This is a genomic window from Allosphingosinicella deserti, from assembly GCF_003012735.1.
In the GTDB taxonomy this organism is placed as follows: domain Bacteria; phylum Pseudomonadota; class Alphaproteobacteria; order Sphingomonadales; family Sphingomonadaceae; genus Allosphingosinicella; species Allosphingosinicella deserti.
This window is the reverse complement of record NZ_PXYI01000005.1, coordinates 343,811-401,481: the sequence shown is the minus strand read 5'-3', so window position 1 is coordinate 401,481 and position 57,671 is coordinate 343,811. Positions and strand designations below refer to the sequence as shown.

The following is a 57,671-nucleotide window of genomic DNA, read 5'->3' as shown; positions in this document are numbered from 1 at the left end:
TCCGGCCGGTGAGCGTCGACGAATTCCAGATCGGCAATGCCGAGACCTATGACGTCATCGTCACTCCGGAAGACCGCGCATACGCGCTGGTCGCCGAGACGATCGACCGCTCCGGCATGGCGGTCGCAACCCTTGCGCCGCGCCAGGGCTTGCGCGCCCCGCGGCCGCCGCTGCGCGCACGGCCGACGCTCGGCATGCGCGACATGGGCATGGACCATGGCGGCGGGGGCGGGATGGACCACGCTGCGATGCCCGGCATGAACCACGGCCCCACCTCCCCTGCCGCGCCGGTTACGCCCGCGATGGACCATGGCGCAATGGACATGCGCGACGAGTCCAAGGTCGGCTTCCCGGTCGGCGTCGGCGTCGACATGATCGCGCCGATGCCCGCCGACCGCACCGGCGATCCGGGGATCGGGCTCGACGATGTCGGGCACAAGGTGCTCAGCTACCGCGACCTCGTCGCGCTGGCGCCGCGCGCCGACCGGCGCGTGCCGACCCGCCGGATCGACATCCACCTCACCGGCAACATGGAGCGCTTCATGTGGTCGATGGACGGCGCGCAACTGAGCGAGAATCCGGAACCCTACAGGTTCGCCCGCAACGAGCGGGTGCGGCTGCGGCTGATCAACGACACGATGATGACCCACCCGATGCACCTGCACGGCCATTTCTTCGAGATCGTCAACGGCCATGGCGACCTCCAGCCGCTCAAGCACACGGTGCGCGTGCTGCCCGGCGGCTTCGTCGACCTCGATCTCACCGCCGATGCGCCGGGCGACTGGGCATTCCACTGCCACCTTCTCTACCACATGCATGCCGGGATGATGCGCGTGGTGAAGGTCCGGCCGCTCGACGGAGACGCGGCATGAAACAGCTGCTGCTTCTTCTCCTCGCCGGCTCCGCCGCCACGCCCGCTCTCGCGCAGCACCAGGGGCATCTGGCGGCAACGGCACAGAGCGATCCGCATGCAGGGCACGTCATGTCGGCCACGCCGCCCCAGGCGCCGCAATCCGATCCGCACGCTGGGCATGCCACGACGCAAGCGGCGGATCCGCATGCCGGGCACAGCAAGACAGCCCCGCCCGCCGCCGATCCGCACGCCGGCCACACCATGCCCGCCGCGCCGGATCCGTCCTGCCCGCCCGAGCACGCGGCGATGGGCCATTGCACACCGTCCGCCCGCCCGACACCCACGGAGATCGCGCCGGGCACGCCGCCCGCCGAGGCGCTGACCGGGCCCGAGTACGCCGCCGACCAGATCTGGGGCAAGGATGCGATGGATCCGTCGCGGGAGATCCTGCGCAGCGAGCATGGCGACATGCCGGTGGCCAAGATCCTGATCGATCGGTTCGAAGTTCGCGCGCAGGAGAGCGGCGACGGCTATGCCTGGGACGCGCAAGCCTGGCACGGCGGCGACTTCGAGAAGCTCTGGCTGAAGAGCGAGGGCGAAGGCCGGGGCCGCGGCGGCCTGGAGCGCGGCGAGGTGCAGGCCTTGTGGAGCCGCGCGATCGATCCCTGGTTCGATCTCCAGGCCGGGGTCCGCCAGGATTTCGGCTTCGGACCGGATCGTACCTATGCGGTGCTCGGCGTGCAGGGTCTCGCGCCTTATTGGTTCGAAGTCGACGTTGCAGCCTTCGTCTCGACACAGGGGGAGGTCAGCGCGCGCGCCGAAGCCGAATATGATCTGCGGCTCACCCAGCGCCTGATCCTGCAGCCGCAGGCGGAAGTGGAGGTACAGGCCCAGGACGTTCCGGAATTGCGGCTCGGCTCCGGGCTCAGCAGCGGCGAGCTCGGCCTGCGCCTGCGCTACCAGATCGTGCCCGAGTTCGCGCCCTATGTCGGTGTCGCCTATGAGCGGGCATTCGGGGATACCGCCCGCCTCCGCCGCGCGGCCGGCGAGGATCGCGGCGGCTGGAGCTTCCTCGTCGGGATCCGCGCCTGGTTCTGAGTCACTGTCACGCGAGTGTCACCAAATCCTAACGGCGCCTTTACCAGGCGAGGCTAGCTGCGGCTGCGAAGGAGCAGCCGGTGACCGCCAACGTCGTGCCGATCAATCGTCGCAACAATGAGAGCATGGAAGCGGCCGAGCCGACGATCGCCGGGCTGATCTCGCAGCGCGGATCGATTGCGGCTTCGGCGCCGCTGATCGACGCGGTCGAGCGGTTCCGGACGGCGCCCGACCTTCGCCTGGTGGCCGTGCTCGACGATGAGGGCCGTCCCGTCGGCGCGATCTTCGAGCGCGAGATGCGGACCATCTTGTTCAACCCTTACGGCTACGCCTTGCTCAAGAATCCGAGCTTCGGCGGGGCGCTCGGAGCGCATGTCCGCCCCTGCCCGACGATCGAGGCCGACGCGCCGCTCGACGCTCTCCTCCAGGTCCATGCGCGCCACGCCGCCCGGGTCGAAGGCGTGCTGGTGACGCGCGGCGGCCGGTTCCTGGGGATCGTCACCGACGAGGCCTTGCTCCGCCTCGCTGCCGCGCGCCAGGTGGAGGCGGCGCTGCAGCGGGCGCGCCGCGCCGAGCGGATCGAGCAGGCAAGCGCCGCCTTCGAAGCCGATGCGACCCGGCTCGGCACGGATCTCTCCGGTCTTTCCGGATCCCTCGGCGAGGCTGCCGAGCGAATGATCGTGCGCGCGTCGGCGAGCCGCGAGGCGTCGGCGGGTGTCGCCGGCGCCTCCACCCAGGCCGCCGCCAACATGGACGAGATTGCCCGCCGCGCCCACGCGCTGGCCGGCAGCCTGCACCGGGTCGAAGCGCGGTCCGGCGCGGCCAGCGCCGCGGCGCGGGACGCGGTCGCACTGGCAGCGCAAGGCCGCGACAGGATGCACAAACTCGCTGGCTCCGCCGAAGAGATTGTCGGCGTGACCGAGCTGATCGACGACATCGCACGGCGGACTCGGATGCTGGCGATCAATGCCAGCATCGAGGCGGCACGCGCCGGCGAGGCCGGCCGCGGCTTCACCATCGTCGCCGGCGAGGTCAAGGCGCTGGCCGCCCAGACCCGCACCGCAGCGGCGGCGATCAAGGATCGGGTGCAGCAGATCGGCACTGCGATCGGAGATGTCGCCGAAGGGCAGAGCGGGATCGAGGCGGTAATCCACGCCGCCGAAGCGGTCTCCGCATCGCTTCACGAAGCGATGCAGGAACAGCGGCTTGCTACCCAGGACATCGCCCGCAACCTCGAGGAGGCCGGCAAGGCGACCGAGGAGATCGAGCGCAATGCGGCGCGAATCAACGCCAGCGCCGGCGCGGCCGCCGACGCCGCGGGATCGATGCAGGAGATCGCCGCCGGCCTGTCCGACCAGGGTCAACGGGTCGGGCGCCGGCTCGGCGACTTTCTCGAGGTGGTTCGGACGGCGTGAGGGGCGCCGGCCTAATGCCATTAGGTAAACTCCGTTCGGCCTGATGATGGGGCTGCTTGGTCCCCCGGGACCAAGCGATGGGCGCCCCATCATTGTCGAAGTCCTCCCTTCCTTCTTCACAAACAGGATGAAGAAGGAGAGGGCTTCGACAGGCTCAGCCCGAACGGTGGTTGGAGGAGCGAGGGCGATCGTTCGGGCTGCCCCCATTACCGCCTCCTCCGTTCGGACTGAGCCCGTCGAAGTCCTCCCCTTCCTTTCTCGCAAGCGGGATAAAGAAACGAGGGCGTCGAGGGCCTCAGCGCGAACGGTAGCTCATTCTCGCGGAAGCTGGGTCAGGCCCCCTGCAGCACCCGCGCCCCGTGCTGGACCGAGAACCGCCTGGTCTCCGCCAGGGTCGTGGCCCGTTCCTTGATTCCCGAAAGGAAGTGGAAGGCGCCGGTGACCTGATCAGGGGTCAGTTCCAGCGAGACGTAGCCGCGGCGGCTGGTGTCGGTGAAGGCGAGGCCGGGATTGGCCGCGCGCAGCCCGGCGGCGATCGTCGCCGCCGGCACTTGGGGCGCATAGGCCTCGAAGCCGGGCGAGGTGACGCTGTGGCCGGCAAATTCCACGCCGACCTTGCTGGCGCCGTCGGAGAGATTGTTGGCCCAGGCGTTGTGGCTGTCGCCGGCGAGGACGACGAGATTGGCATCGCTCTCCTGCGCCTGGCGGATCAGGCGACCGCGTGCGGCGGGATAGCCGTCCCAGGCGTCGAGGTTGAACGGCAGGCCGGCGCGCGAGGCCGCGACCGCGGCCTGGGCGCGCTGGCGCGCTTTCTCCGGCGCATTCGGCGACACCCAATTGGTCGCCTCAAGCGGGAAGCGGAGGTTGCCCATGATCACCTGCTGCGCGAGGATCTGCCAGCGCGTGCCGGCACGGGTCGAGCGCGCGAGGCCGTCGCCGAGCCACTTTTCCTGCGTGGCGCCCAGCAGGGTGCGGCTCGGATCGCTCCAGGGCCCGGCGCGGAAGTCGTTGAGGGTTTTGGTGAGATCCGCCTGGCCGGCCAGCGCCGCACCCAGATCGAGCTGCTTGTCGCGCGCTTCGATCCTGGTCTCCAGGCGGAACAGGGTGGCAAGACTGCCGATCTCGAACTGGTCGTAACGTTTGTCGGCGATCGGCATCCATTCGCGATAGACTCGCTCGGCTGCGGCCTTGCGCGCCGCCCAATCGCCCTCGCTCTCCGGCTGGTGGTTCTCGGCGCCGTCCTTCCAGGCGTCGTTGGTGAACTCGTGATCGTCCCATTGGGCGATCATCGGGAAGCGCTGGTGAAGGCGCTGAAGATCGGGATCGGCGCGATAGGCGGCGTAGCGAAGGCGATAGTCGGCGAGCGCGACCATTTCGTGATCGGGCTGGATCAGCCGGCCGGGCACGAGCTCCTTGGCGGACGGATAGGTGCCGGCGCCATATTCGTAGAGATAGTCGCCGACATGAACGATCAGATCGAGATCGTCCCGCCCCGCCGCGTGCGCGTAAGCGTTGAACCAGCCATAGCCGAGGTTGGAGCAGGAGAAGAGACCGATGCCGAAGCGGGACACCTCGCCCTGCGGCAAGGTGCGGGTGCGGCCGACCGGGCTCTTCGATCCGTCCGGCGCGATGAACCGGTAATGGTACCAGCGGCCGGGTGCGAGGCCGCCGACGACGAGCTTGGCGGTATGATCGCGCTCGCCGTGGGCCTGGACCTCGCCGCCGCCGACGACCGAGGTGAACTGATCATCGGTCGCGATCTCGCAGCGGAGCTTGCTGTCGTTGGCGGCGACGAAGCGGGTCCAGAGCAGGACCGAGCTTGCGGTCGGCTCCCCGCTGGCGACGCCATGGGTGAAGCCGCGGGCAGCGAGCATCGCGGCGGCGCCCGGCAGCGGCAGCGCGCCGAGGCCGAGGACGCCCGCCTTGAGCAGCAGACGGCGATCGAGGTGGAGGGTCATGTCTCGTTCTCCGATCAGAAGCGGGCGGTGAGCTGGAGGCCGTAGAGGCGCGGCTCGGCTGGAATGAAGGTGGGGAAGCCGAAGGCCCGGCCGGTATTGCCGGCGTCGAGCAGATAATCCTCGTCGAGCAGGTTGCGCGCGAAGGCGGCGAGTTCGTAGCGATCGGCGAAGGAGATTCCTGCCCGCACGTTCACCAGAGTCACTGCCTCCTGGCTGATCTCCGGCGTGTTCGGCACTTCAAAATAGATGCGGCTGCGATAGGTGACGCTCGGCGTCGCGAAGACCCTGAGGTCACCGCCGAGCGGCGCGTCAATGGTGAAGCCGCCGGAGGCCTGCACCTTGGGCTGGAGACGGAAGCGATCGCCGGCATAGACGCCGTTCGCCGCCTTGTCGTCGATGCCGCCGTCGATCCACGCGCCGTTGGCGAACAGCCGCAGCCACGAAGTCGGCCGCAGCGACAGCTCCGCCTCGACCCCGAGATTGCTCGCGGTGCCGGCGGATTCCGTCACGGTGGTCCCGTTGTCCAGAGTGCGGTTGACCTGGAAATTATCGTACTTCTGGTAGAACACCCCGATCGATCCGGACGCGATACCGGCGCTGCCCTTGAGGCCCGCCTCGTAATTCCAGACATTCTCTTCGGGAATGTTGGTGATTGCCGGCACCGGACCGGCGGCGGTCGACCGGGCGGCGATCTGGACGGTCGGCGAGCGTCGGCCCTTGGAGATGGTGGCGTAGGCGTTCACCCGATCCGAAAGCCGGTAAAGGATGTTGAAACGCGGCAGCAACGCCGAGAAGCTGTCCTCGACCTCGTACAATTCACCGCGGGTGCTGACCTGATTGGCGATCAGCGGACGCCCGTTGAGCGCGTTCGGTACGTCCGAGACATAGCCGGATCGTCTTTTCTCGATCAGCACGCGGGCACCAGCCGTGAGTTCGAGCGCCGGCGTCGGCGTCCAGGTGCCGTCGGCGAACACCGAGTAGCTGTCGTTCTCGCCCCGGTTCGAATAGATGGAGCGATAGGGGATGGGCGCTCCGACTGCAGCGGCCGGAACACTGCCGTCGGGAGCGATACATAGAGGACCCGGCCGGGCCGCGCACGCCGCGAAGACGCGTTGGTCCGACGAGAAGGGTACCGTTTGCGAGTTCTTCTCGTGGAAGAAGTTCCAGCCGAAAGAGGTGCGGAAGCTCTCGCCATTGTCGTAGGCGAAGCGGGTCTCGTGGTTGATCTGGTGGCCCTTGGCGTCTTCGGCGAATTCCAGGAACCAGGCGCGTGTGCCGTCGGCGTCGAACACTTCGAGCGAGTCGAACTCGCGATAGCCGTTGACGGTGGTGAGCGTCCAATCGTCGGCGAAGTCCCAGGCGAGGGTGAAGTTCGCGTCGTAGACGTCGCGGTGAAGGCCGAGCTTCGACAGGCCGAGCACCTCCTTCGACAGCGGCGAACCGCCGAGCCAGGCCGGGCCGAACACGCCGGTCTGCGAGGCCGGCGGCACGCGGTTGGTGATGAAGGCGGTGCCGGGATTGCGCTGCCGATCGTAGGTGAGGATTAGATCGGCGGTGACGTCGGGCGACGGCGTGAAGCGGAGCGAGCCGCGCACTCCGAGCTGGTCCTGGCCGTTCAGATCGTCCTGCACGGGATCCAGATTCTCGACATAGCCGTCGCGCTTCTTCCAGGCGAAGGCGATGCGGCCGGCGACGACATCGTTGCCGGCATTCAAATGGCCGGACAGCAGGCGCTGGTCGAGATTGCCGAGACCGGCGGTCAGCTCGCCCGAGAATCCGGGGCGAGGCCGGGCCGAGATGATGCTGATCGCGCCGATCGTCGAGGCGGTGCCGAACAAGGTCGCCTGCGGCCCCTTCACCACCTCGATCCGCTCGATGTCGTAGACGTCCTGATAGGCGCCGCGCGAGCGCGAGATGTCGACGCCGTTATAGTAGAGCGTCACCCGCGCCGCCTGCTGCGACGAGCCGCTGTCGGAGGTGATGCCGCGGATGACGATGCCGGGATTGTTCGCGCTCTGCTCCTGGATGTTGAGGCCGGGAACGTAGTTCGACAATTCGTCGAGATCGGAGACCCCGAGCTCGCGCATCTGGGCGCCGCTGATTGCCGAGATGGTGATCGGAACGTCGACGGCGCGCTGCTCGATCTTCTGAGCGGTTACGAAGATTTCCTGGGAATCACCGGCTGGCGCTGCGTCAGCGTCGGCAATCGTGTCGGCCGCGACGACCTCTTCGGCGGCGAGCGCCGGCACGTGCGAAACGCCGGCGAGAAGAACGGAAGCACAAGCAATCGAACGGAACATCATTCCCCCTTGGTCACCCTGATCCGGGCCATGCAGGGGCTGTGGCGGGGTGCCGTGACGCGGCAATGACCCGGCGGTTACGTTTTCATTGCATACCTAATTTGCTGTGCGTCAGCGCTTCAATGGAAGCTTTCGGTGGGGCTCGAAAGCGCCCTAACGCTGCTCGGAAAGCCAGAGGCGGCTATCAGGGTAGGCGATGGTCAGCCGGGTGCCGGCGAAGAAATCCGTTCCGAGGATGCCGTCGATGCGGGTGCCGGACGCCGTGCTGATCGCCGTCAGCGCATCGGAGATTGCGATCCCGGGCAAGGTCCGGCGGGCGCCGGCGAAGGCCACCTCGCCGCTGCCGATGCCGACCTTGATGGTGCCGCCCGCGCCGTGCTGGAGGCCCTCGCCGCGGCGGACAACACGGGCCTGCTCGGCCGCGCGCGGCGAGAGCACGGTGCCGCTCGACCCGGTGTCGATCTCGAACACGAACGGCCCGGCGCCGTTCACGCGCGCCTCGACGAGCATCAGCTTTTTCGCCGGCGCGAAGCGGAACGGGATTGCGGGCTCCGCCGGCGGCACGGCGTCGAGATCGAGCCGCCGCGCGCGATAGTCGATCGACACGGTGCGGCCCTCCAGGAATTGCTGGCCGACGATGACGTCGACCCGGCGACGGAGCGCCTGGCCGAGGCGGTCGACGAGCGGCGCGATCGCGACATCGACATCGTCGAGCCGCACCGCCCCGAGCTCGAACCGGTCGAGCCGCGCAGTGCGGTAGGATTGGCGTTCCGGCCCGATCGCGGTGCTGTCGAATGGGAAGACTTCGCTGGACGGACGAAGCTTCAGCCGCGCGGCGAGATCGGCACTGAGGAAGAGCGGGAAATGGGCGGTGGCCCCGGTATCGATCACCACCGAGACGCGCCTTCGTTCAGCCCCGATCCGTCCCTCGGCGAGCAGCACCGGGGCGTTCGGCGCGAAGCGGAAGCGGATCGGCTCGGCGGGCGAGGCAGGCGCCGCTCCGGCCAGCATCAGCAGCGGGAGCAAGGTTCGCAATCGTCGCCACATCGAACGCTCTCTCCCTTTCGCATGGCCGCGCATGAGGCTGCGCGGCAGGAGAGCTATGCTTTTGCGGTGAACGCGCCTTGAACGGCGCGGCGTCGCCCCGGGCTGGTGCCCGTGATTGGACGCTGCTTCCGCTATTCCCCTCCCTGTACGGGAGGGGAGTTGCTCAGGCTCTTACCGCGCCTGGGCGAGCAGGGCGGTCATGTTCTTCTTGCCCATGCCGGGCAGCTTTGCGGCGGCGGCGGTGGCGGCGGCCTTGTTGGCGGCGTTGCCGACCTGGACTACGCCGACCATGCCCATGCCGACATGGGGCAGGCACTTATAGCCGTAGACGCCCTGCTGGGTGAAGCGGACGACGATTTCCTCGTTGATCTTGCCCTTGAAGACTGGGCCGCCGGCCGGGGTCATGCCGGCGACGGTCTCGGCATTGTGGCCCTTCTGGGTAGCGAGGAACTTCACGGTGTCGCCGGGCGCGACCTTGAGGAAGGCCGGTTCGAACACCATCAGCTTGCCGTCGCTGCCCTTGTTGAGCATCTTCACCTGCCATTCCTTGGCGGCGGCCGGCGCGGCGCAGAGAGCAAGCGCGGCGAGCAGCGCGCCGGCGGCAACTTTGAACGTCATACGCAAATAACTCCTGGCTGGGATTTGCAGGGCAGGCACGGCCGGATGGCGGCCGCGCCTGCCGCGCATCAGATCTTGCCTTCCTTGAGGAACTGGGCGGCGTGATGGGCGCCGCGCGCCGACATCGCCATGTAGGTGAGCGACGGATTCTGACAGCCGCCGGATGCCATGCAGGCACCGTCGGTAACGAACAGATTGGGCACATCGTGCGTTTGATTGTACTTGTTCAGCACCGACTTGGCCGGATCCTTGCCCATATGGGCGGTGCCCATTTCGTGGATGCCAAGGCCGGCGCCGCCATAATGTTTGCGCACGGTGATGTCGGTGCAGCCCGCCATCTCCAGCATCTCCTTGGCGTCCTTGCCGACCTGCTCGATCATCTTGCGATCATTGTCGCCGAGCGAACAATCGATGTGGACGAGCGGGATGCCCCATTTGTCCTTGCGGGTCTTGTGGAGAGTGACGCGATTGTCGGCGCGCGGCAGCATCTCGCCGAAGCCGCTGAGCCCGATCCGCCACGGGCCGGGCGCACGCAGCTTCTGCTTGAGCTCGGCGCCGACGCCGGGCTGGCCGACGCCGCGCCGCCAATTGTCGCGCAGAACGCCGCCCTGGAAGCCGTAACCGCGGGCGAATTCGGCCGGTTCCGTGACGTTGCGGTAGCGCGGGATGTAGAAACCGTTGGGCCGGCGGCCGCGGTGATAATGGGCCTCGAAGCCGCGATAGGTGCCGCCCGCGCCCATGCCGCTGAGATGGTCGATCAGATACCGCCCGACCGCATCCGAGCGATTGGCGATGCCGTTCGGGAAGGCTTCGGATTGCGAGTTGAGCATGATCTGCGCGGTGCCGATCGCCGACGCGCAGAGGAACACCACCTTGGCCTCGTAGGTGCGGCGTTCCTTGGTGTTGGCGTCGATCACCCGCACGCCGCTCGCCTTGCCGGTCTTCGGATCGTAGACGATCGAATCGACGATCGCGTCGGTGACGATGGTCAGATTGCCGGTATTCTTGGCCGCCGGAAGCGTCGCGCTGAGGCTCGAGAAATAGGAGCCGTAAGAGCAGCCGCGCTCGCACAGCGAACGATATTGGCAGGCGATGCGGCCGAGCTCTTCATGCTGCGGCTGCGCTTCGGTAAGGTGCGCGCAGCGGCCGATGATCAGCTTGCGGGTCGGATAGGCCTGCTCGAGCTTGGCCTTGAAATCCTTTTCGGCGTCGGTGAACGCCATCGGCGGCAGGAACTCGCCGTCGGGCAATTGCTCCAGCCCGTCGCGCGCGCCCGAGATGCCGGCGAACTTCTCGACGTGATCGTACCAGGGCGCCATGTCGTCATAGCGGATCGGCCAATCGGAACCGTGCCCGTCCTTGGCGTTCGATTCGAAATCGATCTGGCTCATCCGATAGGATTGGCGCGCCCACATGATCGAGCGGCCGCCGAGATGATAGCCGCGAATCCACATGAAGGGCTTGCCTTCTGCCGTGGTGTAGGGGTGATCGGTGTCCTTCACCCAGAAATGCTTGGTCGCCGTCGAGAAGGCGTAGCACTGGCTCTGGACCGCATAATGTTCGGCCGCCTCCTCCTCGGGCACCATGCCGAAATTGTCGAGCTCCCAGGGCGAGAGCGAGTCGGTGTAATCGGCGCCATGCTCGACATGACGGCCGCGCTCGAGAACGAGCGTCTTCAGGCCTCTCTCGGTCAGCTCCTTGGCTGCCCAGCCGCCGCTCATTCCCGAGCCGACGACGATCGCATCGAACATTCTACCTCTCCACGCTACCCGGTTTTCCGTTGATGTCGCCGCGCCCGCTCACACCGCCCAGGCGCGCGTGTCGGTGCCGATCGTCGTTGCCGGCTCCCACTTACCGGGCACCAGCTCGTAGCGGAGCTCCTTGGTCGCTCCGGCCTCCGACAGATAATAAAGCGTCAGCAGCAGTTCCTTGAACCGGCCGTAGACGGGATCGCCCTTCTTGAGCTTGTCGGCGTCGAAACCGCGCACGAAGGCGAGCCGCTCGGCCGCCGGCCGCGACAACAGGCCGGCACCGCCGATTTCCTCGACGAGGCCGCGGAATTCGTCGCGGCGCTGCTCGGAGGCCCAACGCCGCATCAAAGCGTCGAAATTCTCGGGCACGCCGGCATCCTTCGCGCCCGGCGTATCGGTGCGCGGAATCATGATGTCGGCATATTCGGCGAGCACCGCCGTCTGCGCCGGAGTGAAGAACGGAGGCTCCGCCGCAGCCTCGGCCGCGTCCTGCGCGAAGGCCATGGCGGGCATGCCCGCGAGGCTTCCGCCGACGAGCAATATGGCGCCCTGGAGGAGCTTGCGCCGATCGAAAGTGGAAACCGCACCAACTGAATTCATGACCCTCTCCCTGGGGCTCTTGTTAGCGTTCCCATAATAAAGCATGACAGCGTTGTCCAGTTGGGACGGCACGAGGCGCGGAATGTTTGTCCCGCGACTTCAACACTTTAGCAAGCCGCGGGAAAAGTGGCGCAAAGGGAGTGGACGAGAATGCGGACGCGGTACGGCCCGGTGATGCGCGGCTTGGGACTCATCGGAGCGGGACTGATCGGGTTGATCGCGGCGGGCGGCCCCGCCCAGGCCAAGGGGCCGGACGGAAGGCCCAAGATCCTGCTCTTCTCGCACACCACCGGCTACCGCCACGCGTCGATCGAGCCGGGTATCGCCGCGATCAAGACGCTCGGCGCACGCGAGAAGCTGACCATCGTCGCCAGCGAGGATCCAGCCGTCTTTTCCGCCGACGCCCTCAAGGACGTCGATGCGATCGTGTTCCTGAGCAGCACGACCGATCCCAAGAAGCCCGAGAGCGAATGGCTCCAGGGCAGCAAGCGGGAGGCGCTGCAGGCTTTCGTCCATCGCGGCGGCGGCATCGTCGGGATCCACGCCGCCGCAGATTCGCACTATCACTGGCCGTGGTACGGCAAGATGATCGGGGGCCATTTCGCCCGCCATCCGCAGGGCACGCCGACCGGCACCGTGACGGTCGTCGACGCCGAGGATCCGACCACCGCCGGCCTGCCCAAGACGATCAAGCGCGCCGACGAATGGTATTATTTCGACGATTACGACGTCACCTCCAAATTGCTCGTCACCCTCGATCCGGCGTCGATCGGGGAGAAGGACGTCAACCCCAACCCGGTGAGCTGGCGCAAGCAGTTCGAAGGCGCCCGCATCTTCTACACCGCGATGGGCCACACCAACGAAAGCTTCAGCGATCCGAACTTCCTGCGGCACCTGACCGCCGGGCTGCATTGGGCCCTGGGTCAGAAATAGGAACGCGCCGGCGCCCTGCGGGCGAGAGGTGCCCCGGCGACGGGCCACGCAGGGCGGAAACACGGCCCTAAGCACGCACAGACGCCGGTGATGCCCGGCGCTAAACGTCGGGCGTGACCATTCTCATCCCCGTGCTCGGCGACCAGCTGTCGTTCGGCCTTTCCTCCCTGGCCGGCGCAGACCGGGCGGACAGCGTCGTGCTGATGATGGAGGTGGCGGACGAGACGACCTACGTTCGGCACCACAAGACCAAGCTCGCCTACATCCTGTCGGCGATGCGGCACCATGCCGAAGCCCTCCGCGTGGACGGGTGGCGCGTCGACTATGTTCTGCTGGACGATCCGGAAAATGGCGGCAGCTTCACCGGCGAGGTCGCGCGCGCGATCCAGCGCCATGATCCCGAGCGGATCGTCGTCACCGAGGCCGGCGAGTGGCGGGTCGCGGCGATGCTGGACAGCTGGCAAACCTTGTTCGGGCTGCCGGTCGAAATTCGCCCGGACAGCCGATTCCTTTGCGCGCACGGAGAGTTCGAAGCCTGGGCGGAAGGGCGCGCCGAGCTGCGCATGGAATATTTCTACCGTGAAATGCGGAAGAAGACCGGGCTGCTGATGGACGGCGGCAAGCCCGCCGAAGGACGATGGAATTTCGACAAGGACAATCGCAAGCCGGCCCAGGCCGATTTGCTGATGCCGCGGCCGCTCTCCTTCGCGCCCGACGCGATCACCCAGGAGGTGATTGCCCTGGTCGAGCAGCGCTTCGGCGACCATCCCGGCGACCTTGACGGCTTCGATTACGCCGTCACGGTCGAGGACGCCGAACGCCAGGCCGCGAGCTTCATGGCCAATGCGCTGCCGAAGTTCGGCGATTACGAGGATGCCATGCTGACCGGCGAGCGCTTTTTGTGGCACTCGATCCTGTCACCCTATCTGAATTCCGGGCTGCTCGATCCGCTCGACCTCTGCCGCAAAGCGGAGGCCGAATATCGCGCGGGCCGGGCTCCGCTCAACTCGGTGGAAGGCTATGTTCGCCAGATCATCGGCTGGCGCGAATATATGCGCGGCATCTACTGGCGCGAGGGGCCGGACTATGTCGACCGCAACTTCTTCGGTCACAGCCGCGCACTGCCCGGCTGGTATTGGACCGGCGCCACCGACATGCACTGCCTGTCCCAGGCGCTCGGCCAGACGCTCGCGACCGCGCACGCCCACCACATCCAGCGGCTGATGGTGACCGGCAATTTCGCCCTGCTGATTGGGGCGGATCCGAAGCTGGTGCACCTCTGGTATCTGGAAGTCTATCTCGACGCCTATGAATGGGTGGAGCTTCCGAACACGCTCGGGATGAGCCAGTTCGGCGACGGCGGACTGCTTGGGTCCAAGCCGTACATCTCGTCGGGCGCCTACATCAATCGCATGTCGGATTATTGCGGGCATTGCCGTTACGACGTGACGAAGCGGATCGGCGAGGATGCGTGCCCGTTCAACGCGCTCTACTGGGACTTCCTCGCGCGCCACCGGGACAAGATCGGCCGCAATCCGAGGCTCGCAATGCCCTATCGGAATTGGGACCGGCAATCGGAGTCGGACCAGATCGCCACGCGCGAACAGGCGGCAGATTTCCTCGCCAAGCTCGATAGCGGCGGCACGGCTTACTAGAGCATGGCAGGCCGCGACTTTACCCCGATATAGGTGATGTGGCAGCGGGCTCGGAAATCCTTCCCCGACGATCCGCGTTGCCGTGTGATCGAGCTGCGCCGGACCGTGCCGCTTTGGTTTGAAAGCGATCGCCCCCTGCGACATTGGACATGATACGGGAACGCCACCGATCCCGTCGCACATTCCGCTGCAGGTCGGCGGCGACCAGCGCGATGCACTCCGTGGCAATGATGCGGTAGCGCGGCTTGCCCGCTATGTGCTGGCGGAGCTTCTCGATCTTGCGAAAGGCCGCATGACGATCGCCGATCGGCGCCCCCTCATTCGCAAGGATATGGTAGAGTTCCGAAACGGCTTTTGCCTCCTCGGCCGGCAAGGTCCTATCCCAGGCACGACGGCTGAGAAAGTCGACCATCCCGGCGCACCGATCGTCGATGCTGTAGCCGCCGGCCTCGCGTCGCACCGTGCAATCCTCAAACGCCTGATACACGTCATGAGCATAACGGGCGGCATAGTTGAGCAATGCATGAATGCGCTCGATCTGAGCGTCGTCGATAAGATCGTCACGGGAGCGGATCGTATCCCGGAGTTGTTCGGCTTCGATCTGCGCCGCCAACAAATCGTCCATCGCCCGCTCGAACGCCTCAGACGGAATGCTGTACGGCAATGAGCGCGTACCACCGATTTCCAACGGCGGAGGGGACATCTGCGATCGCAGGCGCCGCTTCACCATCTTGATCTTGCGGTGAACGGAATAGACCTGCTCGACAATGTCGCGGACGGCAGCGTCACGGGCGATCTCGCGCTGATCCTCGTCCCGCCGAACGTTGAGAAAGGTGAGCAAGACGCCGCCGAACAGGGCGGCAAACAGCGCCTGCAGATAGATCTTGATCAGGTCCAGCTGCGCCTGTTTCACCGGCGCAAGTTTGTCGCCGACCATGTTCGAACGCGCATTGGCAATCGATCCAGTCCATTCGTAGGCGCCCCAAGCCGCGCCGAAGCCCACGGCTACCGCCAAGCCGGTCACGAGGGTCCAGAAGCGGAGCGGCGGACGAAGGAGGCTCATCGCATTCTCCCAATTTTCGACGACGAGGAGCGGGAAGCGAACAAGCCTGCGAGAGCAAGCGCGGCGATCAAGAGATCATGGACAGGGAATTGGCGCAAGGATCTTCCTGCCGCGAGCGCCGCGATGGGCGAGCAAGCGCCGACGTTGGTGCTCGCTCCACGCTGGCCAGCTTCCCGGCGAGGGATTCGCCCGCAGATCCGTATAAATGCGACCTCCCCCGATCCGCTCGGCGGGGCGGAACGGGCCTATAACGGGAAGGTTCGCCAAGACTCTTCCAGGGACTTCATGCAGTTGCAAACACCCGCTTCGGTCGCCGGGCGTCGCGGCGGGATCGCCGCGGCGATGCGCTGGTGCGGGGAACATCGTGAGCTGGTCGCCACTCTGGCCGGCGTCGCCGTCCTGATATTCGCCTTTGCAGGGCTCAGCGCCAGCCTGCGCGAGATCAGCCTCGACGAGATTCGGAACGCCTTCGCCACCATCGCCCCGTCGCGCTGGCTGGCGGCCCTCGCCTTGACTGCCCTCAGTTTCGCCTGCCTGATCGTGTTCGACGTGGCGGCGCTGCGAACGCTCGCCATTCGGCTTCCGTTCGGCGTCGCCGCGCGGGCGGCGGTGACCAGCTACGCGATCTCCAACATGCTCGGCCTGCCGCTGCTGACCGGCGGAACGGTCCGCCTCAATTTCTATGCGCGCGAAGGGTTGCGGGAAGGCGACGTGCTGCGGGTCGTGACGCTCGCCGGCCTCAGCTTCTGGCTGGGGCTGGTCGCCGTCGTCGCCTTGTCCCTGCCGATGCAGCCGTGGCAAGCGACGCTCGCCGGGACGGGATTGCCGCCGGCGCTGCGCTGGGGCGCGCCGCTGCTGCTGATCGCCGGGCTCGCCGCCTATCTTCGCTGGACGGCGCGCGCTCCGCGCAGCCTGGTGATGGGCGCGGTTCGCCTGCCGCTGCCCGGGCCGTCGCTGACCCTTGCACAGCTCCTCGCCGCGGCGCTCGACCTGATCGCCTCCGCCGCGGTGATCTTCGTGCTCGCCCCCTCGCTCACGCTCGCCGATTTCCCGCACCTGCTTGCCGCTTATCCCCTGGCGCTGGCGATCGCGGTGATCACCCACGCTCCGGGCGGCCTCGGCGTGTTCGAGGCGATGCTCTTCCTGCTTCTGCCCGAGCAGCCAAGGACCGAACTCGCCGCGGCTCTGGTCGGCTACCGGCTCGTCTATTTCCTGCTGCCGTTCGCGCTCGCTCTGGTCTACCTCGCCGTCCGCGAAGGAAGACGGCTGCACTATCGGGCGCTGCCGGCGGTGCGTCTCGGCAGCCATTTCGCGCGTTCGCTGGCGCCGCTCACCATGTCGTCAGCGGTGTTCGGCGCCGGCGCGCTGCTGATCCTGACGGGCGCGATGCCGCAATTCCCGGAGCGGGTAGCGGCGGTGACTCGCCTGCTGCCCTCGATCCTTCTCGATCTTTCGCATTTCACCAGCAGCATCGTCGGCACCCTGCTGATGTTCATGGCCTACGGTCTGTACCGCCGCCTGGACGTGGCCTGGATCGCAAGCATGGCGCTGCTGGCGGCGGGCATGCTGCTCGCGCTGCTGCGCGCCTTCGATGTCATCGAGGCCGGGATGCTGGCCGTGGTGCTGGTCATGCTCGCCTGGACTCGGCCGGCTTTCTACCGCCGGACCGCCTTCACCGGGGAACGCTTCGGCGCCAGCTGGATGGTCGCGATCGCCGGCGTGATCTGCGCCAGCCTGTTCCTGGGCTTTTTCAGCTACAAGGACGTGGATTATCATGGGTCCCTGTGGTGGCAGGTGCAGCCTTCCGCGGATGCGCCGCGCTTCCTTCGAGCCTCGGTGGGAGTCGGGCTGGTCGCATTCTGGCTCGCGGTGCGGCGGCTGAGCCGGCCCGCCCCGCCGCGTCACGCAGAGGCTCTGCCGGATCATGTCTGGGACCGGGCGCTGGCCGGCGCCGCGTCCAGCGAGGCGCATCTGGCACGCACGGGCGACAAGTCGTTCGTGGTCAGCGACGCCGGCGACGCCTTCCTGATGTATCGCGTCCGCGGGCGCAGCTTCATTGCGATGGGCGCTCCGATCGGGCCGCAGGAGCGGTGGAAAGAGCTGGTGTGGAAATTCCGCGAGCTCGCCGACCGTCATGGCGCCCGCCCAGTCTTCTACCGCTGCGGCGCGGAGATGCTGCCCCATGCGATCGAGCTTGGGCTCGGCATCATGAAGCTGGGCGAAGCAGCGAGCGTGCCGCTCGCGGACTTCAGCCTCAACGGGAAAGCGCGCGCCAAGCTGCGCAACGCCGTGAACCGCGCCGAGCGCGAAGGACTGCGCTTCCGGGTCGTCGAAGGCGCCGCCCTGGATGCCCTTCTTCCCGAATTGAGGGCGATTTCGGACGAATGGCTGGCGGCCAAGCGGCAGCGCGAGAAGCAGTTCAGCCTCGGCCGCTTCGATCGCGACTATCTCGCCGGCGGGCCGGTCGCGCTCGTCGAGCGCGACGGTGTGGTTCTGGCCTTCGCCAATCTGTGGACCCTGCCCGCCCAGGCCGAGCTGTCGTTCGACCTGATGCGATCCCGCGGCGACATGCCCCACGGTACGATGGACTTCCTGTTCACGCGGCTGATGCAGTGGGCCCGCGAACAGGGCTATGCCACGCTCGCGCTGGGGACGGCGCCGCTTTCGGGCATCGAGAGCCGGCGGCTCGCACCGGGGTGGGCGCGCTTCGCAGCGGCCCTGTTTCGACATGGCGAGGGGCTCTACGGCTATGCGGGGCTGCGGCGCTACAAGGAGAAGTTCCTGCCCGACTGGAGCGACCGCTATTTCGTCGCCCCGCGGGGACTCGCCATGGCGCAGGCGCTGCTCGACGTGACGATGCTCGTCTCGGCACCGCCGCAGGCGCCGCGATCGGTACGGCCACGCCGCCAGGAGCCTAGGCCCGGCGCAGCGGCCGCGCGGCTCGTCGGCACCGTCGCCGGCACCTTGTCAGCGCCGAAGCGACGGCTGGTGCGCACGCACTGAGCAGGCTGCGAAGCGGACCAGAGTGCGGACTCCGGACCCGAGCGGCAAGTCACGGCCGCCGCGCAGGAGGCAATGATATCACTGCTGCAAGGATAAGCGAGTATTCACGCGCTGCGAAAGCTGCAGACCTCGCCCAAATGGGAGCGACTGTAACAAAGTGTTTCCGCCGGGCGGCGTCGGTTGCGCGCGGCACAGGCCTTCTCCATCTGCGCGGCAGACTTGGTCAATGCGGGCTACTGCGCCGCAAGGAGATGTTCATGAGCTTGTTTCTGGTGTTCGGCCTCGGCATGTCGGCCGTTGCTCTCGATCCCGCGGACCTTCAGCACCGCACCCAGCTTGAACACGCCGGGACGAGTATCGACGTCGAGTACCAAACGCAGGTTTCCCTCGTCACCCGACAGATCGGCACGCCAACCAAGGCCGGCACGCCATCGACGTTGCGCTGCCTGTGGCGCGCCGACGTGGGCGTCGAGCGCGAAGCCCGCCACGGCACCGGCGTTCGCCTGAGCCGCGGCATCGGTCGCGAGGGCGTTCTTGAAGGAAGCCGTCCCGGCTGGTGCGCGGCAAACCGGAAATCGATTGCCAGGGAAGTGGCGAGCCGCGCACCTGAAGTGCGGACCCACGTGGCCGCGATCGCGCGGGACGATGAAAGCGTGCTGAGAGCCGAGCTCGAGGGAGCAAGCATACGGCGGGAGGGATGATCCTAGACCTGGAGAGCCGTCCTCTGCCTTTTAGTCGCGGTCGCAAAGCTTCCCGGACTGGCGACAGAAAGCGGCGGCAGCGTTCTTCTTGAGGTCCAGTTCGCCGAGCGCGCCCATCGCCTGTGCGATCACAGCCGGCTCCGCAGCGCGCCAGCGCGCCGCGGCCGGGCTTTCTCCGTGGGCAACCAGTAGGCGCAGATCGGCGACGGACAAACGCTCCGCATAAGCCGAGCCGATCGCTTCGGTGAGCTTTTCGACGCTGGTCCGCCCCTCCTTGCGGCCAATCTCAAGCAATTGCGTGCGTTCGGCCCCGGTCAGCGCAGGATTTGCGCTGGCAAGCTCGGTAAGATCCTTCTCGATGAGAGCGGGTGCGATCGCCGCGAGGCCGGTGGTTCGGGCAAGTCGGACCCCGAGATCATGCGCTTCCGGGGAAGGTGTGGCTGCCGGAGCAGGCGCGGCGGCCTGCAACAATGCCCCGACCAATATCAACATAGAGCCGTGCTCCCCGACGATCGTGAGGGATGCTGCATTATCGAGCGGGGTTTGTCAGCCCGTGCTATGCATTCGAAGCGCGCAACGTCTATTCAGAGCGCGCCGCCTTCTAGCACCGCCTGGACGCGCAGCCGCGGGAAGACGTCCTCGATCGGCTTGGTATCGGGCAGGATGTAGACGATGCCGCCCTTGCGCTGGAACAGCGGCCGCACGCTCTTGCCATAGAAGGCCGCCGGCACGTTGACGCAGCCGAAGGTGATGCGGTTGTCGTCCGCGCCCGGCGACAGAATCCGCTCGCGCCTGCGTTCCTTCTTGGTCGCGCCCGGCGGGATCGGGTGGAGTGCCACGGAGGTCGCATAGTCGATCCACAGGACCTTCTGCCGTCCGGCCGCCAACCCGTATTTCGCAAGGTAGCGCCCCGCCGGCGTGGTCTTCTCGGCCGGGCCGATCTCGGCGAGGTTCTTGGTTCCGACGCCGGGCGTGGCATCGTCGCCGGGCGCGATGCCGATCAGGACCGGAGCCCTGCCGAGCGGCTTTCCATTGCCGTCGAACAGGAACAGCGCGGCGGCCTTCTTGTCGATGATTGCGTAAGGCAGCGCGCGATTGTCTCCGGATGCCGCGACCCAGTCGACGACCCGCCCGGCCTCCACGGAGGGTAGCAGGGCGGCTTCAGCCGCCAAATCCGGTGCCGGCGTCGCAGCTTTCGATGTGGCGGATTTCGACCGCGCCGATTTGGGCTTGCCCGATTTTGACGCGGAGGACGCTGGCTTGGACGGGCGGGCATTCTCTGCGGCCCATGCCGGCACCGCCGCGGAGAGTGCGAGTCCGGCAAGCGCCAGGAAAATCTTGGTCATCGTAGGGGGCGCTCGGAACGGGTCGATCGTCATCGCGTAAACCGGCTGAGGCGAGAGATCACCGATCGGGCAGCCTGTTTGTGCGCACACCCGGACGCGGTCCGTTCGAACCGGGACCGGGTGTGCGTCGTCCGTGTGCGTCGAGCCATCAAGCAAATCCATGTCGCCCGAACACACGCTGGCCGCATCAGTTGCGCGGACGCTTCTGCTGATTTTCGCGCAACCGCTGCTCGATGCCGTCGACCCGGGCATTGAGCTGCTCGAGCCGCTGCCCGTTATTCTGCGCCTGCCCAGAGGCGGCGCGGGCTTCCGCGAGAGCCGTCTTGGCGGTGCCGTCGGTCTCCTGGAGGCGGGCGTCGAGGGAATCGACGCGCTGGTTCACGGTCGCGACCTGCTCCCGCACGAAGCCCTTGGTGGCGCAGCCGCCGACGCTCAGAGCACCGGCGAGGATCATGGTGACGGAAGCAAGTTTGGTTACAGATGGCGACATCGCAGTCTTCCAATGGTTAACGAGGCTCACGGCTCAAGCCGAGCGGCGGCTTTCCGCCAAACCGATTCCGTTCGCCTGTGCAACGACCGAGGTGAGTGGATGATGCTGCACAGGCAATCCCGGCGCTTGAACATGAACATTTCTGAATGCTGAATAAGCTCGATAAGAAATGACCGGCGGCAACCGACCGCTTATTGTCGTAGGATCTTTTCCATCTTCCGGCCCTTGGCCAGCTCGTCGATCAGCTTGCCGAGATAGCGTATCTCTCGCATCGTCGACTCCTCGACATTCTCGACGCGCACCCCGCAGACGAGGCCGGTGATCAGAGTGCGCGCGGGGTTCATCCGGGGCGCCTGAACGAAGAAATCCTCGAACGTCACGCCGCTCGCCAGATGGTCCTTCAGCGTCTCCTCGCTATGGCCGGTCAGCCAGCAGAAGATTTCATCGACTTCGGCCTGGGTCCGCCCCTTGCGCTCAGCCTTGGTGACGTAGAGCGGATAGACGCTCGCGACGGTCGTCGAATAGATCCGGTGCCTGGTCATCATGCCTCCTGCCGTTCGGGGCCCTGGCCGCCGAGACCCCGAGGGAGACTATACGGCTTCCGAGGCGGTGCCGAGCTGCCTGTCACGAGGATCGGCTTAGCCGGAGCCTGGGCTCGTTCGCGAACGGGGGGAAGGCAGCTCGCCGTCGAGCACCGTCCGAACCACCGGGGGAATCATGATGTGGCGCGGCTCATCCCGCCGCGCTTCATCCTATTTCTTCTCGTCGGCCCGGTTGCGGGTCACGTCGACGTCGACGTCGATGTCGCCGACTTCGTCCTTGATCGCGGCGCCGGTGCTCTCGGCGACGTTGCCGATGCCCTTGGCGACGTCCTTGGCAGCGTCGGCGGCATCGGAGGCGGCGTCTTCGACCCGCTGCTGATTATATTGCAGCCGCACCTGATCGTTGCCCTCGTCATTCTGGACGTTGCAGGCAGCGAGGCCGAGAAGCGGAAGCGCAAAGAGAATTCGCACGATATGTCTCCATTCGTTTGCTGCGTAACGATTGGAGATCGTTCCGGGTCCAAGACAATATGCGAACCGGTTCAGCGCCCAAAAGCCCCGCCGCGCGCGAACGCGGCGGCGGGCAGGTGGGGACAACGGGATCAGGAAATTCCGCGCCGGCTACGATGCGGCGCGCGCGATATCCTGCAGCATCTTGACTGCGGTCGCGGTGACCGCATCCGAGATGCGCTTGCCCTTTTCGGGGCTGGCGAGGCTCGGGCAGCCGGAGGTTCCGGTGCCGGCGGTGAGTTGGTGCATTGTGCGGTGATGCGCGGCGCGCGCGCCCTGCAGCATGTCGGCGGCGGCCCAGTCATGTGCATGGATCGGCAGCTGGTCCACGGCAGCGGCGCCGTCGATCAGTTCGGGCGCGATCAGCTGGAGCAGCGATGTCTCGAACTCGCAAGCATGGCCGACCCCACCGAACCCGCTCTCCTGGATCGCGGCGAGCTCCTCGGCGGCGATCTTCCACCAGGTCAGCAGGAAGATCTCGATCTCGGGATGGTCGTTGCCGAAGGCCTCCAGCACGACCTGGGCGATGGCGAGGTTGCCGCCATGGCTGTTGAACAGGACGATGTTGGTGAAGCCGTGCGCGACCACAGCCTCGAGCATGTCGGTGAGGTAGGCGAGAAAGGTCTCGTGCCGAACCGTCAGCGTGCCTGGGAATTGCATGTGGTGACGCGAGCAGCAGACCGCGATCTGCGGCAGGATCAACACGCTTTCGCCCAGTTCGGCGTCGATCCGGTCGGTGAAATGCCGTCCGATCAGCGCGTCCGTAACCAGCGGCAGATGGCCGCCATGCTGCTCGATCGCGCCGATGTTGAGGACCACCGGCGTGCGGCGGTCGATCGCGCCAAGCCTCGGGCTGGTCAGCAGCTCCCACTTCATGGCCGCACCGCCGCCCACATCTCGATCTCGACGAGGAAGCCGTCGAGCAAGGCGCAGCCGATCGCGGTTCGCGCCGGGAAGGGCTGCGGCATGATCGCGCGGTAGACGATATTGAATCGCGGCCAATCCGCCAGATCGGTCATGTAGACATTGACCTTGAACACGTCGGCGAGATCGACACCGGCGGCAGCGAGCTGCTTTCGGCAATTTTCGAGCGTGACCCGGGCCTGTTCCTCGATCGTGTCGCCGATCACCGCGCCCGAAAGATCGAGCGGCGCCTGGCCGGAGATGACGACGAGATCGGAACCCTGGCGGATTCGCAGCACCGGCGAATAGGGCCCCGCTGTGACATGCTGCTCGGACGGAATGCGGACGATCGCCTGTCGATCATCGGTCATGCGAACACCTCGTGGCGGACGGAGTAACGTTCGATCGCGGCCGGATCGAGCTCGACCCCGAGCCCGGGCCCTTCCGGCACGAAGGCATAAGGCGGCTCGAAGCGAAGCGGCGTCGCCAGCAGATCGTGCTCGCGGATCATGCGGCCGAAAATGTCGCTCGGCCAGATGCAGCTCTTCGCCGCGACCGCCTGGTGCAGATACATCGCCTCGAGGATGCCGAGATCGACCTCGGACCCGTGGAAGCAATAGAGGTTTGCCGCCTCGGCGATGGCATTGAGCTGCGCGAACTTGGCGAGGCCGGCGTTGAAGTTGAAGCCGTCGGCCGCGCGCTGCTGGATGAGCGCGATGATGTCGTGCACTCGCTGCCCCTGGTAGATGTAGGGCAAGGCGACGTGCTGGACGATCGGGATCGACGAGAAGCGGCAGAGATCGGCATAATCGGGGATCATCCATTTCGGGATCGGATCCTCGAGCAGCAGCACGTTGCCGACCTTCTCCAGGCCGCGGATCAGCGGCTTGACCGAGGCCATATTCTCCCAGCGCTGATTGGGATCGAAGATCACCTTCATCCCCGGCGCATGCGCGGCGACCCGCTCGCACAGGCCGACGGCATCGTCCTCGAGATCGGCCTTGAGCTTGATGCTGGTATAGCCCTGATCCTGATAGGCGCGCACCCATGGGCCGACTTCGTCGAGGGTGCGATGGCTCGACCAGGCGTCGCAGAGCACGCGGTCGCGGACCCGGCCGCCGAGCAGAGCGTAAAGCGGCACGCCGAGGGTCTTCGCCCAGCCATCCCAAATGGCGAGCTCGAAGCCGTCGAATTCCCGCACCAGCGGCAGCGGCAGCGCCTGCAGCGACAGTGCGCCGATATCGGTGCCGAGCAGGCCGCGGCAGATGGCTTCGATCCGGGCCCAGTCGTGATCGCGATAGAATTCGCCGAGGGCGACGATGCCGTTCGACAAGGTCATCCGCATGACGAGCTTGGGCAGTTCATCGAACTGGACGCTCCATGCCGCCTGGCCCGCCACCGGCAGCATGTGGAGGGGCTTGGCGAGCCCATCGGAATTAATCATCCCGGGCTTGGCCGGAACCACCACCTCGTGAAATTCGAAGCCGGTGATCACCGGCGCGTTGCGGCTGTCGATCGCGGCGGACATCCCGGTCATTCCTGCTCCCTGCACTCGCTTTCCCTTCGCGGCCCGTCGCGCGGGCGATCCCGACGCGCGGTCCAGCGCCATGCGTCCGCGGCCCCCGCCCCTCTTCTTCCTCATGCATAACCACACCAGTACCAATTGCCAGCGCATTTTTGTTTGAAAGTAACATTTGTGCAAAAACCAGCGTTGACGGGTTCGTTTCCGCATGGAATGTAGAGTGGCGCCGATTGGTCCGCACACTGGTCTGGTCTGCTGCTGAGGGAGGCAAGAACATCCGGCGACGCAGCCGCGTCAGCCGCTGCACTCCCGCGGCCCACGGAGGGGTTATCTATGCTGGCGTTCGTGTCGAGTATCGCGTTTTCCCGGTTTCGCCGATCGGGGCCGCGGGCCCTGCTGCCGCTGCTGCTCGCCTGCGGCGCGGCGCCTGTGGGCGGTGCGGCCCAAGCCACGACGCTTCCGCTTCTCCCGCAACCGCGTGCCGTCGCCGAAAAGGGCACGGGCTTTCGGATCGGCGAGGATGTGCGGCTCGACATTCCGCGGGGAGAGGCAGACGCCGAGCACGCCGCCGCCTGGCTCCGCCAGCAATTGGGCCAGCAATCGGGCCAGCAATGGGGGCTGCCCGGCCGCGCCCAGTCCGGCGCGTCGGCAGGCGGCACCTCGGCAGGCAGCAGGGCAATCCGGTTCGTCCGCGTCACCGGCCTGCCCAAGGAAGGCTATCGGCTGAGCACCTCGCAGACCGGCGCGACGATCAGCGCCGGCGACGCGGGCGGCTTCTTCTACGGGGCGGTGACCTTGTGGCAGCTCGCCACCGGTGGCGCGAACATGGTGCCGGCGGTGGAGATCGAGGATGCCCCGCGCTTCGCGTGGCGCGGCTTCATGCTCGACAGCGCGCGCCACTTCCAATCGCCGCAGTTCATCAAGGCGCTGATCGATGGGATGGCGGCGCACAAGCTCAACATCCTCCACTGGCACCTGGTCGACGATCAGGGCTGGCGGATCGAGATCCCGAAATATCCGAAGCTGACCTCGGTCGGCGCCTGGCGCAGCCCCGCGACGGCGCCGGGCGCGCCGCCCCTGCCGAAGGTCGGCGGCTTCTACACGCAGGCGGAGATACGCGAGATCGTCGCCTATGCGGCGGCGCGCAACATCACGATCGTGCCGGAGATCGAGATGCCGGGCCATGCTCTGTCGGCGATCCGCGCCTACCCGGAGCTGGGGCCCGGCACGCCGGTGCCGCCGGGCATCACCGCCGATTGGGGCGTCTACACCTATCTCTACAATGTCGAGGATTCGACCTTCCGCTTCCTGGAAGACGTGCTCGCCGACGTCATGAAACTGTTTCCGTCGCCCTACATCCACATCGGCGGCGACGAAGCGGTGATGACCCAGTGGAAGCAATCGCCGGCGGCGCAGGCCAAGATGCGCAGCCTCGGCATCACCGACGAACGCAAGCTCCAATCCTGGTTCATCACCCGGATGGAGAAATTCCTGAACGCCAACGGCCGCAAGCTGATCGGCTGGGACGAGATCCTGGAAGGCGGCATCGCCCCCAATGCGACGGTGATGTCGTGGCGCGGCATCGACGGTGCGATCGTTGCCGCGAAGGCTGGCCACGACACCGTGCTGGCGCCGTCGCCGATGCTCTACCTCGATCACCTGCAGGGCGCGACGTCGGCGGAAGGGCCGGGGCGCAACAAGGTGATCACGCTCGAGGATTACTACCGCTTCGATCCGCTGCCCGACACCCTGACCGAGGACCAGCAACGGCACGTGCTGGGGCTGCAGGCGCCCCTGTTCACCGAGCATGTCCGCGGCGACGCCCGCGCAGCCTATATGACCTTCCCGCGGCTCTCCGCCCTGGCGGAGGTCGCCTGGCGCGGCGAAGGCGATGACTTCGAGGGCTTCGTCGACCGGCTGCTGCCGCAGATCCAGCGCCTCGAGAAGATCGGGATCAAGCCGGCCCTCAGCGCCTTCACGCCGATGGCGGCGGTGTCGGACGTCACCCTCAATGGTGCGAAGATCGCGCTGTCGACGCAGGTGGAAGCCGACATCCGCTACACGCTCGACGGCAGCGAGCCCGGCCCGAACTCCCCCGCCTACACGGCGCCGATCGGCCTCGAATTGCAGGCGCCGATCCGCCTGCGCGCCGCCGCCTATCGCGGCGCCGTGCGCCTGCCCGGCACGTTCGAACGCACCTTCGATGCCGCGGCGGTCCGACGCCGCGACGACCGCGAGCTGAAGCAATGCACGTCGACTTTGGTGCTGGCGCTGGAGGACGACGCCCCCGCAGAGGGCCCGCGTGCCAATTTCCTCAGCGACGTGCTCAACCCGTGCTGGATCTACGAGTCCGCGCCGATGGACGGCATCGCTCGGATCGACGTCGACGTCGGGCAGGTGCCGTTCAATTTCCAGCTCAACAACGGCCGGGAAATTGCCGGGCGCGGCACGCCGCGGACGCCATCTGGCGAGCTGGAGATCCGGATCGACGGCTGCGAGGGCGAACGGATCGCCAGCATAACACTCGACCAGGTAAAGAGCCCGACGATCACGCGCCTGTCGGCACCGATCGCGCCGCGCACCGGCGCCCATGATCTCTGCCTCACCTTCACCGGGCGCGGCACCAACCCGCATTGGACGATCGCGTCCGTGCAATTGACCGCCAAGTGATCGCCACGTGACCGTCTACGGGCTCGCGACCGCGGTGGCAGAGAGACGAGCGCGGGCGAGCAGCCAGTCTGCGGTGCGGGCACGGCTTTACTTTGCCCGGGCGGCATGGAAGTGCTCTCAGGATCCAACCACTCTTTCCGCAGGGACCCGGCGTGCAGCCTCTCGATATCGTCGACCGGATTGCGCGTCACCGCGACAGCTTGCGCCCCTCGGAGCGCCGGGCGGCGCAGGCGATCCTCGACGATCTCGGCGCGGGCGCCTCGGCGAGCATCGGCGAGTTGGCGAAGAAGGCCGGAGTCTCCCAGGCGACGATCACCCGTCTTGCCAAGGCGATCGGTCTCAAGGACGTGCGCGAGATGAAGGTCGCGCTCGCGCGGGCGAGCGCGGTCGGCAATCGCTTCATCGCCGCGCCGGCGGCCGAGCAGGAAAAGGATGCCGCGCCATCCGTCTCGAAGCGGGTGCTCGGCGACATCGTCCAGGCGATGCAGGTCAACGAAGCCTTGCTCGATCCGGCGGAGGTGCAGGCGGCGGCGGCGATGCTCAACGGCGCGCGGATGATCTACATCTTCGGCATGGGCGGAAGCTCGACGATGCTGTCGCTGGAGGCGGGAAACCGCATGTTCCGCCTCGGCCTCGGCGCCGCGGCCTATACGGACGGAATGACCCAGCGGATGGTTGCGGCCAGCGTGCAGCCGCAGGACGTCGTGCTCGCTTTCTCGATGACCGGGGGCCTCGGCGAGCTCAACACCAGCTGCGCGACCGCCAAGGGCTATGGCGCAAAATTGCTGGCGCTGACCGCGATCGGATCGCCGCTGGCCGGTATCGCCGATCTCAGCCTGCCGGTGCAGACGATGGAAACGGATTTCATCTTCAAGCCCTCGGCCTCGCGCTACGCGATGATGATGGTGCTCGACGTGCTGATGACCGAGCTCGCCCTGCTGCGCCGCCCGGTTTCACAGGAAACGCTGCGGCGGGTGAAGCTCGCGCTCGACGGCTTCCGCCAGAGCGGCAACGATCGGCAACCGCTCGGCGACTGACGCCGCAAATTTCCGCTGGGGGGCGGCACACGTGACCGACAATCTGACGCTCCTCCTGCTGGCGCTGGCCGCCGTCGGCGGCCTCATCCTGCTGATCGCCCGCTTCAACCTCAATCCGTTCATCGCGCTGATCCTCGTCTCGCTGCTGCTCGGCGCGGGCGCGGGCATGCCGCTCGACAAGCTGCTGGCAACCTTCGAGGCCGGCGTCGGCAACACGCTCGGCCACATCGCCCTGGTCGTCGGCATCGGCACGATGCTCGGCAAGATGATGGCCGAATCCGGCGGCGCCGAGCGGATTGCGCGGACGATGATCGGCTGGTTCGGCCCGACGCGAGTCCATTGGGCGATGATGACCGCGGCGCTGGCAATCGGCCTGCCGGTCTTCTTCGAAGTCGGCTTCGTGCTGCTGATGCCGATCGTGTTCACCGTCGCCAAGCGGACCGGCACCTCGATCCTCAAGATCGGCCTGCCGATGGTCGCCGGCCTGTCGGTGGTCCACGGCCTGGTGCCGCCGCATCCCGCCGCCCTGCTCGCGGTCACCGCCTATCAGGCGGATATCGGCCTCACGATATTGTTCGCCCTGATCGTCGGACTGCCGACGGCGGCGATCGCCGGGCCGATCTTCGCGACTTTGATCGACCGCCACGTCGTCGTGACCGGCGTCAATCCGATGGCCGAGGCACTGACCGAGGAGGTGCGCGACACGGCGCAGCTGCCCGGCTTCGGGATCACGCTTGCGACGATCCTGTCGCCGGTGGCGCTGATGCTGCTCGGCAGCGCGGCCAATGCGATCGCGCCAGCGGGCAGCCTCGCCAATCAGGCGCTGCGGCTCGCCGGCCACCCGGTGACCGCGTTGCTGATCGGCCTGCTGCTCAGCTTCGTGACCTTCGGCAGCGCGCGCGGGTTCGACCGGGCGACGATCGCGCGGTTCATGGAGGATTGCCTCGCGCCGACGGCGATGGTCACCCTGGTCGTCGGCGCCGGCGCCGGCTTCGGCCGCATCCTGATGGAGAGCGGGATTTCGGCGGCGGTGGTCGAGACCGCGCAGCATATCCAGGTTCCGTTGCTGCTGCTCGCCTGGTCGGTGGCGGCGATGATGCGGATCGCGACCGGATCGGCGACGGTGGCGATGTCGACCGCCGCCGGAATCGTCGCCCCTTACGCGGTCGGCGGCAGCGTCTCTCCGGAGCTGCTGGTGCTCGCGACGGGTGCGGGATCGCTGATCCTGTCGCACGTCAACGATGGCGGCTTCTGGCTGGTGAAGACCTATTTCGGGCTCACCGTCGCGCAGACGTTCAAGACCTGGACGGTGTGCGAGACCCTGATCTCGGTGATCGCCCTGCTGCTCACCCTGGCGCTCGCAACATTGGTGTGACGCGGCTACGGCACCGCGCTGTGACGAGAAGGAACCGGCCATGACCCGCTTCGGCCTGCCCGCCGCTATCGCCGCCGCGGCCTTGCTCTCCGGTGCGCCCGCGTCCGGCGGGGAGACGCGCGCCTTCGTCGCGCACGACCATGTCGGCGACAACGTGTTCACCAAGGGCATCGAAGGTCCGGCGGTCGGACCCGACGGCAACCTCTACGTGGTCAATTTCGGAAAGGAGGGCACGATCGGTCGCGTCCGCGCGCAGCGCGACGGATCGGGGCGCGCCGCCTTGTTCGCCACCCTCCCCGCTGGCAGCATCGGCAACGGCATTCGCTTCCTCGCCGACGGGCGGATGCTGGTCGCCGATTACAAGGGCCATCGCCTGCTCTCGGTGTCGCCGAAGGGCGTGATCGGCGCCTATGCCGATCTCCCCACGGCACATCAGCCCAACGATCTCGCCGTCGCGCCGGACGGCCTGGTCTACGCCAGCGATCCCGATTGGGCGCACGACAGCGGCCGCGTCTGGATGATCGGCAAGAACGGCAAGGCGTCGATCCTCGAAGAGGGGATGGGTACGACCAACGGCATAGAGGTCAGCCCCGACGGCCGCCGCCTCTATGTCGGCGAGAGCGTCCAGCGCCGGATCTGGGTCTACGACCGCCAGGCCGACGGCACCCTCTCCGGCAAGCGCCTGTTCGCCAGCTTCGCCGATCACGGCCTCGACGGCATGCGCTGCGATGCGGCGGGCAATCTCTACGTCACCCGCCACGGCGGCGGCAAGGTCGCGGTGTTCGCGCCGGACGGGACGCTGCGCCGCGAGATCCCGCTCAAGGGCAAACTCCCGAGCAACATCGCCTTCGGCGGCCGCGACGGCCGCACCGCCTTCGTCACCGTGCAGGACCGCGGCGCGATCGAAAGCTTCCGCACCGACGTGCCGGGCCGTGAGTTCCGGGGCGCACGCGGGCTGCGGTAAGGCATGTCCGCCCATACGGACTGACTCACCGCAGCGCTCGAGATCAGGCGATCGCGCCTCAGAAGCACTGATTTCGGGAGCGCGCATCGAACGAACTCCTTCCGTTGCAGCCGCGCTCCAGCAGCGGGCGACGAAGCGCCGGGACGCGCCCGCATTCGTCCCATCGTCACAAAATTCCTCCCACCGCACCCCTGCGATTGCCGCTCGGAAGCCGCTGCGCAAGCGCTGCCCGGCATCAGATCCAGGGAGATGCTTCGACGATGTCACCATATATTCGGGCCTGCCTCAGCGGGCTTGCGGCCACCCTATCTGCGAGTTCCGCTGCGGCACAGAGCGAGGATCCCGTCCGCGACCCGCCGCAGGGAAGTGCGACACGCGCGGCCGAGGACGCCTTCGGCGCCACGGTGGGAATCAACCAGGTCGGCCTGTACAGCCCGTACCAGACTCGCGGGTTCGACCTGATTTCCACCGGAGGCGCATTCCGCATTGACGGGTTCTACTTCCATCCGGCGGCGCTGCCGTCCGATGCCCTCGTCTCGGGCTCGTCGATCAACGTCGGGATCGCGGCGACGGCGCTGGATCTCTCCTCTCCGACGGGGGTGGTGGGCTATCGTCTCCGCGAACCGGGCGCGCGCACGTCCCTGACGCTCACCGCTGGAACGCGCGGGTTCGGATCGCCGAGTCTCGAGACAATTGCCGACGTGGTGAGCGGCGACGGCAGATGGGATCTCACCGCTTACGGCTTCGCCAGTCCGGAGGAGAAGTGGGCGACCGGCCAGGAGGGATCCCGATACGATGTCGGCGCGGTCGCGCGCTGGATGCCAGGCCCCGCGACCCGCCTGCGCCTGTTCGCCGGGATCAGCGGGGATACTCATGACGGCGATCTTGCCGTCCTTCCGCAGGATGCGGCGAACCCGCCGCCGCTCCGGGTCCGCCGCCACTATGCGCCGGACTGGGCACGAACACGCGCCACCACCACCAATCTCGGCGCCTTGTTCGAGCATCGGTGGGGCGACTGGACGATCGGCGCCTCGGCGATACGATCGACCCGAAATTCCCCGCGCACCGACACGACGGTGCTGGAGATCGACGGTGCGGGTCTGGCGACGAGCACGGTCTACCACACGGACTCCGCCGACATCCGCTCGGACTCTGCCGAGGCGAAGGCGTTCCGGTCGCTTGGGCTTCTCGGTGCGCGCCACCGGATCGGGGTTGCGGTGCGGCAGCGCAATTCGGTCAGCCGCCGCGCCGATGCCGTCGCCTTTCCGGCCGGCCGCTTCGACATAGCGGGCGTCCCGGTTGCCGTGCCCAGCCCCGATTTTCCGGACGATGTCCCGTCGACACGGGACCAGGTCAACCAGCGCATCCTGAGTGCCACCTATGAGCTTTCGGCGGGGGATGCGTTCGAGCTGCGCCTGGGCATCCACCGCAACCGCTACGAAAAAAAAGTCCGCAACGCACTCGGCGCGCAGTCGGCGCAGCTCGACAAAAGCTGGCTCTACAGCGCGTCGGCGCTCTGGAATCCGACTTCGAAATTGCATCTGTTCGCGAGCTACGTTTCAGGCCTGGAGGAATCGGGCCTCGCGCCGGACGCCGCGCTCAATCGCGGCGAGGTCCTGCCGCCGGTCGAAGCGCGGCAATATGAAGTGGGTGTCCGCTACGATCTCACGCCGCGCCTCGGCCTAATCCTCGCCGGGTTCGACATCCGCAAGCCGATCTACGGCCTGCGCGCCGATTCGATCTACGCCCCGGTCGGCACCGTCCGCCACCGCGGTGTCGAAGCCTCGCTTACCGGCCAGCTGACGCCCACGACCACCCTGGTGTTGGGTGCCAATCTCGTTCGGCCCAGAATCTCGGGCGAGCAGGTCGACGCCGGCATCGTCAACCCGGTCGCGCCGGGAGTCTCCCGCTTCAATGGGACGATTGCCGTCGAGCAGAAAATCACGGACCGCTGGAGCGTGGACGGGTATCTGCTCTACGAGGGAAAGCGCCGCCGCGACAGTCTCGGCGCCACCGAGGTGGCGGGCGTGCCGTTCGCGATCCTCGGCACCCGCTACGACTGGACGGCGGGAAAGGCGGCCCTGTCGCTGCGGGTACAGCTGGTCAACGCCCTCGACCGCAAAGGCTATTATGCGACACCTTATGGGCCGCTGGTGCCGATTTCCGGACAGCATATGCGCATTCTTCTCACCACACGGCTCTGATATGCATCACGACCTTTCGACCACGACCCGCCTGCGCTTCCACCGATTCAGAAGGGACGCCCGAACGATGATCAATCTCGCCGCCCGCTTCGCACGCGCCTGGAGCCCCGCCGAGCCGCGCCGCGCCGAGCCGCATCCGACCGAAAGGGCGTGGGCGCGGCGGCTTGCTCCCCTTGCCCTCATTCCCGCCGGTGCGGCTTACTGCCTGCTCTACGAAAGCATCTTCGAGCGCGAGCATCTCGACCTGGTCGGAAGTCTGATCTGGGCGATCGCGACGCTGAGCCCCTGGGTCGCCGGAGCGATGCTGTTCGAGCGCCGCGCCCGATCGGCGCCGACGCGGGCGCACCTGCTGATCCTGGGTGTCGGCCTCGCCTGCGCCGCTTATGCGGCGAGCAGTGTCGCGGCCTTGTGGCTGGGCTCCGGCGCCGAACGCGCCTATTTCAGCCGGCTGCCGCTGCTCGGCGTGGCGCTGCTCGCCGCGTCGCTCTATCCGATCAAGGCTCCAGCGCAGCCGGTCCACGATCTCGCCCCCACCGGCGATACTCCTCCGGTTGCGCCGGCGGACATTCTGTTCGCGTGCGCCGCCGGCAATTATGTCGAGCTTCATACCGAGACCCGCACCATCGTCTGGCGTCAGACGATGCGCAACGCGGAACGGGTATTGCGCGATGCGGGCTTCGTTCGGGTCCATCGTTCCTATCTCGTGCCGTGGCGGACGATCGACATGCTGGTGCGCGATGGCCGAAGCGTCGTCGAAGTGGCGCTGCGCAACGGCCGCCGGCTCCCGGTCTCGAGCCGCTACGCGAACAATCTCGCCAGCCAGACGCTGCAATAGCCGCGAACCGGAAGGCAGGTCGGTTCAGCCGGTCGGCGCGGCCAGGACGCTGCGGATCGCGAAGCTGGAATGGATCCGCGCGACGCCGGGCAGGCGCGAGAGGATTTCCTTGTGGATCGTCTCGTAGGCGGCCGGGCTCGTCGCGGAGGTACGCAGGATATAATCCTCGTCGCCGGTCATCAGGAAACATTCGACGATCTCGGGATGGCGGCGGACTGCTTCCTCGAAGCGGTTGAGCTGCTCCTCTGTCTGCTTCTCGAGGGTGATGCGGACGATCGCCACCACCGCCTCGCTCTCGTGCGGCCCGGCGATCAAAGCGGCATAACCGCGGATCACCCCTCCCGTTTCGAGCGCGCGGACCCGCCGCAGGCAGGCGGAGGGCGACAGGCCGACGGCCGCCGCGAGCGCATTGTTGGGCAGACGCCCGTCGCGGCGGAGAAGACCGATGATCCGGCGGTCGATCTGATCGAGCTGCATTGAAATCCTGTTTCGTGACCACGCAACATTCGCACTGTGCTTGGCGCCTATAGGGCATAACCTGCGAAAGAGCGGCAGCCAATTCGAACAAGGACCCGCTAGCCTCCGCGGCAGGGAGAAGCAGCGGATGCAGCACCAGGACGCGGGCGGTGGCGCCCGGCTGACCATCGATCTGGAGGCGATCCGCGCCAATTACCGGGCGCTTGCCGCGGTGGTCGCGCCTGCGCCTGTCGGGGCGGTGATCAAGGCGGACGCCTACGGCCTCGGCGCCGCCCGCGTTGCGCCGTCGCTCGCCGAAGCGGGCTGCCGAACGTTCTTCGTCGCGATGCTCGACGAGGCGCTCGCGCTGCAGCCGTTGCTGCCGGCGGATGCGAGGCTTTACGTCTTGAACGGACTTGCGCCGGGCACGGAAGCGGAATGCGCTGCTGCGGGGATCGCGCCGGTCTTGAACTCGCTCGCCCAGGTGCGGCGCTGGCAAGACGTGGTCGCACAGCGGCGCGAACCGGTTGCGGCGGCGCTTCAGATCGACACCGGCATGAGCCGCCTTGGCTTGTCCGCAGGGGAAGCGGACGTCGCCGCGCGGGAAATGGCAGGAGCCGCAGGCATGGGCATCGATCTGGTGATGAGCCATCTCGCCTGTGCCGACGATCCCGCCGATCCGTCCAACCAGCGCCAGCTCGAAGCCTTCCGTCGGCTGTCCGCCCTGTTTCCGAACGCCCGCCTCTCGCTCGCCAATTCGGGCGGCGCTTTGCTCGACGCCCGTTTCCACTTCGCGCTCGTCCGCGCCGGGATCGCGCTTTACGGCGCTCCGCCAATTTCGGCTGCGGGGGTGACCATCGCGCTGACCGTTCAGCTTTCGGCGCCGATCATCCAGGTTCGCACGATCGCGGCCGGCGACGGCCTCGGCTATGGGCTCACCGGCGGCGCGGATCACGAACGGCAGGTCGCGATCCTCGGGATCGGCTATGCCGATGGCTGGCCGCGGCAGCTCGGCAACACAGGTGCCGCCTATCACCGCAGGGTCCGCCTGCCGATCGTCGGCCGGGTCTCGATGGACAGCCTTGCGGTCGACGTGACGATGCTCGCCGAAGAGGTGCTATGCGAAGGCCTGCATCTGGAGCTGATCGGCCCCAATCAGTCGCTCGATCAGGTGGCGCGCGATGCCGGCACCATCCCGTACGAAATCCTCACGCGCCTCGGCCGGCGCTTTTCCAGAACATGGGTCAATTGATGATGCAGCACAGTCCATCTCCGCGAGCGACATCGTGAAGGTCGCGATCCTCGGCAGCGGGGTGATCGGCACCACCACCGCCTGGTATCTCGCCAAGGCGGGGCACGAGGTCGTCGTCGTCGATCGCCAGCCGGCGGCGGCGATGGAAACGAGCTTCGCCAATGCCGGCGAGATCTCGCCCGGCTATGCCTCGCCCTGGGCGGCGCCGGGCATCCCGGCCAAGGCGATACGCTGGCTGCTGATGAAGCACGCGCCGCTGATCCTGCGGCCGGCGATCGACCGGCACATGCTCGCCTGGCTGGTGAGCATGCTGCGCAACTGCACCGCCGAACGCTATGCGATCAACAAGGCGCGCATGGTCAGGCTGGCCGAGTTCAGCCGCGACCGGCTGATCGACCTGCGTGGCGAAACCCGAATCGACTATGATCAAAGAAGCCTCGGCACGTTGCAGCTCTTCCGGACCCAGGCGCAGCTCGACGCCGTCGGCAAGGATATCGAGGTGCTGCGCGCCTACGGCATCCCCTACGATCTGCTCGATCGCCGCGGCTGCATCGCCGCCGAACCCGGCCTCGCCGCGTCCAAGGCGCCGATCGCCGGCGGCTTGCGGCTGCCGAATGACGAAACCGGCGATTGCTTCAAATTCACCACCGCGCTCGCCGCCCTCGCCGAAGCAGCCGGCGTGCGCTTCCGCTTCGGCACGTCGATCCAGCGGATCGTTGCGTCGGGCGGGACAATTCAGTCGGTGATCACCGACGGCGGCGCGATCAAGGCCGACGCCTATGTCGTTGCGCTCGGCAGCCATTCGCCGCAGCTGCTGGCGCCGCTCGGCCTCAGGCTGCCGGTCTATCCGGTAAAGGGCTATTCGATCACCGTGCCGGTGGTGCGGCGGGACATCACGCCGGTTTCGACCCTGCTCGACGAAAGTTACAAGGTGGCGATCACCCGCCTCGGCGACCGCATCCGCGTGGGCGGCATGGCCGAGATCAGCGGCTACGATCTCGGCCTGCACGAGCGGCGCCGGCAAACGCTCGAACATTCGCTGACCTCGCTCTTCCCCGAGGCGGGCGATCTTGGCCAGGCAAGCTTCTGGGCCGGGCTGCGGCCCATGACTCCGGACAGCACGCCGGTGATCGGCGCGACCCGCTATCCCAATCTGTTCCTCAACACCGGCCACGGCACGCTCGGCTGGACGATGGCCTGCGGCTCGGGCCACGTCGTCGCCGACATGATCGGCGGCAAGACCCCCGCGATCGAGGTTCACGATCTCGGCATCGCCCGCTACGGCGCCTGAGCAACATTACGCAAGGAGAACGACATGACCATCACCCGCCTTCATTCCGGCCCGCGCATGAGCCAGGCCGTCATCCACGGCAACATCGTCTATCTCGCCGGCCAGGTCGGAGCGCCCGGCGAGAGCGTCACCGTGCAGACGCAAAGCGTGCTCGCCGCCATCGACGCGCTGCTCGCCGAAGCCGGCACCGACAAGACCCGAATCCTGACCGCGACCATCTGGCTCGCCGACATGGCCGACTTCGCCGAGATGAACGCCGTCTGGGACAGCTGGGTCGTCGCCGAGCACGCACCAGCCCGCGCCACCGGCGAGGCGAAGCTCGCAACGCCGGATTACAAGGTGGAGATCATCGTCACGGCGGCGCTGGCATAAGGCAACGGACGGGGGCCTCCGGAGACGGAGACCCCTCGTTTGCCAGCGGCCTGCTCCCGCCTGCCTCGACGGGAGGCTTGATGGAGCGAGGGACTCCCGAGGGCGCTTAGCGTTGCGCTGCGCCCGATTGCGCCCAGGCTTCCTCCAACGCGTCGCCGACCAGCGCCAGATTCTGGATCGCCGCCAGACCCCATTGGGCGGTCGCGTTGGTCGAGACTTTGGGAGCTTCGGCGACCGGTTTCAGCACTGCCGGTCCGTCCACCTTTCGCGCCGCGATGCCCATGCCGAGACCGGCCTCGCCCGGAAAGAACTCGGCCCAGGCGCGGCGGGCAAGGGCCGGATCCCCGAGGTGTCTGGCGGCGAAGGCGGTGAGGCGCGAATGGCCTTCCTTGAGGTTGCGGCCGCCGCGGTCTCGCGATCCCGTCAGCGCCGCGAATTGCGCCGGCGGTGCATTGTAGGCGACGCAATAATCGAGCCAGGCCTTCTCGTAGGCGGGCACGTCGAGCAGGTCGAACAGTTCGGAATTGATCTCCACGGCGCCGAACACGCTGTTCAGGTGACTGACGCTGACCTCCGTTCCCGGCCCGAGGAAGCGGCCGCTGGCGAGATCGTATTTCGCCCCGCCGGCGAACCATTGTTTGGGAAGGGCGGCGATCGAGGTCATGCCGGCGACGATGCGGTCGCGCCACTTCTTGTCCCCGGTTCGCTCCCATTCGGTCAGCCAGGCGCCTACGAGGGAGCACCAGCTGGTGCCGAACTGGAGGAAGATCTGGCCGTCCCGCAGCGGCGTGTCGGCGGTGACCGCGCCGGTGCCGCCGGGCGGCGCGGAGCCCGGCCGGCGGGCGCCCACCTTGCGGCCGATGTCGACGTGGACGAGGGTGCGATCACTGTCGAGCAATTCGCGCATCAGATCGCCGACCCGCTCGTCGGCGGTTAGATAATAATAGATGCGCCGGTAGGTGGCGTTGGACACGCGCGGCTGCTTGGAGCTGTCGCCCCAATGCTGGACGGCGTGACGGGTGCCGAGCCCGCGGAAGCGGCCGAGATGATAGACGTCGACCTCGCCGGTGTGCCGCGTCATTGCCTCGGCCATGCGGAAGACCTTCGGATCGCCCGAGCGCAGGAAGCTCAGCCACAGCCAGAGATCGGGCGAAAGCTCGCTGTTCGCCCAGGCAAAGCCGCCGATGTCGTAGCGCCAGACGTGGCGATCGGCATCGTAGGTGTGCATGACGTCGCCATAATTCCAGAAACCGTACCAGCGGCGCTGCTCCACCTGCTCGCGGTAGAAGCTGAGCAGAGTGTCGTTCTGCGCCTCGATCGCGGCCTTCGCCGGGGTCGATCGATCCGGCAGGCTCCAGTCGCCGAACACGCCGGCGGCATGGATCCGCGCGGGCGTCGGCACCAGCCGCGGTGGCCTCGCGACGCATTCCGCCATGGCGGCGAAGCGCTCCCGGGTCGGCGTCGCGGGCAGCGCCCAGAGGGTGAATTCGGTGGTGCGGGCGATGCCGTGCGGCGTCCCCCAGCCTTTCTCATAATCCTCGTAGGTGATGTCGAGGCCTTCATTCTCGGCGACATGTTCGTTCATGCCCATGCCGTCGTGAAAGAAGCGCAGGTCCATCACCGGCGCATCCGGCGAATGGTACCAGAGCGTGAAATCGGCGGCGTCTTCATGGGCGTTGCGGATGTCGAGCCGCACCGGGTGGCGCTGCCAGAAATCGGTCATGCCGAAGGCGACTCCCCCCGCCGGACCGCCGACGAAACCGAGCCCGTTGGCGCGCGTGCCGCCATCGGCGTCGATCCAGCCATGGCCGGGCCTGGTGCGCTTGGCGATGCTGAACCCGTCCGCATTGGGCTGGCTGAGCGTGAAGTCTCCCCACAGCGGCACGTAGGGCAAGCCCTCGCGCACCGGTGCCGCCATCTCGGCGACCGGTGGCACCTTGAGACCTGCGACCTGGGCGTCCCGGAACGGCTTGCCCGGATCGCGGCGGAGGCCGGTGAGCGGCTGCACCGCTTCGGCCCAGACCCCATCACCAGTGCCGGCGAAACGGACATGCCGGTCATAGGGCAGATCGGTCATCGGCACCTGGCCGGTGAGACCGAGGCCGCTGAGGAAATCCGTCTGCTCGTCGCCGTCGAAGATGAAGGAATGAACGATCCGCACGCTCTCGGCGCCGGCATAGAAATAGAGCCGCATCGAGAATGGGAGCCAGGCGCGCCCCGCGCCATCGGTCGCGCCACCGCGATGCCGCCCGTCGACCTTGACCACCGCGCGCACCGGCCCTTCCTGCTCGACCGTCGCCGCGGTGATTTCGCTTTCGAAGCGCTGGCGGGCGATGCTCTCCTCGGTGTCGCCGCCAGGACGATCCTGGGACGTGGCGACGAGCCCGACGGTGCGCAGTGTCTCCCGCGCGCCGTGGCGGGCGGAGAGGATGATGTGCGGGCCGCTTGTGCCGATGCGCCATGCCAGTGGGCCGCTGGTCACCTCGATCGCGTCGCCACGCCAGGCGGCGGCGACCGGCGATGCCGGTGCGCGCGCCTTGCCCGGGCCGAGAGTGAGCGCACCGCCGGTGCCGGAACCGGCCGGAAGCGCGTGGGCGGTCCATTTGATCGATCCGTCCGGCCAGGTCGCCGTCGTCCAGCTCTGCACGGGGAGCGCCTGGCCCGACGCGTCGCGCAGGCCGAAGCGGGTCTTGCGGGTGCCGCGCGGCCAGGGCACGCCCCACGTCTGCCCCTCGTCCACAGCGGGTGGTGCCCCGTCGAGCCAGACGATTTCGGCATCGACAGGCGGCGCTCCGGCGCTGCGGCGGCGGAGCTTCGGTGGGACTGCGCCGAGCACAGGTGCTGCCGCCATTGCGCTGCCCGCAAGCATCGAGTGAACCAGAAACGTGCGCCTGCTGATCGCCATTCGCCCGCACCCTCTCTTGTATCGCTTCTCCAGGGAGTAATGACATGTGAGACAGCATCCCACAATATGCGACGGCATGGAGGCTACTCCACTGGCCGCAGAACAGCTATGTCGGCGGGATGACGAAGACGCTGACCCTGCTGGCAGCACTCGGCGCTGCCTTCGCCGCACCCGCATCTGCGGCGCCTTCCAAGCAGCCGGTGATCGGCGAGGAAGCGTCGATCCCCTTTCCCGAGAGCGGGATCCGCAGCTGGCATGCCGACGACGATCGCACCCTCTGGGTGATCGACCGCCGTCGCGACTGGTACCGGGTCGAGTTGATGCGCCCCTGCGTCGGCCTGCCTTATGCTTATTCCCTGGGCTTCCTGACCCGCGGCACGGGCCGCTTCGATCGCTATTCCGCTATCGCCTATCAGGGTCAGAGATGCCCGGTGAAGAGCGTCGTCCGCAGCGAGGCGCCGCCGGCTAGAAAGGCGCTCCGCGGGTCGAGCGCGGAGAAGGCCGAGGGCTGACCAGCCTTTCTCAACGCGATCTCAGCCGAACGGCCCCACGAACATGCCCGCCCTATCTGCCGCGCGGTGCCATGCCGGTGCCGAGGAAGTAGCTGGTGTGCGGGGGCTGGTTGTAGGCGGTGTTCTGCCAAGCGACGGCCAGGCGGTAGACCGGGTCCTGCATCAGGGTCGGCAGGCCGACGTCGCTGTAATGGGGCGTCAGATAGATCCGCAATTCGCGGCTGTCCTCGCTGCGGACGACGAGTTCCTCCCGCCAATCCCCGAGAATGTCGGCGCTGAGCGCTGGATTGGCCTTGGTGCCGTTGTTGGACGCGACCCCCGCCGGCGCGAGCAGGGACATGCTCTCGCCCTTCTCGAAATCCCATTTGAAAATATTGGCGCCGTCGAGAAGCTCCCGCGACAGATCGCCGTCCCACCAAATCGCGAAATTGATCTGGCGCGGATGGCGGCCGATGACCTTGCCTTTGCTGTCGTACAGATCGGGGCTGTTGATCGCCCAGGCTTCGGCCCCGGGATGACGCGGATCGATGTCCGCAGCGAGGCCGCGGCCGGTGTCCTTCTCCGCCTTGACCGACCACAGAACCTGGCCGGTGCGGGCATCGAGCATCGCCGCGCCGATGCCGCCATTGCGCGACACCTCCTCGTGCACGCCCCATTTCTCGAGCCCAGGCCGGCCAGGATCGAGATCGGAGAGGTGCATGGCATCGCCATGGCGCAGGCCCGAGCTCCACAGACCCTTGCCATTATCGTCCACCGTCATCGATCCGTAGACGATCTCGTCGCGGCCATCGCCGTCGACGTCGGCGACACTCAGCTGGTGATTGCCTTGGCCCGCAAAGGCGTCGTTGCCCGGTGCGGCCGTGTCGAACAACCAGCGCCGGGTGAGCTTGCCGCCGCGATAATCCCAGGCGGCGATGGTCGACCGCGCATAATAGCCGCGGGCCATGACGATGCTCGGCCGCTTGCCGTCGAGATAGGCGACGCCCGCAAGATAGCGCTCCGAACGGTTGCCGTAGCTGTCGCCCCACAAGGCCTTGAGCTGGTCGCCGCTCGGGTTTGGCGTGTCGGGGTGGCGCGGCGGCGCATAAGGCGCGGTCGCGAGTGCGCGGCCGGTGCGGCCGTCGAACACGGTGAGATATTCCGGACCCTTGAGGATCCGGCCGGTGAGCTGGGCGACGCGGCGGCCGTCGGAAAGCTCGGTCGAGCCGGTGCGATCGCTGCTCGCGACATCGCCGCCGGTCTCTCGCCAATCGGCCCTGGCATCGCCGATTGCCTTGCCGGTGCCGTCGACCGTTCCGTCGGCCGTCTTGGCGACCAGCTCTGCGCGGCCGTCGCCGTCGAAGTCGAAGACCATGAACTGGGTGTAATGGGCGCCGGAGCGGATGTTTGGGCCCATGTCGATGCGCCACAGTCTTTTGCCGTCGAGCGTGTAAGCGTCGAACAGGGTCTCGCCGGTATAGCCCGCAAAGGCATTGTCCTTGGCGATCCAGGGATACCATTTGACGATGATCTCGTAGCGGCCGTCGCCGTCGAGATCGCCGACGCTGGTGTCGTTGGCATCGTAGGTGAAGGTCGTGCCGTCGGGCGCGGTGCGAGGGCCCGGCCGGTCGAGCGGAATGGTGAGATAGCCCCGGGGCTGCACCGGCGCGGCGGCGCTCGGTGCTCGCTCCCGGCCGCCGACCACTGCATGGACCGTGTACCGTGCGGACGCCGTGCCGGCCGTGTCGACGAGATCGGTGGCGCCGGTGAGCGGCGCAGACGTGATCCGGCGACCGTCGCGATAGACGGCGAAGGCGGTGCCGCGAGGATCGCTTTCGAGCAGGCGCCAGCTGACCAGATTGCCGGTTCCGCCAGCGGCCGGAACCACCACCAGCCCGCGATCGAGCGCTTCCGCCTCGCGGCCGGACGCAAGCACCGGCGCTTTCGTCGCGGCCATGCCCGCGCCGGCTGCCGCGAGCGCGACACCGCACCCGCCGACCCAGAGCACTGCCTTGCTTCCGATCTTTCCCAGCATCCTCATGCCCTTCTCTCCTCAGCCTTTCCCGCCATCCCCCGGGCCTTTTTGGGCCGTTGACTCGGTCGAGAAATGGCGTTTCTGCAAGGCGAATGGTCATACAATTGACCCGGGATTGCAATCTCTAATCCCACATGGTGGACATGTGTCCCACATTTTTCTTTGCTGCCGCTCCGAATCGCGGTAATGGTCTGACAAGTGGCACCGGCTTCACCGCCGATAAGACCCCAAAGATCCTTTGCAGGGCCGCTCGGCCGGGGACATCTAGGAGAGGCTGAAAGTGACTGAATTCCGGACCGGACGTGGACGTGCGCTTCTGACCACCAGCCGCGTCGCCATCGGCGTCGCCGCAATGACCCTTGCCGCACCCGCCTTCGCGCAGGGCGCCGGCACCGCGCAGCCCGCCCCCACTCCGCGACCCCAGCCCGGCCAGCCGGAGATCGTCCAGCAGCCCAACACCGCGCCGGTGGAGCAGGGCTCCACCACGTCGTCACAACCCCGGCCCGACGAAGCCAACGAGCAGATCGCCGATCCCGCGAACGAGGCGACGAACGTCACCGAAGCGCAGGCCGGTCCGACCGCCGGCGCCGCTGCCGACGAGAGCATCGTCGTCACCGGCACCCGCGCCAGCCTTCAGGGCGCGATCGCCCGCAAGAAGAATGCCGGCACCCAGGTCGACTCGATCGTCGCGGAGGACATCGCCTCCTTCCCCGACAAGAATATCGGCGAAGCGCTGCAGCGGGTGACTGGCGTTCAGCTCAGCCGCGTCGAAGGCGAAGGCTCGCAGGTCAGCATCCGCGGCGTGGAGCCGGATCTCAACCGCGTCGAGATCAACGGTGCCTCGGTGCTCGGCTCGGCCGGCGGCCGCGGCGGCGATTTCCGGGAGCTGGCCTCAGAGCTCGTCAAGTCGATCGACGTGTTCAAGGGTTTCACCGCCGACATGACCGAGGGCGGCGTCGGCGGCACCGTCAGCATCCAGACCCGGCGTCCGCTCGAGCTTCGCGACCCGCTGCTCGCGATCACCGCCTCGATGCAGAACCTGGAGACGCTCGACAAGTGGCGCCCGCGCGGCAACATCACGGCGGGCACGAAGCTTCTGGACGGCCGCCTCGGCTTCCTGGTCAACCTAACCTACGACAAGGTCGACACACGGTCGGACTTCCAGCGCAACACCGAATGGCGCCGCTTCTCGGCCGATGCCACGCAGACCGATCTCAACAACGACAACAAGAAGATCACCGAGAACGCCAACTTTGCCAATATCACGACGCCGCAGGGCTGCAATGCCGTCCCGGTCAGTGCCGGGGCCGGCGCGACCCGCGCCGATTGCCTCGTCCAGTTCGCGGAATTCGTTCCGGGCATCCCGCGCTACAGCAGCTGGGAGCGCAATGACGAGCGCATTTCCGGCGTCGCGACGATCCAGTACCAAGTCACCGACCGGCTCGACGTCTATGCCGAATATCAGCGCAACAGCCGCAAGGTGCGCACGATCGACAACAATTTCGCGGTCGACGTTCAGGCGTTCGGCCGAATCGATAGCGCCAACAATTGCGCCACGTGCACGATCGACGATGCCGGCAATCTGATCGGCTTCACCACCGCGCCGACCGGCAGCTTCAATGCGGCCGGCACCGGCAGCGGCGCAGGTTCGATCTTCAGCGTCCAGTTCCGCGATTTCATCCAGAAGATCACGACCGACTACAAACAAGTCGGCTTCAATTATGATGGGGAGGGCTTCCGCCTCTCCGGGTTCGGCGTGCTGTCGAAGGGCAAGACGTGGAACGACACCAATTCGATCGTGCTCAACGGCACCATCCCGAGCATCCGCGTCGAGCTCGATCCCGAGAGCGGCAATCCACGCTTCGGATTTCCGGCCAATGCCGATCCCTCGGACATCGCAACCTACCTGACCCCGACGGGGGTGACCGGCGCGGTTCGGCCGATCGTCGCGGAATATCAGTATCGGCCGGACGAGATCGATACCAAGGAGAATCAGTTCAAGATCGACGGCGACTTCGATGTCGACTCCTCGTTTCTGAAGCTGATCGAGATCGGCGCGCAATATCGTACGTCGAGCATCCTGCGCTACGGCGGCGGTATCAACTCGACGGGCAGTGAGGTCCCCAACGCCCAGGGCGTGATCGTGCCCACCCCCTACATCACCGCCCGCGCGCAGCTCGGCACCACCGACACCCGGCTGGTACCGACGGCGAACGGCAGCCAGGTCGGCACCCAGCAGATTTCCCCGGCCACCCTTGCGCGTTTCCTGCAGGGCTCGACCGACTTCCTGCCTTATACCTTCTTTCCGGCCGGCGATCGGACCGGGTTGCCCGACACCTGGCTGCGCCCGAACTTCACCGACATCGGCAGCTATTTCGATCAGACCTATGCCAACCACGATCGCCTGCGCGAAGTGAACGGCGTTCCGCAGATCCCCACCCAGGATGTCGACGAGAAGATCTACGCCGCCTACCTGAAGGGCAATTTCGACTTCGAAGTGGCCGGCATGCCGGTGAACGGCAATCTCGGAGTCCGCTATGTCCGCACCGAGGACACGTCCACCGGCTTCGTGCGCACCATCCTGCCGGGGCAGTCGACCGCCGTCAGCGCCGACTTCATCACGATCAGCAACAGCTACGAGGACTGGCTGCCGAGCGCCAATTTTTCGATCGGGCTCATTCCGAACGAGCTGATCCTGTTCGCCGGCGCGTCCAAGGTGCTGGCGCGGCCGAGGCTCGGCAATCTCGCCCCGAACATCACTTGCAACATCGGCGATGTGGTTGCCGAGACCCAGAACAATTGCACGGCGGGCAATCCGGATCTCGAGCCGTATCGCGCCAACCAGTTCGATCTCAGCCTGTCCTGGTATCCTAATCGCGACACCCTGATCAGCGCCGCGGCCTTCTACAAGAACATCCAAACCTTCGTCATCGAGAACGTCTCGACGTTCGACATCGACCTGTTCGGCACCGGCGAGCTGTTCGATCTGCGCCGCCCCGAAAATGGCCGGGGCGCGAAGATCAAGGGTCTCGAGCTCACTGCCCAGACTGCATTCACCTTTCTGCCGACGCCGTTCGATGGCTTCGGCATCCAGGCGAACTACACCTATTCGGACGCCAAGGATGTCGGGCTGCTCAACCAGCTGACCGGCGAGGAGCTGCCTTATCCATTCCTGTCCAAGCACAGCTACAATCTGGTCGCGTATTACGACAAGGACTGGCTGAACGTCCGCGTCGCTTATAACGGCCGCTCGGATTATCTGCGTGCCTCGTCCGAGCGCTCGGGCAATGCCGTGTTCAACGACGGCACCGGCTATCTCGATGCCAAGCTGACCCTGCGCTTCCCCGGCTTCTACGGCGCGTCCTTCTTCGTCGAGGGCAAGAACCTCACCAAGGAAACAGAGCGGCAGACCTCCGGCGACATCCGCATGACCAATTATGAATATTCGGGCCGCCGCTTCTACGCCGGCGCCTCGTTCAAGTTCTGACGAGCCTCCCCGGAAGGCCGGTCTCCCCGACCTCCCGCGAACCTCGGCCCGGTGTGTCATGCACCGGGCCTTTTTTTTCGCCTCGGGGGGAAGGAAAGGAGGGCTTCGATAGGCTCAGCCCGAACGGGTGGTGGGCTTCGGCTATGGTGACGAACGCACATAGGAGTCCCTCTCACTCCGTTCGGGCTGAGCCTGTCGAAGCCCTTCCCTCCTCTTTCTTGTTGCGTGCAAGTGCGGAGATGAGGGCCCAAGCCCCCCTGATCAGGGCGAGCTTCTTCGCCCGGCTCCAGCCCTTGATCTGGCGCTCGGCGGCAAGCGCTTCGTAGCGGCTCGGAAATTCGGCCGACCAGACCAAAATCACCGGCAAACGTGTCGACGTGTAGCCGCCGAGCGCGCCCGTGACATGCTGCGCGATGCGCGTGTCGAGATTGTCGGTGTGCCCGACGTAGAAGGTGCGATCGGCGCAATGGAGCATGTAGGCCCAGAACGACATCGGACGAGAGGGCCTTATCCGGTGCGATAGTTCAAGCGGTTGCGGACAAGGAGAAGGGGAGAGCTTCGACAGTCTCAGCCCGAACGGTTTTGGGGAGCGTTGTTGGAGACGGGTTACCTCGTAAGCCGCGAAACCCGAAAATCGCGCACCCGCAAATGGCTCTTGGTCGTCCTCAGCGCAAAATGCCCCCGCGTGTAGGGCTCGGGATCGTCGAGCAGGAACATGGTCCGTCCGTCGCGCTGCAGTTCGACGCGGCGGCCGTCGGCGATCAGGCGGATGCGATAGCGGCGATTGGGTTCGATGAAGTGGGCGGGGGCGGAGAGATCGTGCTGCGGCAGCAGCGGCCGCTCGTCGCGGCGGCCGATGTAGCGGCGGAAGCGCGAGGTCGTGTTGCGGTTGCCGCCGATGCCGGCATAATAAGTTCGGAGTTCGTCGTAGTCGGCAAAGGCGCCGCTGCGGCGGACGGCCAGCACATCCCCGCCGGGCGCACGTTTGTCGGTGGCCATCCAGAAGCAGTTGATGTCACTGACTTGGTCGTTCGGGCCGCCGGCTGCGACCGCCTCGACGTCATAGTCGATCGCGACCGGGCCCTCGATCGCATGGCGGAACCACAAGGTGACGCCAGCCGGACTGTCGATGTCGAGCACGCCGCCTTCGGCGCGGAACGCGCCGCCCTGCTCGGCCTCGACGACCCACTGGCCCAGGCCGTCGCGAAAGTCGTCTTCATGGAGAAGCACGCCGCCGCTGCGCGCAGTCGTCGCGCATCCCGCCGCCAGCGCGGTCGCGCCGGCAACGAAGGCCCGCCGCGTCAGTTCGACATTGCCCGTCACCTTCGCCTCCTCAGCTTGCCAAACGCTGCCACCACCGTCGCTCAAATGCAACACCCATCCCACTATATGGATCCAAGTTCCACATAGCGAAGATTCTTGTACAATCCTCCGCTTGTTTCGGTAGACTTGGCATCATTGGCACCGAGTCCCGCCTCGGAAGACCATCGAAGGGCATCCGGAGCTCCGATCCGGAAGCGGCATGGAGAGGAGACGGACAGTGAGCACTTCCTGCATGGGGAGCGGCCGCTCCCTTTTGACCACATCCTGGATCGCGATTGCGTGCGCGGCGCTGCCGTCGATGGCCCATGCGCAGCAGGGCGCCGCCCCGACGGCGCCGGAGACTGGTCCCCCGGCCGCTACGACCGCCGTCGAGGCAACGGGGCAGCCGAACGCCGCCGAGGCGCAGCCGGCCGCCACCGCCGGCGATCAGGAGATCATCGTCACCGGTCTGCGCGGCGCCTTGCAGAGCGCGCTCACCGCGAAGCGCAATTCGAACGACATCGTCGACGTCATCAATGCGCAGGACATTGCCGACTTCCCCGATGCCAATGTCGCGGAATCGCTGCAACGCGTTCCGGGGATCGCGATCGAGCGCGACGCCGGCGAGGGCCGCAACATCACAGTGCGGGGTCTTGGCGGCGATTTCTCGCGGGTGCGGCTGAACGGGTTGGAGGCGATCTCGGCCACCACCGGCTCGACCCTCGGATCGACGATCAACCGCGGCCGCGGCTTCGATTTCAGCCTGTTCGCCTCGGAGCTGTTCAACTCGATCGTCGTACGCAAGTCGCAGTCGGCCGAGGTCGACGAAGGCTCGCTCGGCGCCACCGTCGACCTGCAGACCGCGCGTCCGTTCGACAAGAAGGGGCTTCGCGCCGCCGCCTCGCTGCAGGGTGCCTATTACGAGATGGGCAAGCATCTGCAGCCGCGCATCGCCGCCTTGATCAGCGACACCTTCGCCAACGACACGATCGGCGTGCTGGTCTCCGGCGCCTATTCCGAGCGGACGGTCGAGGAGGAAGCCTATTCGAACACCGCGTTGTCCGATTTCTGGGAATCGCAGCAAGGCTTCTGTCCGGTGGTGCCGGGGGCATCGGTGACCCCGATCAACACTTTGGTCACCACCGCGCCGTTCACCCCCAATTGCACGCCAGCGCCGGGCGCGGTGCGCGGTTCGACGCCCGAGGCCTATGCCGAAGTCGCACGCGCCGGCGTGTTCGTCCCCCGCCTCCCCGGCTACGGCCGCTTCGTCAATCGCCAGAAACGGCTGGGGCTCACCGCCGCCGTTCAGTGGCAGCCGAGCGACAGCACCCTGCTCACGGTCGACGGAGCCTATTCGCGCTACGATCAGCGCAAGAACGATTACGCCACCAACCCGATCAGCTTCAACCGCGGCAACGGCGCGGCCGCGGGCAGCCTCACTGCGGCGCAGGCCACCGGACGCCCGAACATGAAGATCCGCGAGGCCGAGGTCGATGACAGCGGGCTGCTCCGTTACGGCGTGTTCGACGATACCGATTTCCGGATGACCAACGGCTACGAGCGATCGGAAACCCACTTCTATCAGGTCTCCGCCACCTTGCGGCAGGACATCGGCGACAAGGGCCAGCTCAACCTGCTGATCGGCCAGTCGCGATCGCTGTTCAAGGTGCCGGAATTCACCCTGATCTCGCTCGACCGGCTGGACAGCGACGGCTTCGTCTACGATTCCCGCGAGGACAAGAAGCGGCCGCTGCTGGACTTCGGCTTCGACGCCTCCGATCCTGCCAATTGGAATTTCATCAACGGCTATTCCGACATCCGCGTCCAGCGCCAGCGCGTCGACAACAAGTTCCGAAACGGCAAGATCGACTTCCAGTGGGAGTTCAACGATCGGCTGACCGGCAAGATCGGCTATGCCTACAAGCGCTTCACCTTCGCGACGGAAAGCGTATCGCGGCTGACCTCGACGATCATCAACGCGCCGCTGCCGGCCGGCGTCACCGTCGGCGATCTGAGCAACGCGATCGACGATTTCGGCCGCGGCCTGAACCTGCCTGCCGGTTCGACCACCAGCTTCATCGTGCCCGACATCGATGCGTTCGAGCAGGTCTACGATTACAATTGCAACTGCGTGAACGCACTGGGCGACTTCCGCATCGGCACCGCTGCCGCGCTCGGCAACAACCGCTTCGTCCGCGAGACCGACAACAGCCCCTATGCGCAGCTCGACTTCAATTTCCCGCTCGGCGGCGAGCTGATTCTGCGCGGCAATGTCGGCGCGCGCTATGCCCATACGAGGCAATATTCGACCGGCTACATTTCGGCGACGCTGCCGATCGTCGAGGCGCGGCGGACCTACGAGGACTTCCTACCGGCGGCCAATCTCGCGCTCGAGATCGGGCCCGATCTGATCCTCCGCGCCGCCGCCGCCAAGGCGCTGTCGCGGCCCGCCCTCGGCAATCTGACGCCGGGCGGCGCGGTCAGCACGACCGGAAATTTGTTCACCTCGACGGTCGGCAATCCCAATCTGACGCCGTTCCGATCGACCAATCTGGATGCCGGCATCGAATGGTACTTCCAGAAGGGCGCGGTGCTCTCCGCGGCCGTCTTCCAGAAGAAGCTCAAGAGCTTCGCGCAGCAATTGCTCACCCAGACGACGGTCCGCGAAAGTGGCATTCCGTCGTCCGCCTTCCCGGCCGGGACCGATCCCAACACGCCGATCAACATCACCAACTTCCAGTCGACCGAAGGCGGCACGATCCGCGGCATCGAGATCAACTACCAGCAGCCGTTCACCTTCCTGCCCGGCTTCCTCAAGAATTTCGGCGCGCTGATCAATTACACCCACATCGATTCGAAGATTACCTATTTCCTGACCGCCAACCGCACCGGCCCGGTGCTCCAGGACGAACTGGTCAACGTGTCGCCAAACTCGGTGAACGCCACGCTCTATTACGAAGCCGGCGGCTTCTCGGCGCGCGTGTCCGGCGCCTATCGCAGCCAGTATCTGCGCCAGGTGCCGCTCCGCGCCGGGCTGCCCGACGCGACCGGATCCTATTCCACCTTCAATCTCGATGCGTCGATCTCGTACGACATCACGCCCAATATCGGCCTCAACATCGACATGCTGAACCTCACCGACCAGCCGACCGACTTCTGGGACGGCAAGACCATCCGCGACCAGCAGGTGTTCAGCAAGACCGGTCGGCAGTTCTTCGTCGGCGTACGGGTGCGCTACTGATCATGGCTTTGGAGAGAAAGATGAAAGCAGCCTTGCTGATCGCGGCCTTGTTGTTCTCGGCGCCGGTCGCCGCCGCGCCCGCCGCGGCCACGGGACCGCGTGAATGGGTCGACGCGCTGACCGGCCACAGGATCGTCCGCATTTCGGACGTCCCCGGCACCGCAAGCCTTTATTTCCACCAGAACAGCTATACGCCGCAGGGCGACAAGATGGTCGTGTCGGTGCCGAGCGGGATCGCGACCGTCGATCTGCAAAGCTGGAGAGTGACTCCGCTGGTCAAGGGCGAGCGGCTGCAATTGCTGTTCACCGGCCGCAAGACGCGCACGGCTTATTATGCGACGCGGACCGGCGACGGCGGCGCCTCGACGATCTGGGCGGCCGACATCGATACCGGCAAGACGCGCAGAATCGCCGACCTGAAGAGCGGCACGATCGGATCGATCAATGCCGACGAGAGCCTGTTGCTCGCGCAATGGGCGGAGCGCGATCCGCCGCTCCAGCCCGCCGCCGCCCAAGTTCGCGACCGCGATCAGACACGGATGACGTTCGGCCAGGCCGAATATGCTGCGACCGGCGCCGACGGCAAGCCGCTGACCTTCGCGGAGGCCAAGGAAGTGCGGCTCAACGAGCGGCTCGAGGCGAAGATACCAATGGAGATCTTCACGATCGACGTGAAGACCGGCCAGCGCCGCGTCGTCACCGCATCGACCGACTGGCTGAATCATATCCAATTCTCGCCGACCGATCCGAACCTCATCATGTATTGCCACGAGGGGCCGTGGCACAAGGTCGACCGGATCTGGACGATCCGCACCGACGGCAGCCAGAAGACCAAGATCCACACCCGCACGATGAACATGGAGATTGCCGGGCACGAATTCTTCTCGCCCGACGGCAAGACCATCTGGTACGATCTGCAGACGCCGCGCGGCGAGAAATTCTGGCTCGCCGGTTATGAGCTCTCGAGCGGCAAGCGAAAATGGTATCATCTCGAGCGCAATGAATGGTCGGTTCACTTCAACCAGTCGCCCGATTTGAAACTCTTCTCCGGTGACGGCGGCGACAGCGAGATGGTCGCCCACGCGCCTGACGGCAAATATCTCTACCTCTTCCACCCCCGCGACATTCCGGACGTCGCCGGGATCCACGCACCGGGATCGGAATCGCTGATTTCGCCGGGGCTTCTGGAGCCCGAAAAGCTCGTCGACATGCGCAAGCACGATTACCGGCTGGAGCCGAACATGACCTTCACCCCGGACCGGAAATGGGTGGTGTTCCGATCGAACATGGAAGGTGCGAACCACGTTTATGCGGTAGAGCTCGCCAAGGCGGCGGCGCAATGAGGCGTGGCGGGACCTTTCTCGGTGCCCTCGTCGCAGCGGTCATCGCGCCTGCCCTGCCGGCAGGCGCGGCGACGATCCACATCGCGGGCGACTCCACCGCCGCCGATTACGCCGCACATCGCTACCCGCAATCGGGCTGGGGCCAGTTCCTCGGCTGCGCGCTCGACGGCACGACCAAAGTACGAAACCATGCTGTCGGCGGGCGCAGCACCCGCACCTTCATCGGCGAGAAAAGGCTCGAGCGGATCGCACAGGAGATCCAGGCCGGCGACACCCTGCTGATCCAGTTCGGCCACAATGACGCCAACATGGTCAAGATCGAGCGCTATGCCGATCCGCTGGGCGCCTACCGGACCAACCTCGCGCGCATGATCGCCGTCGCCAAGTCCGCGGGCGCGCAGCCGGTGCTGGTCACGCCGGTCACCCGGCGCAACTGGAAGGAGGGCCGGATCGTCGCGGATTTCACGCCCTGGTCCGATACGATGCGCGGGCTTGCCGCCGAGCTTAGCGTGGCTTTGATCGATCTTGAGCGGGAGTCCGGTGCCTGGGTGCAGGCGGCGGGCGAAGACGGATCGAAGCGATATTACCTTCATCACGCAGCCGAGGAGAAGCTGCCCGCTTTCCCCAACGGCATCGCCGACGACACCCATTTCAGCGAGCTCGGCGCCCGCGGCATCGCCGAGATCGTCGCGCGGGATCTCAAGGCGTTGAGCCTTCCGATTTCGGCGCACATTCTGGCGGCACGGCCGGACCTCCACCGCGATGCGCCGCTCGGCCGGGCGGAGTGCCGTTGAGCACGCCGCTGTTCGACGTCCGCGACTATGGAGCACGCGGCGACGGGAGAACGCTCGACACTGAGGCGGTCAATCGCGCGATCGCGGCCGCCGCGGCCAAAGGCGGCGGAACCGTGCTGTTTCCGGCCGGCCGTTTCCTCTGCTTCTCGATAAGGCTGGCGAGCGGGATCGCCTTGCTGCTTTCAGACGAAGCGGTGATCGAGGCGGCCGATCCGGCGCGCCATCCCGGCGCCTACGACCCGCCCGAAGACGGGCCGGATCAGCTCTACCAGGATTTCGGCCACAGCCATTGGCACAACAGCCTGATCTGGGGCGAGGGGCTGGACGGCATTGCCATCCTCGGCCGCGGGCGCATCGAAGGCATCGGCCTCACCCGCGACGGCCCCGGCGCACGCTGGCGCAAGCAGACCGGCGAGCGGCCGCTGTCGATGAACGGGATGAGCGCGGCCGAGATCCGCGCCCTGGAGCCAGATGCCGAGAGCATGAACGGGCTCGGCAACAAGGCGATCGCGCTCAAGGATTGCCGCGGCGTCGCGCTGCGCGACTTCACCATCTGGAAGGGTGGCCATTTTGCGATCCTCGCCACCGGCGTCGATGGCCTCACTATCGACAATCTCCGCATCGACACCGATCGAGACGGCATCGATCTCGACTGTGTGCGCAACGCGCGGGTTCGCAATTGCCGGGTCAATTCGCCCAATGACGACGCCATCGTGCTGAAGAGCAGCTTTGCGCTTGGGGCCGGAATGGCGACCGAGAATGTCGTCATCGAGAATTGCACGGTGAGCGGCTTCGACCTCGGCACGATGCTCGACGGCCGCTTTGGCCGGACGCAGGAGATCGCGCCCGACCGCGACCGGGTGACCGGACGGATCAAGCTCGGCACCGAGACCAATGGCGGATTCCGCAACATCGTCATTCGCGATTGCCGGTTCGAGCGTTCGCGCGGGCTCGCGCTCGAGACGGTCGACGGCGGCGTACTCGAACATGTCGAGATCAGCGGTATCACCATGAACGAGGTCACCACCGCGCCCCTGTTCCTGCGCCTCGGCGACCGCCGCCGCGGTCCGGAGGGCATCGGCATCGGCGCGCTGCGGCAAGTCTCGATCCGCGACGTCGAGGCCACCGGGATCGATCCCCGCTTCGCCGCGACGATCGCCGGGCTGCCGGGCCACCCGATCGAGGACGTCACCCTGCGCGACGTGCGGTTCGTCTACGCGGGCGGCGGCAGCGGATCGGATGCGGCACGAACGCCGCCGGTATTGGCGGAGGCCTATCCGGAGCCGAGCATGTTCGGAGTGACGCCGGCCTTCGGATTGTGGGTCCGGCACGCGCGCCGGGTGACGCTGGAGAATGTCCGCCTGGAGGCAGACACGCTCGACGCGCGACCGGCATTGGTGACCGAGGATGCGGAGGTCGTGGAGAGGTGACAGCGCTGAGGATCAGATCCTCCCCGCTCGTGCGGAGGATCTTGGTCGGTTCGAAGCGGGCAAAGACCTTGGCGCGCTCATGCTGGTCGTGCCATGCGCCGCCTCGACGGTGCGACCTCAGCATGGACGCACGTGTGACATATCGATGCCGATCGGCATAAGGAGAGAGACGAATGGTGCGAAACTGGCTCATGGCCTCGGTTTGTGGAGCAGCCTTGCTCCTCGCGGCGCCGGCTTTCGCTCAGACGCCGGCTCCGCAAGCGGTGCAGGCCGTCACCGCCGCCGCCGCACCGGCCGCGTCCGACACCCGGCGCGACTTCGGCAAGGTGTCGTTCGATCGCCATTCGATCATCCTCGACGGCAAGCCGACGGTGATCTGGTCGTCGGAATTCCATTATTACCGCCTGCCGAGCCCGAGCCTGTGGCGCGACATCCTGCAGAAGATGAAGGCGAGCGGGTTCAACACCGTCGCGCTCTATTTCTCCTGGGGCTATCATTCGCCGGCGCCCGGCGTGTACGATTTCAGCGGCGTGCGGGACGTCGACACGTTGCTCGACATGGCTGCGGACGAGGGGATGTACGTCATCACCCGCGCCGGCCCTTATGTGAATGCGGAGCTCAGCCGCGGCGGCTTCCCCGGCTGGCTGGTCAAGCAGAACGCGAAGGCGCGCACCGATGCGCCCGAATATATGGCGGCTGCCGACGAATGGCTGACCCGGATCAACAAGATCATCGCCAAGCACCAATATGGCGACGGCAAGGGCACCGTCATCCTCCACCAGATCGAGAATGAGCTGCTGCTCACCAATGCCGAGCAGCAGCGCTACATGCAGCATCTCTACGATCGTGCGCGTGCCGACGGGGTCACCGTGCCGATCTTCCACAACGACATCGGCCGCAACGGCCGCTGGGTGCCGGCCTCGAGCCCGGTCGAAGGCACGATCAAGGGCCCGACCGATCTTTATGCGTTCGACGGCTATCCCGGCGGCAGCTGCGACGTCGCCGCCAAGCCGACCAATGGCGGCCTCGCGCCCGATTGGGGGCTGTACGGCCCGGGCGGCGCCAGGGGCGGCGCCAGCGCGTCGCCGAACACGCCCGGCTTCGCGGCCGAATATGGCGGCGGCTGGTTCGATTATTGGGGCAGCAACGGCACCTATGATTGCACGGCGATCCAGCGCGGCAAGCGCTACCAGCGCGTCTTCTACGGTACCAATCTCGCCAACGGCATCACCGCGCAGAGCTTTTACATGGGTTTCGGCGGGACGTCGTGGGGGTGGCAGCCGGCGCCGGTCGTCTACACCAGCTACGATTATGGCGCGGCGATCGACGAGGCGCGCAACCTTCGTCCCAAGGCGCTGGAGCTGAAGCAGCTCGGCCAGTTCATCCAGAGCTTTCCAAGCCTCGCCCGCATGGACAAGGGACCGGAGATCAAGGCCTCGTCGGACAAGGTCCGCATCTACCACAATGTCAACGCCGAGACCGGCGCCCACCTGCTGTTCGCCGCCCATGCGCCGTCCAACGCGCGCAGCGACGACGCCTTCACTTTCGAAGTCGAGACAGCCGACGGCCGCTACAGAATCCCGCAGGCGGGCACGCTTCGGCTCAACGGCTTCGACGCCAAATTGCTGATCGCCGCCCACGATCTCGGCGCGCACCGTCTGGTCTATTCGACCTCCGAGCTCCAGACCCGGATCAAGGACGGCGCCGGCGACCTGGCGCTCTTCTACGGCCGCAAGGGCGAAGACGGCGAGATGGTCCTGCGCTTCACCGGCCAGCCCGCGGTCGAGGTGACCGAAGGCAGCGCGGAGCACGTCTTCGATGCCGCGACCGGCGATCTTCGCCTCAACTATCGGCACGAAGGGCTCATCCGCTTGCGCATCACCGGCGGCGGCCGGCCGCCGCTCCACCTGCTGATCGGCGAGGAAGACGTCGCCGCAGCCTTCTGGCGGCAGGAGACGGCCGGCGGTGCGATCCTGGCGCGCGGCCCCGCGCTGGTGCGGAGCGCGACCCTCTCCGGCGGACAACTTGCGCTCAGCGGCGACGTCGCCGAAGAGGCGACGCTGGAAATCTGGGGTCCACGCTTCAAGACCCTGCGCTGGAACGGACGCGAGGTTTCGGGCGATCACGGCGCATCCGGAAGCTGGCTGTCGAAGAAGCCGCTGCCCGGCGCTGCGAAGGTCGAACTCCCCGCCTTGCTGGAATGGCGGGTCGGGCAGGAGACGCCCGAGGCGAAGCGCGACTTCGACGATGCCGCCTGGCAGGCGATCGACAAGCGCGGCACCGCCGCCACGATCAAGCCGCCGACCGGCCAGCCGGTGATGGACATGTCGGCTTACAATTTCCACAATGGCGACGTCTGGTATCGCGGCCGTTTCGAGGGCGGACCGGCGGCGCGCAAGATCGCGCTCCATTATGGCGCCGGCGGCAGCGGAATGCTCCAGCTGTGGCTCGACGGCCGCTTCGTCGGCCAGCATGAGCTGCCGTCCGGAATGGCGCGCCCGCTGACCCATGGCGTCGCCGAATTCGATCTTCCGCCGGAGGCGCTCCTTGCCGGGCCGCACGTCCTCTCCGTGATGGTGCGCAACAACGGCCACAATTGGGATCTCGAGGCCGACGATGCCCACAAGGAGCCGCGCGGCCTCGTCTCGGTCTCGCTGTCGGCGCAATCCGGGCCGAGCTTCGCGGTGCCGATCGCGTGGAAGATTCAGGGCAACAAGGGCGGCGAGGCGATCGCCGACAAGGTGCGCGGGCCGATGAACACTGGCGGCCTGTTCGGCGAGCGCAGCGGCTGGCATCTGCCGGGCTTCGACGACGGCAAGTGGGACAAGGCACGGCTGCCGGCGACCCAGGTACTGCCCGGCACGACCTGGTACCGCACCACCTTCGACCTCGCCGTGCCGAAGGGGCACGACGCCTCGCTCGGGCTGTCGATCGGCAATCCGGAGGTGCCGCGATCGGCCGTGAACTATCGCGCCCTGCTGTTCGTCAACGGCTGGAACATGGGCCAGTTCATCGCCCATGTCGGCCCCCAGCGCAGGTTCGTGATCCCGAACGGCATCCTCAATCCAAACGGCAAGAACACGCTGGCGGTGGCGGTGACCAGCGACGGCGGCTCCGGCAACGGCCTGGAGCAGGTGCAATTGGTCAATCTCGGCACGGTCCGCGGGGGCGTGCCGCTGACGCTGGTGGAGTCGCCCGGCGCGAAGTGACGCTAGATCCTCCCCGCTTGCGGCGAGGGGAACCGCCTGCAAGGCGGTGGAGGGGGCCGCGAGACCACTCGGGACCTCAGGAAACGAAGTCCGATGCGGGTCTCGGAGCCCCCTCCACCACCGCCTTCGGCGGCGGTCCCCCTCCCCGCAAGCGGGGAGGATCTAAAGTCAGCCCCGCGCGGCCTGGATCTCTTCCAGCGACTTGCCTTCGTTGCGTGGGGCCCAGATCAGGCCGATGGCGCCGGAGACGACGAGGAAGCCGGTCAGGATCCAGGCCAGGGTGGTGAAATCGTAGGCGGCGAGGGTCGGCACCGCCAGGCTCCAGATGCCGAGGCCGATGCGGACGATGGCGAAGGTCAGGCCCTGCGCGGTCGATCGGATCGCGGTCGGGAACAGCTCCGCCGACCAGAGCTGGAAGAAGCTCTGCGCGCCGAAGCCGCCGGCAATGCCCATGATCACGACATGGGCGATCACCACTTCGAGCTTGAAGCCGAAGATCGCCAGCAATGCCATGCCGACGACGTGCAGCACCGCCGAAATGCCGAACATCAGCCGCTGGTTCATCCGATCCGACAGGGTCATGAAGATGCCGAAGATCGAGATCATGCCGATCAGGAAGTAGCTCGCCGGCAGCATCGTCGCCGTCCAGGTCGGCAGATTGTTCTGCTCG

General features: G+C 66.7%; 44 protein-coding genes (2 of these 44 running past the window's edge). 23 read left to right on the top strand and 21 right to left on the bottom strand.

The window, feature by feature from the left end; translation table 11 throughout:
- The 3 genes from C7I55_RS17125 to C7I55_RS17115 all read left to right on the top strand — a co-directional run.
- A protein-coding gene (locus tag C7I55_RS17125; protein ID WP_106514215.1) for a copper resistance system multicopper oxidase crosses the window boundary here: on the top strand, positions 1–872 show its 3' end. The gene continues 901 nt to the left of window position 1, outside the view; 872 of the gene's 1,773 nt are visible here — the last part of the coding sequence; the start codon falls outside the window, past its left edge; the stop codon is at positions 870–872.
- Positions 869–1,951, top strand: a complete 1,083-nt coding sequence (locus C7I55_RS17120) for a copper resistance protein B (protein WP_106514214.1) — start codon at positions 869–871, stop codon at positions 1,949–1,951. Before C7I55_RS17125 ends, C7I55_RS17120 begins: the two co-directional genes overlap by 4 nt.
- 80 nt (positions 1,952–2,031) lie before the next feature.
- Positions 2,032–3,366, top strand: coding sequence for a methyl-accepting chemotaxis protein (locus tag C7I55_RS17115; protein ID WP_106514213.1), 1,335 nt, complete (start codon positions 2,032–2,034; stop codon positions 3,364–3,366).
- A gap of 332 nt (positions 3,367–3,698) precedes the next feature.
- Here C7I55_RS17115 and C7I55_RS17110 read toward each other — a convergent pair whose 3' ends face one another.
- The 6 genes from C7I55_RS17110 to C7I55_RS17085 form a co-directional block, all read right to left on the bottom strand.
- Positions 3,699–5,324: an alkaline phosphatase D family protein gene (locus C7I55_RS17110; protein ID WP_106514212.1), complete on the bottom strand. Its 1,626-nt coding sequence runs from the start codon at positions 5,322–5,324 to the stop codon at positions 3,699–3,701.
- Positions 5,325–5,338: 14 nt separating this feature from the next.
- Complete coding sequence (locus C7I55_RS17105) at positions 5,339–7,624, bottom strand: TonB-dependent receptor (protein ID WP_199192861.1); 2,286 nt, start codon at positions 7,622–7,624, stop codon at positions 5,339–5,341.
- A 153-nt stretch (positions 7,625–7,777) separates the two neighbouring features.
- Positions 7,778–8,671: an aspartyl protease family protein gene (locus C7I55_RS17100; RefSeq protein ID WP_158266465.1), complete on the bottom strand. Its 894-nt coding sequence runs from the start codon at positions 8,669–8,671 to the stop codon at positions 7,778–7,780.
- A gap of 171 nt (positions 8,672–8,842) precedes the next feature.
- Positions 8,843–9,289, bottom strand: a complete 447-nt coding sequence (locus C7I55_RS17095; protein ID WP_106514210.1) for a pseudoazurin — start codon at positions 9,287–9,289, stop codon at positions 8,843–8,845.
- A gap of 68 nt (positions 9,290–9,357) precedes the next feature.
- Positions 9,358–11,040, bottom strand: coding sequence for a GMC family oxidoreductase (locus tag C7I55_RS17090; RefSeq protein WP_106514209.1), 1,683 nt, complete (start codon positions 11,038–11,040; stop codon positions 9,358–9,360).
- A 48-nt stretch (positions 11,041–11,088) separates the two neighbouring features.
- Entirely contained in the window at positions 11,089–11,640 is a 552-nt protein-coding gene (locus tag C7I55_RS17085; RefSeq protein WP_158266464.1) for a gluconate 2-dehydrogenase subunit 3 family protein, read from the bottom strand.
- A gap of 150 nt (positions 11,641–11,790) precedes the next feature.
- Between C7I55_RS17085 and C7I55_RS17080 the strand changes: the two genes are divergently transcribed.
- Both C7I55_RS17080 and C7I55_RS17075 read left to right on the top strand, forming a co-directional pair.
- On the top strand, positions 11,791–12,573 hold the full coding sequence (locus C7I55_RS17080; protein WP_106514207.1) for a ThuA domain-containing protein: 783 nt from the start codon (positions 11,791–11,793) through the stop codon (positions 12,571–12,573).
- Between the two features lie 113 nt (positions 12,574–12,686).
- Positions 12,687–14,228 carry a cryptochrome/photolyase family protein gene (locus C7I55_RS17075; protein ID WP_106514206.1) on the top strand — a complete coding sequence of 514 codons (1,542 nt, stop codon included), beginning with the start codon at positions 12,687–12,689 and terminating at the stop codon, positions 14,226–14,228.
- A 19-nt stretch (positions 14,229–14,247) separates the two neighbouring features.
- On the opposite strand, the gene C7I55_RS17070 is transcribed toward C7I55_RS17075, so the two are convergent.
- Positions 14,248–15,252, bottom strand: coding sequence for a hypothetical protein (locus C7I55_RS17070; RefSeq protein WP_146151050.1), 1,005 nt, complete (start codon positions 15,250–15,252; stop codon positions 14,248–14,250).
- 324 nt (positions 15,253–15,576) lie between these two features.
- Between C7I55_RS17070 and mprF the strand changes: the two genes are divergently transcribed.
- Together mprF and C7I55_RS17060 are read left to right on the top strand one after the other, a co-directional pair.
- Positions 15,577–18,294: a bifunctional lysylphosphatidylglycerol flippase/synthetase MprF gene (gene mprF, locus C7I55_RS17065; protein ID WP_158266463.1), complete on the top strand. Its 2,718-nt coding sequence runs from the start codon at positions 15,577–15,579 to the stop codon at positions 18,292–18,294.
- A gap of 257 nt (positions 18,295–18,551) precedes the next feature.
- On the top strand, positions 18,552–18,995 hold the full coding sequence (locus C7I55_RS17060) for a hypothetical protein (protein ID WP_106514203.1): 444 nt from the start codon (positions 18,552–18,554) through the stop codon (positions 18,993–18,995).
- 30 nt (positions 18,996–19,025) lie between these two features.
- Here the strand turns inward: C7I55_RS17060 and C7I55_RS17055 are convergent, their stop codons facing one another.
- The 8 genes from C7I55_RS17055 to C7I55_RS17020 form a co-directional block, all read right to left on the bottom strand.
- Positions 19,026–19,487 (bottom strand): DUF2059 domain-containing protein, encoded by a 462-nt coding sequence (locus C7I55_RS17055; protein WP_106514202.1) that lies wholly within the window; start codon positions 19,485–19,487, stop codon positions 19,026–19,028.
- Between the two features lie 92 nt (positions 19,488–19,579).
- A complete protein-coding gene (locus C7I55_RS17050; RefSeq protein ID WP_106514201.1) occupies positions 19,580–20,341 on the bottom strand; it encodes a hypothetical protein in 762 nt (253 codons plus the stop codon).
- A gap of 187 nt (positions 20,342–20,528) precedes the next feature.
- A complete protein-coding gene (locus C7I55_RS17045; RefSeq protein ID WP_106514200.1) occupies positions 20,529–20,831 on the bottom strand; it encodes a hypothetical protein in 303 nt (100 codons plus the stop codon).
- A gap of 191 nt (positions 20,832–21,022) precedes the next feature.
- Entirely contained in the window at positions 21,023–21,373 is a 351-nt protein-coding gene (locus C7I55_RS17040) for a DUF2200 domain-containing protein (RefSeq protein ID WP_106514329.1), read from the bottom strand.
- 210 nt (positions 21,374–21,583) lie between these two features.
- Positions 21,584–21,844 carry a hypothetical protein gene (locus C7I55_RS17035; RefSeq protein ID WP_106514199.1) on the bottom strand — a complete coding sequence of 87 codons (261 nt, stop codon included), beginning with the start codon at positions 21,842–21,844 and terminating at the stop codon, positions 21,584–21,586.
- A 150-nt stretch (positions 21,845–21,994) separates the two neighbouring features.
- Complete coding sequence (locus C7I55_RS17030) at positions 21,995–22,759, bottom strand: creatininase family protein (protein ID WP_106514328.1); 765 nt, start codon at positions 22,757–22,759, stop codon at positions 21,995–21,997.
- The gene (locus C7I55_RS17025; protein WP_106514198.1) at positions 22,756–23,157 is read right to left on the bottom strand and encodes a RidA family protein; all 402 of its coding nucleotides are present in this window, start codon (positions 23,155–23,157) and stop codon (positions 22,756–22,758) included. Before C7I55_RS17025 ends, C7I55_RS17030 begins: the two co-directional genes overlap by 4 nt.
- Complete coding sequence (locus C7I55_RS17020; protein ID WP_199192860.1) at positions 23,154–24,323, bottom strand: mandelate racemase/muconate lactonizing enzyme family protein; 1,170 nt, start codon at positions 24,321–24,323, stop codon at positions 23,154–23,156. Before C7I55_RS17020 ends, C7I55_RS17025 begins: the two co-directional genes overlap by 4 nt.
- 318 nt (positions 24,324–24,641) lie before the next feature.
- On the opposite strand from C7I55_RS17020, the gene C7I55_RS17015 reads away from it, so the two are divergent.
- The 6 genes from C7I55_RS17015 to C7I55_RS16990 all read left to right on the top strand — a co-directional run bounded on the left by C7I55_RS17015 (position 24,642) and on the right by C7I55_RS16990 (position 33,393).
- Complete coding sequence (locus C7I55_RS17015) at positions 24,642–26,978, top strand: family 20 glycosylhydrolase (RefSeq protein ID WP_106514197.1); 2,337 nt, start codon at positions 24,642–24,644, stop codon at positions 26,976–26,978.
- 152 nt (positions 26,979–27,130) lie between these two features.
- Positions 27,131–28,015, top strand: a complete 885-nt coding sequence (locus C7I55_RS17010) for a MurR/RpiR family transcriptional regulator (protein ID WP_106514196.1) — start codon at positions 27,131–27,133, stop codon at positions 28,013–28,015.
- Positions 28,016–28,046: 31 nt separating this feature from the next.
- Positions 28,047–29,390 carry a GntT/GntP/DsdX family permease gene (locus C7I55_RS17005; protein WP_199192859.1) on the top strand — a complete coding sequence of 448 codons (1,344 nt, stop codon included), beginning with the start codon at positions 28,047–28,049 and terminating at the stop codon, positions 29,388–29,390.
- A 40-nt stretch (positions 29,391–29,430) separates the two neighbouring features.
- Positions 29,431–30,354, top strand: coding sequence for an SMP-30/gluconolactonase/LRE family protein (locus C7I55_RS17000; RefSeq protein WP_106514195.1), 924 nt, complete (start codon positions 29,431–29,433; stop codon positions 30,352–30,354).
- 260 nt (positions 30,355–30,614) lie between these two features.
- Positions 30,615–32,558: a TonB-dependent receptor domain-containing protein gene (locus C7I55_RS16995; RefSeq protein ID WP_106514194.1), complete on the top strand. Its 1,944-nt coding sequence runs from the start codon at positions 30,615–30,617 to the stop codon at positions 32,556–32,558.
- 67 nt (positions 32,559–32,625) lie between these two features.
- Positions 32,626–33,393 carry a LytTR family DNA-binding domain-containing protein gene (locus C7I55_RS16990; RefSeq protein WP_146151049.1) on the top strand — a complete coding sequence of 256 codons (768 nt, stop codon included), beginning with the start codon at positions 32,626–32,628 and terminating at the stop codon, positions 33,391–33,393.
- Between the two features lie 24 nt (positions 33,394–33,417).
- Here C7I55_RS16990 and C7I55_RS16985 read toward each other — a convergent pair whose 3' ends face one another.
- On the bottom strand, positions 33,418–33,870 hold the full coding sequence (locus tag C7I55_RS16985) for an Lrp/AsnC family transcriptional regulator (RefSeq protein ID WP_106514192.1): 453 nt from the start codon (positions 33,868–33,870) through the stop codon (positions 33,418–33,420).
- Between the two features lie 127 nt (positions 33,871–33,997).
- On the opposite strand from C7I55_RS16985, the gene alr reads away from it, so the two are divergent.
- The 3 genes from alr to C7I55_RS16970 are packed head-to-tail and all read left to right on the top strand — an operon-like array spanning position 33,998 to position 36,764.
- Complete coding sequence (gene alr, locus C7I55_RS16980; protein ID WP_106514191.1) at positions 33,998–35,101, top strand: alanine racemase; 1,104 nt, start codon at positions 33,998–34,000, stop codon at positions 35,099–35,101.
- 34 nt (positions 35,102–35,135) lie between these two features.
- Complete coding sequence (locus C7I55_RS16975; RefSeq protein WP_106514190.1) at positions 35,136–36,392, top strand: D-amino acid dehydrogenase; 1,257 nt, start codon at positions 35,136–35,138, stop codon at positions 36,390–36,392.
- Between the two features lie 24 nt (positions 36,393–36,416).
- A complete protein-coding gene (locus C7I55_RS16970; RefSeq protein ID WP_106514189.1) occupies positions 36,417–36,764 on the top strand; it encodes a RidA family protein in 348 nt (115 codons plus the stop codon).
- 106 nt (positions 36,765–36,870) lie between these two features.
- Here C7I55_RS16970 and C7I55_RS16965 read toward each other — a convergent pair whose 3' ends face one another.
- A complete protein-coding gene (locus C7I55_RS16965; RefSeq protein ID WP_106514188.1) occupies positions 36,871–39,669 on the bottom strand; it encodes an exo-rhamnogalacturonan lyase family protein in 2,799 nt (932 codons plus the stop codon).
- A gap of 119 nt (positions 39,670–39,788) precedes the next feature.
- Here C7I55_RS16965 and C7I55_RS16960 point away from each other — a divergent pair, with 119 nt between their 5' ends.
- Positions 39,789–40,181 (top strand): DUF6491 family protein, encoded by a 393-nt coding sequence (locus tag C7I55_RS16960; protein WP_106514187.1) that lies wholly within the window; start codon positions 39,789–39,791, stop codon positions 40,179–40,181.
- A 52-nt stretch (positions 40,182–40,233) separates the two neighbouring features.
- Here C7I55_RS16960 and C7I55_RS16955 read toward each other — a convergent pair whose 3' ends face one another.
- The gene (locus C7I55_RS16955; protein WP_456297919.1) at positions 40,234–42,201 is read right to left on the bottom strand and encodes a rhamnogalacturonan lyase; all 1,968 of its coding nucleotides are present in this window, start codon (positions 42,199–42,201) and stop codon (positions 40,234–40,236) included.
- Positions 42,202–42,475: 274 nt separating this feature from the next.
- On the opposite strand from C7I55_RS16955, the gene C7I55_RS16950 reads away from it, so the two are divergent.
- Positions 42,476–45,682 carry a TonB-dependent receptor gene (locus C7I55_RS16950; protein ID WP_106514186.1) on the top strand — a complete coding sequence of 1,069 codons (3,207 nt, stop codon included), beginning with the start codon at positions 42,476–42,478 and terminating at the stop codon, positions 45,680–45,682.
- 172 nt (positions 45,683–45,854) lie between these two features.
- Here C7I55_RS16950 and C7I55_RS16945 read toward each other — a convergent pair whose 3' ends face one another.
- Positions 45,855–46,175: a GIY-YIG nuclease family protein gene (locus C7I55_RS16945; protein ID WP_106514185.1), complete on the bottom strand. Its 321-nt coding sequence runs from the start codon at positions 46,173–46,175 to the stop codon at positions 45,855–45,857.
- Positions 46,176–46,288: 113 nt separating this feature from the next.
- Positions 46,289–47,005 (bottom strand): DUF6250 domain-containing protein, encoded by a 717-nt coding sequence (locus C7I55_RS16940; RefSeq protein WP_233222262.1) that lies wholly within the window; start codon positions 47,003–47,005, stop codon positions 46,289–46,291.
- 217 nt (positions 47,006–47,222) lie between these two features.
- Between C7I55_RS16940 and C7I55_RS16935 the strand changes: the two genes are divergently transcribed.
- From C7I55_RS16935 to C7I55_RS16915, 5 genes are all read left to right on the top strand, one after another.
- Positions 47,223–50,225, top strand: a complete 3,003-nt coding sequence (locus tag C7I55_RS16935) for a TonB-dependent receptor (RefSeq protein ID WP_158266462.1) — start codon at positions 47,223–47,225, stop codon at positions 50,223–50,225.
- 20 nt (positions 50,226–50,245) lie between these two features.
- Complete coding sequence (locus C7I55_RS16930) at positions 50,246–51,568, top strand: oligogalacturonate lyase family protein (protein WP_106514183.1); 1,323 nt, start codon at positions 50,246–50,248, stop codon at positions 51,566–51,568.
- Positions 51,565–52,362, top strand: a complete 798-nt coding sequence (locus C7I55_RS16925; protein ID WP_106514182.1) for a rhamnogalacturonan acetylesterase — start codon at positions 51,565–51,567, stop codon at positions 52,360–52,362. Before C7I55_RS16930 ends, C7I55_RS16925 begins: the two co-directional genes overlap by 4 nt.
- Complete coding sequence (locus C7I55_RS16920; protein ID WP_199192858.1) at positions 52,353–53,792, top strand: rhamnogalacturonidase; 1,440 nt, start codon at positions 52,353–52,355, stop codon at positions 53,790–53,792. Before C7I55_RS16925 ends, C7I55_RS16920 begins: the two co-directional genes overlap by 10 nt.
- A 173-nt stretch (positions 53,793–53,965) precedes the next feature.
- Positions 53,966–57,001, top strand: a complete 3,036-nt coding sequence (locus C7I55_RS16915) for a beta-galactosidase (protein WP_233222261.1) — start codon at positions 53,966–53,968, stop codon at positions 56,999–57,001.
- 168 nt (positions 57,002–57,169) lie between these two features.
- Here the strand turns inward: C7I55_RS16915 and C7I55_RS16910 are convergent, their stop codons facing one another.
- Positions 57,170–57,671: the 3' end of an MFS transporter gene (locus C7I55_RS16910; RefSeq protein WP_106514180.1), read on the bottom strand. It continues 746 nt past the right edge of the window; only the last 502 of its 1,248 coding nucleotides appear in the window; the start codon falls outside the window, past its right edge; the stop codon is at positions 57,170–57,172.

Excerpts from the sequence above, each read along its gene's own strand:
- C7I55_RS17120 (WP_106514214.1), top strand. The coding sequence starts at position 869 with ATGAAACAGCTGCTGCTTCTTCTCCTCGCCGGCTCCGCCGCCACGCCC.
- C7I55_RS17110 (WP_106514212.1), bottom strand. The coding sequence starts at position 5,324 with ATGACCCTCCACCTCGATCGCCGTCTGCTGCTCAAGGCGGGCGTCCTC.
- C7I55_RS17105 (WP_199192861.1), bottom strand. The coding sequence starts at position 7,624 with ATGTTCCGTTCGATTGCTTGTGCTTCCGTTCTTCTCGCCGGCGTTTCG.
- C7I55_RS17100 (WP_158266465.1), bottom strand. The coding sequence starts at position 8,671 with ATGTGGCGACGATTGCGAACCTTGCTCCCGCTGCTGATGCTGGCCGGA.
- C7I55_RS17095 (WP_106514210.1), bottom strand. The coding sequence starts at position 9,289 with ATGACGTTCAAAGTTGCCGCCGGCGCGCTGCTCGCCGCGCTTGCTCTC.
- C7I55_RS17090 (WP_106514209.1), bottom strand. The coding sequence starts at position 11,040 with ATGTTCGATGCGATCGTCGTCGGCTCGGGAATGAGCGGCGGCTGGGCA.
- C7I55_RS17085 (WP_158266464.1), bottom strand. The coding sequence starts at position 11,640 with ATGAATTCAGTTGGTGCGGTTTCCACTTTCGATCGGCGCAAGCTCCTC.
- C7I55_RS17080 (WP_106514207.1), top strand. The coding sequence starts at position 11,791 with ATGCGGACGCGGTACGGCCCGGTGATGCGCGGCTTGGGACTCATCGGA.
- mprF (WP_158266463.1), top strand. The coding sequence starts at position 15,577 with ATGCAGTTGCAAACACCCGCTTCGGTCGCCGGGCGTCGCGGCGGGATC.
- C7I55_RS17060 (WP_106514203.1), top strand. The coding sequence starts at position 18,552 with ATGAGCTTGTTTCTGGTGTTCGGCCTCGGCATGTCGGCCGTTGCTCTC.
- C7I55_RS17055 (WP_106514202.1), bottom strand. The coding sequence starts at position 19,487 with ATGTTGATATTGGTCGGGGCATTGTTGCAGGCCGCCGCGCCTGCTCCG.
- C7I55_RS17050 (WP_106514201.1), bottom strand. The coding sequence starts at position 20,341 with ATGACCAAGATTTTCCTGGCGCTTGCCGGACTCGCACTCTCCGCGGCG.
- C7I55_RS17045 (WP_106514200.1), bottom strand. The coding sequence starts at position 20,831 with ATGTCGCCATCTGTAACCAAACTTGCTTCCGTCACCATGATCCTCGCC.
- C7I55_RS17040 (WP_106514329.1), bottom strand. The coding sequence starts at position 21,373 with ATGACCAGGCACCGGATCTATTCGACGACCGTCGCGAGCGTCTATCCG.
- C7I55_RS17030 (WP_106514328.1), bottom strand. The coding sequence starts at position 22,759 with ATGAAGTGGGAGCTGCTGACCAGCCCGAGGCTTGGCGCGATCGACCGC.
- C7I55_RS17025 (WP_106514198.1), bottom strand. The coding sequence starts at position 23,157 with ATGACCGATGATCGACAGGCGATCGTCCGCATTCCGTCCGAGCAGCAT.
- C7I55_RS17020 (WP_199192860.1), bottom strand. The coding sequence starts at position 24,323 with ATGACCGGGATGTCCGCCGCGATCGACAGCCGCAACGCGCCGGTGATC.
- C7I55_RS17015 (WP_106514197.1), top strand. The coding sequence starts at position 24,642 with ATGCTGGCGTTCGTGTCGAGTATCGCGTTTTCCCGGTTTCGCCGATCG.
- C7I55_RS17000 (WP_106514195.1), top strand. The coding sequence starts at position 29,431 with ATGACCCGCTTCGGCCTGCCCGCCGCTATCGCCGCCGCGGCCTTGCTC.
- C7I55_RS16995 (WP_106514194.1), top strand. The coding sequence starts at position 30,615 with ATGTCACCATATATTCGGGCCTGCCTCAGCGGGCTTGCGGCCACCCTA.
- C7I55_RS16990 (WP_146151049.1), top strand. The coding sequence starts at position 32,626 with ATGATCAATCTCGCCGCCCGCTTCGCACGCGCCTGGAGCCCCGCCGAG.
- C7I55_RS16985 (WP_106514192.1), bottom strand. The coding sequence starts at position 33,870 with ATGCAGCTCGATCAGATCGACCGCCGGATCATCGGTCTTCTCCGCCGC.
- alr (WP_106514191.1), top strand. The coding sequence starts at position 33,998 with ATGCAGCACCAGGACGCGGGCGGTGGCGCCCGGCTGACCATCGATCTG.
- C7I55_RS16970 (WP_106514189.1), top strand. The coding sequence starts at position 36,417 with ATGACCATCACCCGCCTTCATTCCGGCCCGCGCATGAGCCAGGCCGTC.
- C7I55_RS16965 (WP_106514188.1), bottom strand. The coding sequence starts at position 39,669 with ATGGCGATCAGCAGGCGCACGTTTCTGGTTCACTCGATGCTTGCGGGC.
- C7I55_RS16960 (WP_106514187.1), top strand. The coding sequence starts at position 39,789 with ATGACGAAGACGCTGACCCTGCTGGCAGCACTCGGCGCTGCCTTCGCC.
- C7I55_RS16955 (WP_456297919.1), bottom strand. The coding sequence starts at position 42,201 with ATGAGGATGCTGGGAAAGATCGGAAGCAAGGCAGTGCTCTGGGTCGGC.
- C7I55_RS16945 (WP_106514185.1), bottom strand. The coding sequence starts at position 46,175 with ATGTCGTTCTGGGCCTACATGCTCCATTGCGCCGATCGCACCTTCTAC.
- C7I55_RS16930 (WP_106514183.1), top strand. The coding sequence starts at position 50,246 with ATGAAAGCAGCCTTGCTGATCGCGGCCTTGTTGTTCTCGGCGCCGGTC.
- C7I55_RS16925 (WP_106514182.1), top strand. The coding sequence starts at position 51,565 with ATGAGGCGTGGCGGGACCTTTCTCGGTGCCCTCGTCGCAGCGGTCATC.
- C7I55_RS16915 (WP_233222261.1), top strand. The coding sequence starts at position 53,966 with ATGGTGCGAAACTGGCTCATGGCCTCGGTTTGTGGAGCAGCCTTGCTC.